Genomic DNA, 49,535 nt, shown 5'->3' with positions numbered 1-49,535 from the left:
GGTAATTACTTTTGTATTCGTTTTCTGGCACGTATATCAAACTCGGATTCAAGTTTATCTCGGCCACATCACCCATGAGGAACTGGGATCAACGATGAATCAAATTGCGAGCAACCCTACTTACTTCGTACTTTATGTTATTGGTGTATTAGCAGCTGTTTTCCACTTCAGCAACGGCCTTTGGGCGTTTCTGATCAGCTGGGGCATTACGATTGGCCCGAAAGCTCAACGCATCTCTTCATATATTTGCATGGGCGTTTTTGTAGTCGTATCAGCATTGTTTATTCTTTCGCTTATCGCATTCAGCGGAGATCAATTCAAAGAAGCTGCAAGTGCTGCATTGGCACTTACGAATATCGGTTAGTTTGTAGACAAGGAGCGAAACGTTATGGCTAAAAATAAAATTATCATCGTAGGCGGCGGTCTTGCAGGCTTGATGGCTACCATCAAAGCAGCAGAAGCTGGCGTTCACGTTGATCTGTTTTCACTAGTACCGGTCAAACGTTCCCACTCAGTATGTGCACAGGGCGGCATCAATGGCGCTGTTAATACAAAAGGAGAAGGCGATTCTCCATGGGAGCATTTCGACGATACCGTATACGGCGGAGATTTCCTCGCCAACCAACCGCCAGTTAAAGCAATGTGTGATGCGGCACCAGGCATTATTCACTTGATGGACCGGATGGGCGTTATGTTCAGCCGTACATCCGAAGGCTTGCTGGATTTCCGTCGCTTCGGCGGCACGAAGCATTCCCGTACAGCATTTGCAGGCGCAACGACAGGTCAACAGCTGCTTTATGCACTGGATGAGCAAGTTCGTCGCTGGGAAGCAGCTGGACTAGTTAACAAATTCGAGCACTGGGAATTCCTTGGCGCTGTTGTTGACGATGACGGCATTTGCCGCGGTGTTTCGGCACAGGATCTTCGCTCGATGGAAGTTCACACGGTTCGTGCAGATGCAGTTATTCTTGCATCAGGCGGTCCTGGTATTATTTTCGGCAAAACAACGAACTCTGTTATCAACACCGGCACAGCTGCCAGCGCAGTTTACCAGCAGGGCGTTAACTACGCAAACGGCGAGTTCATTCAAATTCACCCAACAGCTATTCCAGGCGATGACAAGCTCCGCTTGATGTCGGAATCAGCGCGTGGTGAAGGCGGACGGATTTGGACGTACAAAGACGGTAAGCCTTGGTACTTCCTAGAAGAAAAATACCCTGCTTACGGAAACCTTGTTCCTCGTGATATTGCGACTCGTGAAATTTTCAGCGTGTGCGTAGATCAGAAGCTTGGTATCAACCAAGAAAACATGGTTTACCTTGATTTGTCTCACAAAGATCCGAAGGAGCTTGATGTTAAGCTCGGCGGTATCATTGAAATCTATGAGAAATTCATGGGCGACGATCCACGGAAAATCCCGATGAAAATCTTCCCAGCGGTTCACTATTCAATGGGCGGCATGTGGGTTGACTACAATCAAATGACAAACATTCCTGGTCTGTTTGCAGCCGGTGAGTGCGAGTATCAATATCATGGTGCGAATCGACTTGGCGCCAACTCTCTGCTATCCGCTATTTACGGCGGTATGGTAGCTGGACCAAAAGCTGTTGAGTATATCAAAGGCTTGAAGAAATCAGCTGAAGATGTAGCTTCCTCCGTATTTGACCGCGAGAACAAGCGTCAAACGGACAAGTACAACAGCATCGTTAATATGAAGGGTACTGAAAATGCATATGTCATTCACAAAGAGCTAGGCGAATGGATGACGAACAATATGACGGTTGTTCGCTTTAATGACAAGCTGGAGCAAACGATCCACAAGATCAAAGAGCTGAAGCAGCGTTATGCGAATATCAACATTAACGATACTGCGCAATGGAACAATGCAGGCGTTGCCTTTACTCGTCAGCTTTGGAACATGCTTGAGCTTTCTGAAGCAATGACGCTAGGCGCATTACTGCGCAACGAAAGCCGTGGCGCTCATTATAAACCAGACTTCCAAGAACGCGACGACGAGCATTTCATGAAATCGACGATTGCGAAATGGACGAAGGAAGGTCCACAAATTTCTTACGAGGATATCGACGTAAGCTTGATCAAGCCGCGTAAACGTGATTACTCGAGCGACAAGAAGAAAGGAGAATAATGATGGCTGAAACGACTGTAGCTACAAAATCGGTTAAGTTTATYATCACTCGCCAAGATACTCCTGAGTCCCAACCATATACGGAAGAGTTTGAAATTCCTTACCGCGCTAATATGAACGTAATTAGCGGTTTGATGGAAATTCAACGTAATCCGAAAAAGGCAGATGGAGCAAGCACGGCTCCTGTATGCTGGGATTCCAACTGCTTGGAAGAAGTATGCGGCGCATGTTCAATGGTCATCAACGGCAAGCCTCGTCAAGCGTGTAGCGCTTTGATCGATAAGCTTGAGCAGCCGATTCGTCTTGAACCAATGAAAACATTCCCAGTAGTTCGTGACCTTGTTATTAACCGTGAGCGCATGTTTGGCGCCTTGAAACGCGTTAAGGCATGGATTCCAATCGACGGAACGTATGATCTGGGTCCTGGACCGCGGATGGCAGAAACGAAGCGTCAATGGGCTTATGAGCTTTCCAAATGTATGACTTGCGGTGTTTGCCTTGAAGCGTGCCCGAACGTAAATGATCGGAACAGCTTCATCGGTCCTGCTGCAATTTCACAGGTTCGTTTGTTTAATGCTCATCCAACAGGTGAGATGAATAAGGAAGAACGTCTGGATGCACTGATGACAGATGGCGGCATCGAAGGCTGCGGCAACTCGCAAAACTGTGTTCGCGCATGTCCGAAGGGCATTCCGCTTACGACTTCAATCGCAGCAATCAATAAAGATACAACCAAACATCTATTCAAAAAATGGCTTGGCATGTAGTCCAATTGATTTATAGGAAACCCTCGATCTGATCGGGGGTTTTTTATTTGCATATTGTGATATTGATTATTATTATCAATGATAGTAGATAAATAATCCTTTGTCAATTCCAGATAAAAGAAGAGAAGGCAATAAAAAAAACCGCCTAAGCGGTTTTTTATCTTACATCCATTGTTCGCCCCAAGTTTGAATGGACTCAATGACTGGCTGAAGCTCCCTGCCCTTGTCGGTTAGCTCATATTCAATACGTACAGGCATTTCTGGATAAACTTGACGTTTGATAATCGTTAATGTTTCAAGCTCTTTCATCCGGTCCGTTAGCATTTTGTCGCTCATTTCGGGAATTTGTTCCTTAATCTCTTTGAACCTTTTTGGTCCTCCAAGCAATACCCGAATAATTCTGCCAGTCCACTTCTTGCCTAAAATGTCGGCTGCGGCTTCATACTTTGGGCACATTGTCGAATAATCCAACCGTATCACCCCGCTTTTTGTAATACTATTGTACCATACGAACAAACTAAAAGTAAGTTAATTTCAGTGGGAATGCGATTGTTTGATCGTATATTATATTTACTATATTAAAGTTAGGAAAATACAGGAAAAGCGTTCGCGAATTACAATCGAATCACAATTAACCCAAGAATGGTACAAGCAAAGGCTGTCCACTGCAGGATCGTCAACTTCTCTTTATAAAATATAATAGCGCCAGCTGCTACGACAAGACTGTTCGTAGCAAAGATAGGCGCTGCAAGATTCGCTTGTCCAGTAGCAATCGCGACTGCATAAAGCTGCAATCCTCCGTATGAGAACAGACCTGCAACAATACCGAGCCAAAGCCCAGTTCGCTCTGCGGAACGTGCAGCGGTCGTTTTGACCGGGATGAGAAACCAGCAGAGAGAGAGGGCATAAGCGATGAACAGGATCGGGGCGCTAGGAAGTTCCAATTCATCGGTGACCTTTAATCCGCCATTGCGCAGCGCAAAGAGCACGACTGCCAAAAAGACGAGAATGAACCATCTTTTTTCTATAATCGTGAGCGGTTCCTTTCGTTTATGAGCAATAAAGACGACAGCAAGCAGAAGCAGCATAATGCCTATTGCTTCCGAAGCGCTGAGCGGCTCGTTGTACCACAAGGTCGCTAAAGCGACAACTAAGATAATGTTCATATTCGTTAGGGGAGAGGTCAAGCTGGCGGGTCCAAAATGCAATGCTTTCATAAACAAAGCGTTTCCCCATGCTGAGCCTGCTCCTATTATGATGCCTGCAATCCATACCCTTGGATCAGCAAGAAAGAAAAACGTTCCTTCAAGCGCCGCATGCACCCCAAAACCTAACGTTCCAGAAGCATACAATCCGAGCAGCAGCGTTCTTGCAGAGCCGCCCCGCATTTGTGATACTTTCATCCACCAGCCTGCTAGTCCAAATAAAATAGCGCTGCTGATGGCTGTAATGAGCCACATCGTTTTCCAACCCCTCAAATTTGTTACACAAATGAAATAGTTCTGTTATCGTCTCATTACATTAGTGGGCTATTATAATAAACAAGACCCCCTTTTTAATATATCCTTTTGGGACCTGCGACGTGCAGGTCCACTTTTTTTGTCTAAAGCCCCTCATGAGCTCTTATATCGGTACAATAACTTGTTGGCGCTTGCGATAAAAAACCCACTGTGAGAAGCCAATTTCCTTCAGCCTTTTCTGTACGAGCTCCCAATCTTCGCCAACTCTGCTTGGCTTATGCGCATCCGAACCAAACGTTACATTTACGCCAAAATGAAGTGCTCGCTCTAAGATCGCATCCGATGGATACCATCCGCCTACATCTTTGGTGCTGCCTGATGTATTAATCTCTATGGAAACGCCGCATTCGGCAATCGTCTGCAAAGCATCGTCAATTTCTTTATTAGCAGGTATATCAGAGAAAGCGGGATAATACCCCTTCATCGCGTCGATATGTCCCAAAATATCAAACATGCCGCTGCGTGCAGATTGTTTGATAAGATCATAATAGCTTTGCTTCACTTCAATATGCTGCTGTTCATTTAAGTTTTTAAACCGATTGCGATTGAATATGCTGACGTCGCCAACTTGATGAACAGAACCAATGATATAATCGAAGGGCACGCCGTCATAGGCTTTTTTGTAGCTGTCCACATATTTAGGGAAGAAATCCGATTCTACTCCAAGCATAACCTCGATTTTGCCTGCGTATTTCTCCTTCAACCGCAATACTTCATTAACATAATTGGTGAATTCGCTTCTTGCCATTGCAATGCCTGGCGAAGGCTGATCATTCTCATGATAAAAGAAGGGGGAGTGATCCGAGATGCCGATAACCTGAAGCCCGGCTTCAATTCCGGCTAAAATATAATCCTCGATATTGCCGTCGGCGTGGCCACATCTAAAATGATGGGTATGTAAATCGAATTTCATTTTTTATCTCTCCTAGTTGTTTGTCTAGTGGAAGCTTCTTGTCGACTACTCGCTGCTAATGAATTGATGCTCAGGCATGCCTTTTAGATCACTTAAAAATTGCTTCAGTGCGGTATTGATGTAACGGCCTGATTTATAAACCACTCCAACGGGATGACTTATTTCAAGCTCGTTGACCTTTATCATTTTTAGTGTACCCATACGGAGTTCGTTTGCTATCGAAAGTTTGGATACGACTGCGGCGCCTAAATTAATTTCAACCATGCGCTTCACTTCTTCGCTGCTGGAAACCTCCATTACGATATTGGGTTGAATATTGTATTTACGAAAAATTTGATCGACAAATCGCCTGCCAAGCGTGTCTGGAGCAAGCATAATCATTGGAATGTCCTTAAGCGTATCAACTGTCGTATGCGTCAACCTGCTCATGGGATGGGAAGGCGGAACGACGAGCTCAAATGTATCATAATAAAGGACGGAGGAGGAAACGTTCGGATTTTTTTCAGAAAGATATGTAATCCCTATATCGACTGACCCGTTCTCGACACTGGCCATAACTTGGGATGAGGGCATGGAATGAATCGTTGTTTTAATAAAAGGAAATTGGTTTTGAAAATAGGATAGCACGCGCGGTAAAATCTGAATCGCTATTGAAGCCGTAGTTCCGAGTAATATGTGTCCTTGCGGCGTAAGGTTCATATCGGAAAGCTTCTGCTTCAGTTCTTCCACGATTGAAAGAACTTGCTCCGCATGCTCCAAAAAAACTTGTCCGTGTTCCGTTAATGTAACTGGCTGATTGCGATTAATGAGAATCGTTTTGAATTCATCCTCAAGGCTTTTGATTTGTGCCGAAACAGCAGGCTGTGTGAGATTCAGCAGCTCGCCAGCTTTCCTGAAGCTCATCGTTTTGGATATCGTAAGGAGTGTTTCAAGCTGACTAATATTCACGTCAATCCCCCTCTCATAGGTACTTAATGCTCAAACTCATATTCTACTATTATAAAGGATAGCGGCCATTACAGCAAAAAGGCTGCAGCTCGTTAGGCATAAATTGCCCGTACGAGTGCAGCTCTGTAATGAAGATGGCACAGGTCTCTAGAGCCATTCTTTTTTGCGGAAAATATAAAACATGCTTATGCCAAGCAGCAGCATGATACCAAGTAAAATGTATGATCCTAACCTAAGGTGAAGGCCTGGAATGAAATCGAAATTCATCCCATAGATGCCGGTTATAAAGGTCAGCGGCATGAATATAGTCGTAATTGCTGTAAATACGCGCATGATTTCATTGGCACGGTTGGATACGCTGGACTGATAAGCTTCGCGTAAGTTGCCCATGAGATCGCGGTACGTATCGAAGGACTCGGCAATTTTCAAGGCGTTCTCGTATATATCGCTGAAATATTTTTGCAGCTGATCATCAATGAGCTTCAGATCTTTTTTGTTAAGCGTTGCAATGACATCGCGTTGTGGACCGAGCACTTTCCTCAGCCACAATATTTCACCGCGGAGCCCGATGATTTCGTTCAAATGCGATTTCTTAGTGTGCATTAATATATCTTCTTCAAGCGCTTCAATGCGCGTATCAATGCGGTCGCCAACGAGGAAATAATTATCGACAACAATGTCGACGAGATGATACAAGAAATAATCGGGCCGGCTAACCTCTTGTTCCCACAGCACAGGCTTTAGAGAACGAAGCTCGTTAATTTTTTGCTTGGTGACCGTAATAATGAAATGGCGGCCAAGGAAAATATTGAGTGCCCTTAGGAAGATTTCTTCGTCATCAAATCGTATGCTGTTGATTACAATAAAATAATGGCTTTCGTAAATTTCAATTTTTGGACGCTGCTCCTCTTCACTGAGGCAATCCTCAACTGCCAGATCGTGCATGCTGAATAGGGGCTGTAAAATAGCAAGATCCTCCACATCAGCGTCAATCCAGTAAAATCCTTCTTTCGAGGGAATAAGTGTTTCGTTAATATCTTCAATAGTGGTGAACATGCCATTGCTAACAAGGCGGATTTTCATCCGGAGTCACTCCTTTCTTTCTTCAGAGGAAACTGCCGGCTGAATCGGACTTGGCCGGCAGTAACCGTATTCGATCGTTTTCAGGCTTCGGTCGGTCGCCTTCCATGTCCATATGCACCCCTTTATAAGTCAAATAAATGAAATAATTCTTGTCTAGTATACTCCCGCGTCAGCTTTACATTCAAGCCTAAAAACAATCGTTTTTTTCATCTAAATGTCAAGGATATGAATAGAGGATCTTGACGCAATTGTCAGAATGCATTAAAGTGAAGGTGAAATGAAACCGCGGAAAATTGAATAGACTACTTTCTTATCAAGAGCAGGCGGAGGGACTAGCCCGATGAAGCCCGGCAACCGGCGTGTAAAACGCACGGTGCTAATTCTTGCGGAAACTTTAATGTTTCTGAGAGATGAGAGAGGCGGATGGCTTATTTACTGAGCATACGACCTTTTCTCACAGCAGAAAGGGTCTTTTTCATGTTCAAGCGGTCATACTGCTTCTAGAGGAGTGATACCTATGCCAATTAAAGTGCCTGACAATTTACCAGCCAAAGAGGTATTAAACAACGAGAACATTTTCGTCATGGATGAGAGCATCGCCTACCATCAGGATATTAGGCCGCTCAGAATTGCGATTTTGAACTTAATGCCTACCAAGGAAACAACCGAAACGCAGCTGCTTAGACTTATCGGCAATACGCCGCTACAAGTTGAGGTTGTACTGCTGCATCCAAGAACACATACATCAAAAAACACATCAGCCGATCATTTGGAATCCTTCTATAAAACATTCGATGAAATTTCGGATGAATATTATGATGGTCTCATCATTACAGGCGCGCCGGTAGAGCATATGCCTTTCGAGGATGTAAACTACTGGGAAGAGCTGAAAGAAATTATGGATTGGAGCGCAAGGCGCGTAACTTCAACTTTCCATATTTGTTGGGCCGCACAAGCTGGGCTCTATCATCACTTTAATGTTCCCAAATACAGCTTGGACAGCAAAATGTTTGGTGTGTTCCCACACACGATTGAAAAACGGAATGTTAATTTGCTGAGAGGCTTTGATGAAATGTTTTTTGTKCCGCAGTCTCGTCACACAGAGGTACGCCGCGAGGACATCGAGAAGCTTGATTCCCTCGATATTTTATCGGAATCAGCGGATTCGGGCGTATACATCGTGGCTTCAAAAGACGGCAGACAAATTTTCGTCACAGGCCACTCCGAATATGATCCAACTTCACTTAAATATGAATATGATCGCGATCAAGCCAAAGGGCACCAAATAGATGTACCAAAAAATTATTTCCCAGGTGATAACCCGGCTAACCCGCCGTTATCAACATGGCGTGCGCATGCCAACCTATTATTCTCGAACTGGCTTAATTATTATGTTTACCAGCAAACACCGTATGATTTGGGTGGAGGCATTTAAAACCATATAATAAGGGAGCGCTATATAAAGATGAAGATAGAGAGCCATTTAGCACAGATTGGATCTATTAAAGAGCCTGTAACTGGAGCGGTAAGTTTTCCAGTGTACCAATCAACAGTATTTCGTCATCCTAAGCTGGGACAGAGTACAGGATTTGATTATGCGCGTACCAAAAGCCCAACCAGAGCGGTATTAGAAGAAGCGGCTGCACAATTAGAAGCTGGCGATGCGGCATTTGCCTGTAGCTCCGGCATGGCCGCGCTGCAAACGATATTCGCCTTATTTAGTCAGGGCGATCATTTGATCGTATCTCTTGATCTATATGGCGGTACTTATCGCTTGTTGGAGCGGATCATGTCGAGATTTGGTGTGACGGCATCTTATGTGGATACCAACGATATTGATGCGATGGCGGCATTATGGACGCCGAACACAAAAGCAGTACTTATCGAAACGCCAACTAACCCGCTTATGATGATTACGGATATTGAGAAAGTAACTGCGTGGGCGAAGTCAAAAGGCTTGCTTACTATTGTAGACAATACGCTGCTTACGCCTTTTTTCCAACGTCCTATAGAACTGGGTGCTGACATTATCATTCATAGCGCGACTAAATATTTAGGTGGTCACAATGACGTTCTTGCTGGTCTTATTGTAACCAAAGGCAAGGAGCTCTCGGATGAGATGGCCTTCCTGCACAATTCAATTGGAGCAGTGCTCGGGCCTCAGGATTCATGGCTTCTAATGAGGGGAATGAAGACGCTCGCGCTCCGTATGGAGCGCCACCAATTTAATGCTACCGCAATTGCTAATTATTTGCTTGAGCATTCAGCCGTTGAGGATGTTTATTATCCGGCATTGCCTCACCATCCTGGCCATGAAATTCAGAACAAACAGTCATCCGGCAATACTGGCATTTTCTCATTCCGATTAAAGGACGCTCGTTATGTGGAGCCAATTCTTCGTCACATTAAGCTCATTGCATTTGCTGAGAGCTTGGGCGGAGTTGAATCCTTGATGACCTACCCAGCGGTTCAGACGCATGCTGATATTCCGCTTGAAATTCGTCAAGCGATAGGCGTTGACGACCGTCTGCTTCGTTTCTCCGTAGGAATTGAGCATGCAGATGATTTGATCAGTGACTTGGCGCAAGCACTCGAAGCTGCCAAACGCGAAATCGAGGAGGTTAACAACTAATGGGCAACGACAAAATTCAACCTCAAGATCGCCGGTTTGCAACGAAGCTGCTGCATTTCGGAGCAGAAATTGACGAGCATACAGGAGCTTCAAGCGTACCTATTTATCAAGCTTCAACGTTCCATCATCATGATATTTTCAATCCGCCGCAATATGATTACAGCCGCTCGGGCAATCCTACACGCCAAGCGCTAGAGGATTATATCGCTTTGCTTGAGGGCGGTGCTCGCGGATTCGCCTTTGCATCAGGCATGGCTGCAATCTCAACCACGTTTTTGCTGCTTTCTGCAGGTGAGCATGTCATCGTAACAGAGGATGTCTACGGCGGAACTTACCGCTTGCTGACGACGATTTTGGATCGACTGGGCATTGAGTCTACTTTTGTTGATATGACGGATTTTGAAGCGGTTAAGGCGGCGCTTAAGCCAAATACAAAAGCTGTATTTATGGAGACGCCTTCCAACCCGACGCTCAAAATCACAGATATTGCAGAAACGACAGCTTGGGCAAAAGAGCATGGACTGCTTACACTGCTTGATAATACGTTCATGACTCCGTATCATCAGCGTCCAATTGAGCATGGCGTCGATATCGTCTTGCACAGTGCGACGAAGTTTCTAGGCGGCCACAGCGATGTGCTGGCTGGGCTTGCAGTTACCGCAGATGAAGGTCTAGGCAAACGTTTGAAACAGCTTCAAAACGGAATGGGAACGGTTCTGAGCGCCCAAGAATCATGGCTGTTGATGCGCGGCATGAAAACATTGAAAGCTCGGATGGAATATAGCGAACAAAGCGCTCGCAGACTAGCTGAATGGTTGTCGGAGCATAAGGAAGTAACAGCGGTTTATTATCCTGGTTTAGAGAATCATCCCGGCCGGGCGATACATGAGAAGCAGTCGCTTGGGTATGGAGCTGTCGTATCCTTCGATGTTGGAAGTGGAGAGCGTGCCAAATCTTTGCTGAGCAAGGTTCAAATTCCTTTAGTAGCTGTCAGCTTAGGTGCAGTAGAGAGCATTCTTTCTTACCCAGCTATGATGTCGCATGCAGCAATGCCGAAAGAAGTGCGTCATGCACGCGGCATTACGGACGGCTTGGTGCGTTACTCTGTTGGTCTAGAGGATATTGAGGATCTTATTGAAGATTTGGATAATGCGCTTCGTGCCTAATTGGGACTAAAAGAAAGGAAAGCACGGATGTTCTCACGAACATGCCGTGTTTTTCCTTATTTCAGGGCGAGATGCCATCATACGGCGGGTGACTTGCACTAGAGATCTATGTTAGGATGAAGTGATGGTTAGCATAAATAGAACGGGAATAAGGAGGTCTTGCGGAATGGGAACGTTGGACCATATTTTGGATAAAGCGTTGCGCGGCGAGCGTGTTTCGCTCGAAGAAGGCATGGAATTATTAGCTTCGAATCAGATTGAAAAGATGGGGCATGTAGCTAATCAAATCATGCTCAAGCATCATCCAGATCCAATAACAACTTTTGTTGTTGGTCGAAATGTAAACTACACGAACGTATGTGATGTTTATTGCCGTTTTTGCGCATTTTATCGCGCTCCAGGCTCTAAAGAGGGTTATGTACTGCCTGACGATACGATTTTGAGCAAAATTCAAGAAACGATCGATGTGGGTGGAACTGAAATTTTGATGCAGGGCGGTACGAATCCAGATTTGCCGTTTACGTATTATTTGGATCTGCTTCGCAAAATTAAACAGCATTACCCTGGCATAACGATGCATTCGTTCTCTCCAGCGGAAATTCAGAAGATGAAGGTTGTATCAGATGGCCTTTCTCTCGATGAAGTGATAAGACAACTGCATGATGCTGGACTTGATTCTTTGCCTGGCGGCGGCGCTGAAATTTTGGACGATCGCACTCGCCGCAAGATCAGCCGCATGAAGGGCTCTTGGACGGACTGGATGGATGTAATGAAGTCTGCACACCGTCATGGTATGAATACGACTGCAACGATGGTTTATGGTCTTGGCGAGACCGTTGAAGAGCGCGCATTACATATGCTGCGCATCCGTGATGCTCAAGATGAGTGCATCGCGAACAAATATGATTCGACGGGTTTCTTGGCGTTTATTTCGTGGCCATTCCAGCCAGACAATACAAACCTGAAGCTTGAGAAAGCAAAGCCAGAGGAATATTTGCGTATTGTTGCTGCTAGCCGAATCATGCTTGATAATATTCCGAATTTCCAATCCTCTTGGGTAACGATGGGGCCTGAAATGGGCAAGTTATCACTGTCTTATGGCTGCAATGACTTCGGAAGCACCATGATTGAGGAAAATGTCGTTTCAGCAGCTGGAACAACACATAAAGTGAACATTGAACTTATTCTTCAGCTTATTCGCGAGTGCGGCAAAATTCCGGCTCAACGGGATACAAAATATAATATTTTGAAGGTTTACAATGAATCCGATAAAGCAGATCTCGATTTTGTTATGCAAAATTAATGCTTTTTAGACCGATATAAGCAATATAAATACGTTTGTTGAGCTTCTCGCTGCATAGTGGGAAGTTCGGCAAACGTTTTTTTGTATGCTTGCTTCCCTTACATTCCAATGTCTTCATCGTATATCCCCGAACGCGTCACCATATACTGATAAGGAAAGAAAGGGGTGAGCTGATGGAGCTATTCACGGTATCGTTACCTGCAAGTCTCCAAAAGTCGGTTAATAAACTAACTCAATTGTTGAAGGAACAAGCGCTCGTCGATTTACATATTGGCTCAAAAACGGAGCAAACAGCCGTCATCGAGTTTCAGCAGGTATCGGATCAAAATATAAGCTGTCTAGCGCTGTTGCCAAATTTTCAGTTAAAAACGCATGGTCACATCGTATATAAAGCAGCATCACTAGCCATAGCTGAATTTGTAGTAAGTGAGATGGAACCAGGGATGCTTGCTGCTATTATTCGCAGAAAGTATCGCCATAACAGTTCAGCCGATACAGCTGCTATTGAGCGGTATTGTCATGATTTGCTGCATGGGAAAGAATGGGATAGCCTTGGAACGAGATTTTTGGATGCGGATCGCCTAAGAAGGAAAAGCAAAGTGGCTGCAGAGGTCGAGCTTTTTTTGCAGGATAACACGGAGCTTAATGTAAAGGGGTTTACAACCTTCAGGCTTGAGCCCTATCGTAAAGAACTAGCCGAAGTTGTGGAATACGCATTAGATGAGTATGTGCTCGATAAACAATATCAGGAGTTTATTTCCCTGTTAAAATATTTTGTGTTTCTTCAAGATACAAAGCTGCCTATGGTGCATTTGCTGCATAAGGGCGGTCATGAATTCATGCTCTATGATGAAAAGTTTCAACCGCTTGATCCGAACCCTCCAACCGATCGTATCGTAGCCGAAATGCTTGAAACGGAAATGAACATTGAAGACATGGTAATCAGCTCGCTGATTGCTGTATCTCCCAAGCATATTACGATTCATACGAGGCAGCAGGATATGCAAGTGATTCGAACGATTCAAACGATTTTTGACCAGCGTGTCACGCTTTGCACGCAATGCGCATCCTGCAGCAGCAGCCTTGATGAACTCGTTCAGCCATAGGCGAATTAACGAAATTACTGTCTATTTGAAGCTTATAGCCTTGACCAAACGCGTAAGTCGAGCTATAATGACACACATATACGATGTAATCGGCAATGAAAAAGACATGTGTCTGTTTATGATATTTGGTCCAGAGAGAGGAAACTTGGCTGTAATTTCCTTCCACAATGTCCACAGGCGTACCCCTTTGAAGCTGTATGGCCCAACCTATAGCTGGTTTCTTATGAAGCTGAGCGCTATAGCAGTATGCTGTACCGGAAATCTCCGTTACCAGATAATACGAGGACTGCTGCGATAGGAATAAAGAGCAGTCGAAGTAGGGTGGAACCACGAGCACACAAGCACTCGTCCCTTTTTTAGGGATGCGTGCTTTTTTTGTGCTCTTTTTTGCTTGAAATGATGAATGGAAGCGTAATTCGCTTACGGACAAAATGGAGGATGAACCAAAATGACAATTCAAATCACTTTGCCAGATGGCGCGGTAAGAGAATATGCGGCTGGCACAACTATTGAAGAAGTAGCAGGCTCGATCAGCTCGGGTTTGCGTAAAAATGCGATTGCCGGAAAAATCGATGGCAAAGTAGTTGATGTATACACACCTATCGAGAACAATGCTGCAATTGAAATCGTTACAGTAGATTCAGCAGACGGCCTTGAGGTATACCGCCATAGTACAGCCCACTTGCTGGCACAAGCGATCAAACGGATATACGGCAATGCTAATGTTAAGCTTGGAATTGGTCCAGTAATCGAAGATGGCTTCTACTATGATATTGATATGGAGCAATCGTTGACGCCTGAGGATCTTGTAAAGATCGAGAAGGAAATGGAAAAAATCGTTCAGCAAAACATCGACATTCGTCGTCGTGTAGTTAGCAGAGACGAGGCGCTTTCGATTTTCACTGAGCTTGATGATAACTTGAAGCTGGAGCTTATTCGTGATCTTCCAGCTGATTCGGTTATTACGATGTATGACCAAGGGGAGTTCTTCGATCTATGCCGTGGACCGCATTTGCCATCTACAGGCCGTATTAAAGCCTTTAAACTGCTTAGCGTAGCAGGTGCCTACTGGCGCGGAGATTCCAAAAACAAAATGCTGCAGCGTATTTATGGAACAGCTTTCCCTAAGAAAGCACAATTGGATGAGCATCTTCACTTCCTCGAGGAAGCTAAAAAACGCGATCACCGTAAACTAGGCCGCGAGCTAAAAATGTTTACATTCTCACGTGAGGTTGGCCAAGGCTTGCCGCTATGGCTGCCGAATGGCGCGAAGCTTCGCAGAACAATGGAGCGTTATATCGTGGATCTTGAGGAAAGACTGGGCTATGAGCATGTTTATACGCCAGTGCTTGCAAATGTGGAGCTTTATAAAACCTCCGGTCACTGGGAGCACTACAGCGAGGATATGTTCCCAAAAATGATTATGGACAACGAAGAGCTTGTTCTTCGTCCAATGAACTGTCCACACCATATGATGGTGTTCAAAAGCGACATGCGCAGCTACCGCGACCTGCCTGTTAGGATTGCTGAGCTTGGCACAATGCACCGCTATGAAATGTCAGGCGCGCTTACAGGCTTGCACCGCGTACGTGCCATGACGCTAAATGATGCGCATATCTTCTGCCGTCCGGATCAAATCAAAGAAGAATTTGCACGCGTGGTTAACTTGATCCGCAAAGTGTATGAAGATTTCGGAATTAAAGAGTATCGTTTCCGCTTATCTTATCGTGATCCTAAGGATACAGAAAAGTATTTCCAAAATGATGAGATGTGGGAAATGTCACAGCGCATGCTGCGTGAAGTGGTTGAGGAGCTGGAGCTTCCATTCTTCGAGGCTGAAGGAGAAGCTGCATTTTACGGTCCTAAGCTTGACGTTCAAATTAAAACGGCGCTTGGCAAAGAAGAAACGTTGTCGACTGCACAGCTTGATTTCTTGCTTCCTGAGCGTTTCGAGCTTGAATATGTCGGCGATGATGGCAAGAAGCACCGTCCGGTCGTTATCCACCGCGGCATTATAAGCACGATGGAAAGAATGACAGCTTTCTTGCTTGAGAACTTTGCTGGCGCGCTTCCATTGTGGTTGTCGCCAGTACAGGCGAAGGTTATTCCGGTATCGACTGCCTATGAGGAGTATGCCCGTAAAGTTGCCGAGCAGCTGCAAGAAAACGGCATTCGTGTAGAAAGTGATTTGCGCAATGAGAAGCTGGGCTACAAAATTCGTGAGGCTCAGCTGGAGAAAGCGCCTTACATGCTCGTAGTGGGCGAGAATGAAATGCAGGCTGAAGCCGTCTCCGTAAGGAAACGCGGTGAAGGCGATCTTGGCGCTATTCCAGTTGCAGAGCTGATTTCGCAGCTGCAAAAGCAGATCGCAAACAAAGAACAATAATAAATAACGCATAAAGCTTGAGCCATCGGGGCATTATTCTTCTGAGGAGGAAGTACCCAGATGGCTACAAGCTTTTTTTATATTCAAAAAGGATTAACGGCATTGCTGCTCCTAACTGTTATCGTAATCGGTTTAGATACAAAGGGCGGCGGTACGGTTCATGCTGAAGCATCAGCACCTGAGCAAAGCCCTGTTGCAAGCAAAAGCGACAACCTGGGCAAGTCAGAGGCAGCTGCGCGCACGAAGCCGAAAAAGGTTGAAGTTGTTGCTACAGGCTACACAGCTGGCGTAGAATCGACCGGTAAACGGCCTGGGCATCCACAATACGGAATCACCTATTCGGGCGTAAAGGTACGCAGGGATCAAGTCTCAACGATTGCGGCGGATACGAGGCTGTTTCCCATTGGGACGCTGCTCTATATACCTGGCTATGGCTATGGCGTCGTGGCTGATACGGGTTCAGCGATTAAGGGAAAACGCATCGACTTGTATTTTGAAACGATCAAGCAGGTGTATGAGCAGTGGGGCAAGCGCACCGTTCATGTAGAGGTGCTGCGTATGGGAACGGGCAAGCTTTCGCAGGCATGGCTGAACAAAATCAACTTGGCTATAGAGGCTGGAAAGCCTATTCCGCAGACGTATTTAGAATCGTAAATGAGTCGTATAATAAGCGGCAAGAATGCCATACTATCAATGAAACGGGGAGGTGAATACAATGGCTAAAAACAAAAACAACAAAGCCCAAAACAATCAATACAATGCAGAATTCGCAGAAGAGTTTAACCAAAATAACGCTACTAACAAACAAGCGGCAAACAATGCTCAGCAAAAAGCTGAGAAGTAATATTTTTTTGCTATGCCATGAGAAGGAAACAAAGGGGAACCGTTATCGGTTCCTCTTTTTATTTATCCTCTGCTCATCGCAACGTTATTTTGATCTAATAAAAAACAGTTTTCAAATGACCTCGGTTTGTTGTATGATTACATATGTAAGAAATAATAACATGACAAGACAGGTGAATACTCATGACAGATCCGATCATTCATTCAGGCTTTGTAATTGCTGCCCATCATCGTAAAGCGGGCGAGGTTTTACCTTTTATTGATGCTTACGTTGCTAAGAAAGAGCAGGAAATAGCTGAAATTGAACAGATGGTTGAGCGTTATGAGAAAAGAAGGCTGATGGAAGACCGCGCGTATCAATCGATGTCTACACTTCGAAGAATGCTGACTGGCAGGAAGCCAGATCATCATCTGGCCGTTGAATATATTCATTTTGTAAGAAAACCGATGGAGAAGGTTCGTGCGCTCCGTCTGGAAATCGAAAGTGCTCGCTCCATCAAAAATGTATCGGCTCCAAGCGATATTGTAACGGTATCCTATGAGCTGGCCAATGAGATGAACGATTAATGGAATGATCATTCTAAATAATAGCAAAGAACCGTCCAGGCCATTCCGGCTTGGGCGGTTCTTTATGTTTATTTGCTGTTTTTTAAGCGATCATAATCGAGGAAATCATGCTCCTGGCTGTATGCGGGAACACCGTGAATGCCAACATCGAGGCCGATGAGCTCCTCATCCTTGGATACACGGACGGGCATAATTTTGCGGATCAGCCATAGTGCGCCCCAAGTTAAAGCGAAGCCCCATAAGGAAACCGTTACGAGCCCTAATGCTTGAACGCCGAGCAAGTTGAAGCCTCCGCCATAAAATAAACCGTAGTAGCCCTTGCCTACGCCCTCGGTTAGCTCGGGAAGTGCGAATAAGCCGACTGCAATTGTTCCGATGCTGCCGCTGACGCCGTGTACGGCAAAGGCGCCGACTGGATCGTCGATCTGCCTGCGTTCCAGCCATTCAGTGACCAGCACCATCGCGATGCCGGATACTGCGCCGATCCCAATTGCAGCGATGTCAGATACGAATGCGCAGCCAGCAGTAATGCCTACGAGGCCGGCGAGTGAGCCATTGATGACCATTGGCGGATCTRCTTTCTTGTAGCGGAACATTGTAAACAGAATACATGTTGCGCCGCCTGCAGCTGCCGAGAGCATCGTTGTAATTGCAATATGTCCGATTGAGCCGTTTGTAGCGCTAAGTGTGCTGCCTGCATTAAACCCGAACCAGCCAAACCATAGAATGAACGCTCCTACAGAAGCAAGCGGCAAGTTGGAAGGCGGAACGATATTGGCTTTGCCGTCTGGACTGAACTTACCGATTCTTGGACCAATGAAAATGGCTGCGGCAAGAGCGGAGAAACCTCCTAAAGCATGAATGACAGCAGAGCCTGCAAAATCGATCATGCCAAGCTTGCCAAGAAAGCCGCTGCTTGACCATACCCAGTGTCCGGCTAGCGGATAAATGAAGCCGGTCATTGCAATAGTGAGTAAAATATAAGCTCTAAAATTTATTCTTTCTGCAACTGCGCCCGACACGATTGAAATGACGGCTATAACGAATGCGCATTGGAATAACCAAAAGGTTTCGTGCGTAATATTTAGTTTTATGTGAGACAGGTCTCCGTTGATGAGAAAGCCGGTCGTTCCGATTATTCCGCCTGCGTCCTGCCCATACATGAGTGCGAAGCCAAAAAAGTAAAAAACGAGTGCGCCGAAAGCGATGTCGACAAAAACCTTCATGATGATGCTGACGGCATTCTTTTGCCTGACAAATCCTGCTTCAAGCAATGCGAAACCGCCCTCCATGAGCAAGATCATGGCTGCTGTCAAAACGACCCAGATGGTATCCAGTCCTTTTGACAGTTCGATAACGTCCATTTCTTCATCTCCTATTCCTAATATTCATGCATAGCGGTCTCTATTTTCTTAATCCGTTCATCATTATAAATAGTAGACGTTAACAATGTCAACGCTCTGCGTTATGTTTCGTGACGCATGTTAGGTTTAAATGGATAGAATCAACAAAAGCTCAGTCTAGAGACTGACTAACAATTCAATCGGTCGTCCCTTTTTCTATTGCATGTTGTCCGTTATACTAAGAATATCAAACGACGATGGAATCGTAAGGAGCTGGTGCCGCATGAACGGAAACTTCGCAAACCGGTTATTCACCGGGTTAATCATCATTGCAGTTGGCGTCTTGTTTTTACTGAATCAAACGGGTCATGTGGCCTTTGATATTGGAGATTTATTTTCTACCTATTGGCCTGTAATCATTATGATTGTAGGTATTCGCGGATTGTTGTCCAGCAGAACGTACGGCTCGGGTTCGAGCTGGTGGGGCGCGATTGTCCTATTAATCGGATGTGTATTTTTGGGACGCAATTTAAACTTGTTCTCATGGTCTATTGGCGACATCATTCCTTACATTTGGCCAATAGTTGTGATTTTAGTCGGGATCAATATTATTTGGAGACCAAGATCAAAACGCCAAGCTCCGCCAACAGATGATTGGAAATCTTACCGCCCTTACACTGATGAAGCGTCTGTTCCGCCAGCGCCGCCTCTTCACCCTGATCCAACGAAGCAGCCTGCGGACACGCACACTAAGGAAGAGAAGCAGGAAAGCGCATCAAACAAACCATATGATGATTTTTCTGCCACCAAGAAAGAGTATAAGGAATGGAAAAATCACCATAAATCAGAATACAAAAAAAATGAAAAAGAATGGAAACGAAATCATAAGGAGCATGTGGAATGGTGGAACCATAATGATTCCAATGTGCAGAATCGTTCCGGGTTTATTGGGGATATTCATATCGGTCATGATTATTGGGATTTAAAGCCGCTTAATATTTCCCATTTCATCGGTGATACCGTGCTTGATTTAACAAAGGCACAAGTATCCATGGGCGAAACCAAAATTCATGTATCATCATTTATTGGCGATGTAAAGGTATATGTTCCGAATGATTACGAAGTAGGCGTACAGGTTGTATCAAGCGCCTTTATTGGCGATGTGAAGGTGCTTGGCCAGAAAGAAGGCGGATTGTTTACGAATATCAATATTCAATCGCCAACTTATCAGGAAGCTAACAAAAAAATTAAGCTGGTCGTCAGCACGTTTATCGGAGATGTTCGTGTTACAAAGGTAGGGTGATTCGAGTATGATGGTTCGGTTTTTGAGGAGCGGAAAGTGGGAGCTCATCGGTATGTTTGTCATCGCATCAACCGTGTCTCTAATACTTGGAGCGGTGGTCTGGAATGGACTCTTAGATGAAGTCAATAAGACGGAAGTGCGCCTAGGGGCTGCCTCCGTCTTCCTCCTTGTCAGCGTGGCGTTCGGTTACTGGGCTGCACAGCGCATTGGACGCCGAATTGATACGCTTCATTTATCGCTGAAGCAAGCATCAAACGGCAACTACGGCGTTCGGATTACTGAGGGCGGTCATAATTCATTTAATGAGGTTTATCGTGAGTTTAATGAGCTCGCTCAGCAGATGGAAGAAAAGATGAAATGGCTGCAAGTACGCGGCGAAGAGTATGTGATGACGGAGTCTGCTTCTAATGAAGCGGCAGTGCTCGAGGAGCGCAAGCGTTTGGCAAGGGATTTGCATGATACAGTAAGCCAGCAGTTATTCGCTATCCATATGTGCGCTTCATCGCTTCCAAAGCTGCAGCAGGTTGATCGCGAACGAGCGGATTCTGTGCTTGAGCAGCTCGTCAATATGTCTAATTTGGCTCAGAAACAAATGAGGAACTTCATCGCTCAGCTGCGTCCTATGGAGCTTGAAGGTCGGACTTTATATGAAGCGCTTGATAAGTGGTTCCCTGATTATTGCCGCCAAAACAATTTGCAAGGTGAGCTGGAATGGCGCTTGAAGGAGCGTTTATCCGAAGCGAAGGAGCATCAGCTTTTTCTTATCGTCCAAGAAGCGATGGCGAATATCGTAAAGCATGCAAACGCAAAGGGCTGCACGCTGACAATGGCAGATACGGAACGGCAGGTTAGCATGATTTTGCAGGATGATGGAGTTGGCTTCAAGGTAGATGAGGTAAGACGCGGCTCATATGGACTGTCTACGATGCAGGAGAGAGCACAGAAGCTTGGCGGTGCAGCCGAAATTTGGAGCAAGTCTGGGAGCGGGACGAGGGTAAAGGTTACGATACCAAAAATGTAGCGGGGAGAGTATGAATAATGAATGCATCTGAACTAATAAAAGTAATGATCGTGGATGATCATGATATGGTAAGGACGGGCCTTCGAACTTATCTAATGCTGGAGCCAAAGCTTCATGTCATTGCAGAGGCGAGCAATGGACAATCAGCAATTGACTTGCTGAAGGCTAGCTCGGATGAAAATAGACCTCATATTATTTTGATGGATCTGATGATGCCCGGCATGGATGGCATTGAAGCCACAAGGGCGATTATCTCGCATTTTCCTGATATGAAAATCGTAATGCTGACCAGCTTCCTCGAAGATGACAAGGTTTATGGTGCGATAGAGGCTGGCGCTGTCAGCTACGTGCTCAAAACCGTTTCTGCAGAAGAGCTTATTTATGCGATCAGCGGCGCATTCAAAGGAATGCCGGTCATGACTGCTGACGTATCGCAGGCATTAACGAGAGGCTTAAGACAGAAGACTGCTCAGTCTGGTGACGAGGGGTTAACGGAACGTGAGAAGGAAGTTTTGCTGCTTATTGCAGATGGACAATCGAACAAAGAAATTGCAGAAGAGCTGCATATAAGCGTAAAAACAGTGAAAACACATGTCAGCAATTTATTGATGAAATGTGAGCTTGACGACCGTACACAGCTTGCAGTTCTGGCCCATCGCAAGGGCTGGGCTAATCGCACATAAAGGTGGAAATGGAAGGGTATACTACCTACTAGCAAAAAGAGATTAGAAATAAGCTAGTGCAAAGGAGACGCCTTCATGATACCCATTTCGTCCGTGCTGGAATCACGGGAGCAACATTTCTTAGAAACGAAAGAGCTGCTGGAGTCGCAGCAATTCACGCTTGGCGGCAACTGGGAGTATGCTGCTGGTTCCTTTGACCGCGCGCTTGATGATGCGAATAAGATTTGGCTTCGCATTCCTTTTGAAGTCATTGCTGGTCATATTGATGTTGGGGAAAAAGATAATGAAGCGAGGATTATACTCGGTACACCGTACGTGCTTAAGCATGAGTACAGAGAAGGAAATGATCCGGAAGCATCGGTACGTGTAGTCGGAGCGCTGTTTGATCAATTCCAATCACCGTCGAATCCAGATGCTGAAGTAGAACCGCAGTGGATTGATCGCGCAAAAGAAACATTAAATGAAGTAGAGCAGCTTTTTCCGCATTGATTCACATCGTAGAAGCACTCAAAAAAAACGCTGCCAAAATCATTTGGGAGCGTTTTTTTTATTTCTGTTTAAATTCCTTTTAAGTTTGTTTTAAGGTAGAATGTGCATGATAGAACTATATCAAATAACATGTTTCCGGATAGAATGCCAATTGGACGCATGATGCAATAAGATTCAAGGAGGAGAACGTACATGGACGATCAAAACAACAAAAAGGGATTTGACGACTTTTTCCGCAAAAATGAAGAGGGACATGGCTCAGCTGATAACAGCGAAAGCGTAAATGACTCCGCGCAGCCTATTTCAAATGAGTCATCGGAGCAGCCGGCAAAGCCATCTTATTATTATTCGTATGGGCCGTATAAGGCGAATTCTCAAGAAGGCGGGAATCCTTCAGCTTCTGGCTACGGATCGGAAAAGCCTAAGCTGATTCAAGATCAGCCGTACGGCAATACACATACACACGATACGCAAGCACAGGCATCCAGTGCAGAAGAAGCGAATGTACAATCGGATTCAACGATGGAATCTGAACGGGCAAGATCACAATCGCCTATGCAATCCCAAATACGAACGTTCACGCCGTCGCCGCAGTCCTCCAAAGGGCCATGGCAAGTAAGGGAACCGCGCCGGACTTCCTTTAAGGCCATTTTTTCATCGTTTCTAGCAGGTGTTCTTGTAGTAGGCAGCTTGATGTATACAGCGGACTTAAACAACTGGTTCACGAAAGAAGCCGCATTAACATCAAATACACAATCTAGCGGATCGGGTTCCACTGCTTCTGCGGGTACGACCAGCAACGGCGGTGCGGCTACAGTCGCGGATAGACCAGACAACATCGCTAAATTGTTCGAGACAGCAAGTCCAGCAGTAGTAAAAATCGAAACCTTCGTTAATACGGCAAAACGCAACAATAGCAACAACATGCTCGATGATTCGTTTTTCCGCCAATTTTTTGGCGATGATTACCCTGGAACGACACAGCCGGATGCAGGACAAAAGAATGAAGAAGGCAACATGCAGCAATCAGGCATCGGAACTGGGTTTTTCTTCGATTCAACAGGCTATATTTTAACGAATCAGCACGTAATCGGAGAATCTGACCAAATCAAAGTTATTGTTCAAGGCTATGATAAGCCATTCACGGCTGAATTACTGGGTTCTAGCTATGACTTAGACTTAGCGGTACTTAAAGTAACGGGCGACAAAGCGTTCCCAACGCTTCCGCTTGGCAACTCGGATACGATTAATATCGGCGACTGGGTTGTTGCAATCGGTAACCCATACGGCTTCGATCATACGGTTACTGTTGGCGTATTAAGTGCCAAAGAACGTCCGATTGATATCCCTGATACACAGGGAGCACGTAAATACGAGCATTTGCTGCAAACGGATGCTTCGATTAACCCAGGCAACTCTGGCGGTCCGCTTCTGAATGTGAACGGTGAGGTCGTTGGCATTAATACGGCAGTAAGCTCGCAAGCACAAGGCATCGGTTTCGCGATTCCGACGAGCACGATTCAAGATGTGCTGGAAAATCTTAAAAACAACAAGACGATTCCTAAGCCAGCCGCTCCATACATTGGTGCAGAGCTGCAGGATGTAACAGCGGATATTGCGAAGCAATTAGGCATGGATAAAGTAGAAGGCTCCATTGTACGTAATGTATACTATAATTCACCAGCTTACTTGGCTGAATTGCAGCAGTTCGACGTCATCGTCGGCATTGACGGCAAGAAGTACGCAAACACGCAAGCTCTTATTGATCAAATTAAAACCAAAAAAGTTGGCGATAAGATCGAGCTGAACATTTTGCGCAAAGGCAGTGCGATGAACTTGAAGGTTGAGATTGGTGATAAAAATACGTCAGGCGCTCAATAAAGCCTTACATGATGGATAGAAACAAAAAGCGCAGAGAGACAGCAGGCTCTGTGCTTTTTGCTGCAAATAGAGGGGGACATGCCGTTGAGACAGCATATTGTAGTTGTAGATGATGATGATAAAATTATTTCTTTGCTTCGCAGAAGCCTAGCGTTTGAAGGTTATGAGGTAACTACCGCTTCGAATGGAATGGAAGGGCTGAAGGTGCTGCTTAAGACCGAGCCGGATCTGCTCATTCTTGATGTGATGATGCCTCAAGTGGATGGCTGGGAAGTTTGCCGCCGTGTGCGCGAGGGAGGCAGTACGGTGCCGATTATGATGCTTACGGCAAAGGATGATATCAATGACCGGGTCAAAGGGCTCGATCTTGGGGCTGACGATTATTTGGTCAAGCCGTTTGCGCTGGAGGAGCTGCTTGCGCGAACACGCGCCTTGCTGCGCCGCAAAGCAGATAAAATCGAGCAGTCAAGCAATCAACTGCTTTATGAGGATTTGATTTTGGATATGGATGCCAGAGAAGCGATACGCTCGGGACGCCGTATTGAGTTGACGTCCAAGGAATACGATTTACTGCTGCTATTCATGGAAAATCCTCGGCGTGTACTTACGCGAGATGCAATTATGGAGAAGATTTGGGGTTATGACTTCAGCGGGGAGTCGAATGTGCTGGAGGTGTATATCGCGATGCTGCGCCAAAAGGTAGAGGACGGAGGCAAAAACCGACTCATTCAGACGGTTCGCGGCACCGGTTATGTGCTTCGCGGAGAGGCGGGTTAAGCATATGTCCATTAGGCTCAGGCTCACGCTTTGGTATTCGGGTTTGCTTGCGGTAACATTGATCGTTTTCGGGATATTTATATATATTTTTGTTAATTGGAACACGTATGCTGAGGTTAAAGAACAAATGTTGGTTCAAAATAGTAAAATCAATGTTATCGGTGCAACTAATTTTCTAGATGAAACTTTGGATTTAATAGTAGGTCCTCAATTTCGAATTGACAAAAAAGACATGTATATTCAATTGGTAAATTATAAGGAAGGCGCTATTAAGCAATCAAACAACTTCCCTTATGAATTTGTTATACCGTATCCTGAGGTCAATACTAAGCCTAAAAAGGGTTTTGTTAAAATCCACGTCGAAATTAACAAAAACAAATATGCTATGCTCACATATCAGCGACCTGTTTATTTAGAGAGTGATAACAGCTTAGTGGGTTTAGTCCAAGTGGGTGTATTCTCATATAATGAGGAACGATTCCTGAATGGATTACGTACTATTCTCATTTTTTCATCATTAATTGTTGTTTTTATTGCCTTTACAGTAGGGCTATTAATTGCACGTCAGGCACTTCGTCCAATTGAACGTGTCATTCGTGCTACAGAGCAAATTGAAAATGGTGCTGATCTCAGTGTACGGATTCCTGTCATGGGGCCGAAGGATGAGATAGGAAGGCTTGTGAGTACGTTAAACGTGATGCTTGCGCGTTTGGAGATGGCATACAATGAGCTTGATGAAGCTTACAAGGCGCAGCGCAGGTTCGTATCTGACGCGTCTCATGAGCTTAGGACGCCTTTGACGACAATTCGAGGCAATATTGAGCTGCTCGAGCGGATGTGGACGCGAGTTCGAGAGACGAATAGAGATATCGATACGGGCGAGTGGCTGCCGCTGGATTCGGATCGATGGGATATGTCCAAAGAAGCGATGAGCGATATATCTGCTGAGGCGATTCGTATGAGTACGCTCGTTAATGATCTGCTTGCGCTTGCGAGAGCAGATGCGGGTTATACGATGGAGAAGACGCCGCTTGACCTGCTGCCGCTTACAGAGGAGGTTGTGCGCAGAGCACAGCTGCTCCCGCGTACAGCTGAATGGAAGCTTGGCGATCTATCGGCATTGGATGGGGTGCGCGTCAATGCCAATCACAATTATTTGCAGCAGCTGTTATTTATTTTTATTGAGAATGCATTCAAATATACGTCGGAGGGTACGGTTGAGCTGAGTGCGGTCAGAAGGGATTTACAAATCGGCTTCGTTATCCAAGATACAGGGATTGGGATGAATCCAGATGAAATCCCGCATATTTTCGATCGCTTCTATCGAGCGGACGAATCACGGGGAGTTACCGTCGGTACAGGTCTTGGATTATCCATTGCAAAATGGATTATTGATGAGCATAAAGGTTCTGTAGAAGTGCTCACCAGCGAAGGAAATGGAACGAAGTTTACGATTTGGCTTCCAATTAGCTTTTCTGACACGTCTCATTCGTCTATAATAGTAGCAACGGATGAAATGAAGGATTCATAGCTGTTACGCATATCCGGTCAGAAAGCAGGTGCAATAAATGGAAATCGTTAGAATATCACCGCGTGGTTATTGCTATGGCGTCGTCGACGCGATGGTACTGGCTTTGCAAACGGTCAAAAACTTGGAGCTGCCGCGACCTATTTATATATTAGGTATGATTGTCCATAATGCCCATGTTACAGAAGCATTCGAGCAGGAAGGTGTCATTACGCTTGATGGCGCCAACCGACTCGACATTTTGGATCAAATCGAACAAGGCACCGTTATATTTACAGCGCATGGCGTCTCGCCAGAAGTGCGTCAGCGTGCTCGTGACAAGGGGCTTTCCGTTGTGGATGCGACATGCCCAGACGTTACGAGAACTCATGATCTCATTCGCGATAAATCGGCGGAAGGCTATCATATTATTTATATTGGCAAGAAGGGCCATCCTGAGCCCGAAGGAGCGATCGGCGTTGCGCCGGAGCATGTTCACCTCATCGAAAAGGAAGAAGAAATTGCTGCGCTTAATGTGCCGGAAGGGCGCATTCTTATAACGAACCAAACGACGATGTCGCAATGGGATATTCGTCATGTGATTAGCAAGCTCCTTGAGCGTTATCCTACTGCAGAGGTTCATAATGAAATCTGCATGGCAACTCAGGTTCGTCAAGAGGCGGTAGCAGAGCAAGCAGGCGAAGCGCAGCTTACAATTGTAGTTGGCGATCCGCGAAGCAACAACTCGAACCGTCTAGCACAAGTATCCGAGGAGATCGCAGGAGTGAAAGCTTACCGCGTTTCCGATGTGTCAGAGATTGAACAGGAGTGGCTGAAAGGCATCGATCGTGTCGCAGTTACATCTGGTGCGTCTACGCCGACGCCGCTTACGAAAGAGGTTATTACTTATTTAGAGCAGTACGATCATAATAATCCGGAGACATGGGAAATCCGTCGTACGGTCAATATGAATAAGCTGCTGCCTAATGTTCGAGTGAAGTCGACCCCAGCGGCAACGGCAACTGCAGAGAAACCTGAATAAATAGCTAACATGAAGAGAGAGATGAGACTAGTGATTGATGCAGAAGAAGCATCATGAATGAGTCTCTTCTCCTTTTTTTATTATGACGGGGTTGACGAAAATGAGTTTCTCTTGTATATTTACTTTAGCGGTTAAAAGCGTAGAAGCTTAAAAGCTACGAAGCATAAAAGCCATAAAGTAGATATCCAATGATTATGAGAAAATGAGGCGCGCTTCGTGCGATGCCATGCATTTATTAAGCAAAAGTTTGTACATTTTTTTTGCCCAAATCCCACAATAAATTTAGGAGTGATCCCTATGATCGTTATCACGAATTCAAATATTGCAGAAGAACGCATTACAGAAATTGTTGCTCATATTGAAAGAGCAGGAGTTCAAGCACATGTATCAAGAGGTACGGATCGCACGGTAATTGGAATTATTGGCAAAGCAGAACCTACGCTTGCTGAGCATTTGCGTCAAATGAAAGGTGTGGAAAACGTTATTAAAATTTCGAAATCATACAAGCTAGCAAGCCGTGACTTTCATCCGGATGATACAGTTATTGACATAAAAGGCGTGAAAATCGGCGGAAGCAATCTTGTTATAATGGGCGGACCTTGTGCTGTTGAAACACCGGAGCAAATCGACGAGATTGCTCGTTTAGTAAAAGCGGCTGGCGGACAGGTGCTGCGCGGAGGCGCCTTCAAGCCGCGCACAGGGCCTTACAGCTTCCAAGGCGTAGGCGTGGAAGGGCTTGTTATGATGGCGGAAGCGGGTAAGAAGCACGGCCTTCTGACGATTACAGAAGTCATGACGCCAGAATATGTGGATGTATGTGCAGAATACGCGGACATTCTTCAAGTAGGTACACGCAATATGCAAAACTTCGATTTGCTGCGCAAGCTTGGAACGATTCAAACGCCTGTACTGCTTAAACGTGGATTCAGCTCAACCTATGACGAGTTTTTGAATGCGGCGGAGTACATTTTGGCAGGCGGTAATCCAAATGTCATGTTGTGTGAACGCGGAATCCGAACATTCGAAACTTACACGCGCAATACGCTAGATTTATCTGCAATTCCAGTGCTACAATCGCTTAGCCATCTGCCAGTTATTTCTGACCCGAGCCATGGAACAGGCCGTCGTGAGCTGGTTGAGCCTATGTCGAAAGCTTCAGTAGCGGCTGGCGCGAACGGATTGATCGTTGAAATGCATACCGATCCAGATAACTCGATGACTGGCGATGGGGTACAATCCTTGTTCCCGGACCAATTTGCTAACTTATTGAAGGACCTAGAGAAGCTGGCACCGATCGTTGGCAAACAGTTTGATACGCCAAAAGCACCAGCAGAAGCTTTTGTAGAGTGGAAAATCTAACCTAACATCAAACCAAACTTTGTCATCTTAGGATGGCAAAGTTTTTTTTGTTTTTTGTGTAACCGTTCTCAAAAAGCCTTATAAATAAAAGGATCTCAGCTTTTTTTATTGAGGATTTGTGAACAAACGTACAAACTTGTAAGTATACCTAACATGAGTTCAAAAAATACCTTACATAGCTATTGACGGAGATTGAGGGCTAGTTTTATAATAACGACATGGATTTGGAGCAATAATTGAACAATACTTGTTCAACACTACGCTAATGTTCGGAAATGGAGGAAATTATAATGTCAGTTCAAAATGTTTTGGACAATATTAAAGAAAACAGCATTATGTTTGTAGATTTCCGCTTCGTGGATCTTCTAGGTAAGGCTCACCACATCACGCTTCCTGCTGCTGAGGTTGATGCTGATACTTTTGTAAACGGAGTAGCTTTTGATGGATCATCAATCCACGGTTTCCGCGGTATCGAAAATTCCGATATGGTTATGATGCCGGATACAGAATCCGTATTTATTGATCCTTTCACTGATCATCCTACACTGAATGTTATGTGTAATATTCATACACCTGAAGGCGATCGTTATGACCGTGACCCACGCAGCATCGCTCAAAAGGCTGAAGAGTATCTTCAAACTACGGGTATTGGTACGACAGCATTTTTTGCACCAGAACCTGAATTCTTTATTTTCGACGAAGTTCGCTATGAAAGCACAATGAACGCATCCTCTTATGTTGTTGAATCCGAGGAAGCTGGCTGGAACACGAACCGTAAAGAAGAGGGCGGAAACCTTGGTTCGAAAATTCCAGTTAAAGGCGGCTATGTTCCTGTAGCTCCTATCGACTCCCAACAAGACATCCGCAGCGAAATGGTTCGCCTATTGCAGGAATCGGGCCTTCGCGTAGAACGTCATCACCATGAAGTTGCAACTGCTGGTCAAGCAGAAATCAACTTCCGTTTTGACACATTGACAAAAACAGCCGACAATCTTATGAAATTCAAATATATTATTCACAACACAGCTCGCCAATATGGCAAAACGGCTACTTTCATGCCGAAGCCACTATTCGGTGACAACGGTAGCGGTATGCACGTTCATGCTTCTATCTTCAACGGCGATACTCCTTTGTTCTATGACAAAGGCGCTTACGCTAACCTAAGCGAAATGGCTATGCACTACATCGGCGGCGTACTTTACCACGCTCCGGCTTTGATCGCAATCACTAACCCAAGCACGAACTCATTCAAACGTCTTGTGCCTGGTTACGAAGCGCCGGTTAACCTTGTATTCTCAAAAGGCAACCGTTCTGCAGCCGTTCGTATTCCGATTGCAGCTGTAACACCTAAAGGCTGTCGTATTGAATTCCGTACGCCGGACAACACAGCTAACCCTTACCTTGCATTTGCAGCGATGCTGCTTGCAGGTCTGGACGGCATCAAGCGCAAGCTTGATCCAGTAGCTCTTGGTTACGGTCCTTTCGACAAAAACATCTACGAATTGCCAGAAGAAGAGAAAAAAGAAATCCGCAGCGTTCCTGGAACGCTTGACGAGGCGCTTAATGCCCTTGAAGCAGATTCCGATTTCTTGACTGAAGGCGGCGTATTCTCTAAAGACTTCATTGACAACTACGTTGCAGTAAAACGTCAAGAAGCTAAAGCTGTTGCAATCCGTATTCATCCGCATGAGTTCAGCCTTTACTACGATTGCTAATCAATCGTTCAAGAAATATAAGAAACGGGTCCCTCTAGGACCCGTTTTTTTATGGTTTGTAAAGATAAAATGAACGAAATCCGAATGTTTATTGACAGTATTGCGTCATACGTTCGACTTTTAATTTATTTAATATGCGGAATACACTTGATGCAGCCCTTCAAAATTGCTATCATATCCATATCATAAATAAAGAAACAGAGGTGGGTATCCGAAGATGACACGAGCATTTAATTTTAATGCAGGACCAGCCGCAATACCACTTGAGGTGCTGAAGCAAGCCCAGGAGCAATTTGTTGATTATCAGGGCGCGGGGATGTCCATTATGGAAATGTCTCACCGCAGCAAAATGTATGAAGAAGTGAACAATCAATCGCAAGCCCTGCTTCGTGAATTGTTCGGAATTCCAGAAAACTATGAAGTTTTATTGCTGCAAGGCGGCGCGAGCACACAGTTTGCTATGCTTCCTCTGAATCTTCTGCAGCCTGGCAAGCCAGGCGCTTACGTCATGACAGGAGCTTGGGCTGACAAAGCGCTTAAAGAAGCGAAACTTGTCGGAGAAACGGTTATTGCTGCTTCGACTGAAGCTGACAAATTTATGCGTATGCCGACTTTGTCAGAAATTGAAGTTCCGAGCAATGCTTCCTATGTACATTTAACATCAAATGAAACGATCGGCGGAACGCAGTTCCAAGAATTCCCTGACACTGGTGATGTGCCACTAATTGCGGATATGTCCAGTGATATTTTGAGCAGACCGATTGATGTGAGCAAATTTGGCGTCATTTATGCCGGCGCACAAAAAAACCTAGGTCCATCAGGCGTTACCGTTGTCATCATTCGTAAGGATCTTATCGAGAGCAGCAACAAAACGATTCCAACGATGTTCCGTTACAGCACGCATGCGAAGAGCGGCTCGTTGTACAATACACCGCCGTCTTTCTCGGTATATATGGTGAAGCTGGTTCTGGAGTGGATCAAGGCAAAAGGCGGAGTTTCTCAGCTTGAGCAGTACAACCGCGACAAAACGAAGCTGATCTATGACGCTATCGATCAAAGCAGCGGCTTCTACACGGGCTGTGCTCAGCCGCAAAGCCGTTCGCTTATGAATATTACTTTCCGTATTCAAACGGAGGAGCTTGAGGCTCTGTTCGTTAAGGAGTCGTTGAAAGAAGGTTTTGAAGGCTTGAAGGGTCATCGCGATGTTGGCGGCCTAAGAGCTTCAACATACAATGCAGTTCCGCTTGAGAGCTGCCAGGCGCTTGCACAATTCATGGCTGACTTCCAAAAACGGAACGGTTAATAAGTAGTTTTGATTTCACGCCTATTATTGCTAGAATAGAAACAGCCTGCTTCTAATATAGAAGCAGGCTGTTTTTTGGGTATAGAAGTTATAAGTTCATTAAGCTTGGGCAAGACTGCTCTCAGCAATATGAGGACCGTTTAATTTATAACCGACATTGCGGACGGTCATAATATATTCCGGCGTACGTGCGTTTTTCTCGATCTTGTCGCGCAGATGGCTAATATGAACGTCGACGATTCGTGTGTCACCGAGGAAATGGTAATCCCAAACGCCGTGAAGCAGCTGCTGGCGGCTAAGCACTTTTCCTTTGTGGCGGCATAGGAACAATAGCAGTTCAAATTCCTTTGGCGTAAGCTCAACGGATTTGCCGTCTATGAATACTTCGCGCTGTTCAACCTGAACCTTCAAGCGGCCAATGTTGAACGTTGTGTCATCAGCAGTGCCTGGAAGCGATTGAACTCTGCGGAAAATAGCTTGAATACGGGAAACAAGCTCCTGCGGGCTAAAAGGTTTAGTCATATAGTCATCGGCACCATTATCAAGACCAGCTATTTTATCGGTTACGTCTTGAAGTGCAGTCAGCATAACGATGGGTACAGCATTGCTTTGCTTGCGCAGCTCGCGGCAAACTTGGAGTCCATCCATTTTTGGCAGCATGAGATCTAGAACAATTAAGTCGGGACGGAAAGGTTTAAGCATTTCGAATACAGCTTCACCATCACCTACACAACGTACATCATAACCTGCCAGCTTTAAGTTAAATTCAATCAACATTGAAATAGATGGTTCGTCATCCACGATCAAAATTTTTTTTCGCATGATTCAGCTCTCCTCCATGTGTTTCCGCCTATTATGGTTCTATTATGAAGGTTGAAATTATGCTTGAGATTAACGGTACGTAAAGTGGGTGTAAAAATATTCGTCATTTTCGTGTATAATAGGCAAAATGAGAGGTGAGAAACAAAACTATGCCATTTCATATTGTTTTGGTAGAACCAGAAATTCCTGCAAATACAGGTAATATTTCTCGTACATGCGCTGCAACCGGCACTATTTTGCATTTGGTAAGACCACTTGGCTTCGATACGGACGATCGTACCTTGAAGAGGGCGGGACTCGATTATTGGCATTCGGTACATATCGAGTATCATGATTCCTTCGATGAGGTGCTCGCAAGTTATCCGCAAGGCCGATTCTTCTACGCAAGTACGAAAGCGAAGAAGACGTATTCACAGTTCGAGTATCAGGATGGCGATTTCTTTGTATTCGGAAAAGAAACAAAGGGCTTGCCACAGGAGCTTATAGATGCGAATATAGAAACTTGCATTAGATTGCCGATGACGGATAAAGTGCGATCACTTAATCTGTCCAATTCAGCAGCAATTATCGTGTATGAAGCGCTTAGACAAAATCATTTTCCAGGACTCGATTAAAAATGTTAATTTATTTCTCATTTTTTGGAATTTTTTTGCTCTAATAAAAAGAATTATTGCAGGATATTAAGAAATTATTAAATTAGGAAGGAAATACTGAAGTGCCATCGAAAGACTATAACGCAGAGGTTTCTCAAAAATAGCTTGCGAAACCAGACACAGAAGAGGTGAAAGTGATGAAACCAGCAGGTGTAGTAAGAAAAGTGGACCAACTCGGACGTATTGTACTTCCAAAATCATTACGTAAACGTTATTTGATGAACGAGGGCGATCCCGTTGAAATTTTCGTCCAAGGTGACCATATCATTTTGGAGCGTTACCGTCCAAAGTGTGTTTTTTGCGGTTCAATGGTTGAAGTTCGTGATTTCAAGGATCGCTATGTTTGTGGTGTATGTATGGAAGAAATGGCAGTTCTGCAACGCTAATCAGCGTTTTTGCATGCTGTATAACGAAATGAAGCTTCCCGAGAAGAGTATTAATGCTCTTCGGGAAGCTTCATTTTTTTGTTGCGCTGGCTATAAGCGGATAAAGCAGGCTTATAGTCCTTTTGTTTTGTCGTCATTGTAAGAGCTGGTAAGCATCGCAATAATGAACAATGCAAACACAGTCATAACGATAATAAAGTTCATCTGTGGGACACCTCCAAGTATGCTGTATTTATTATAACCAACGATGGCAAAAAAGAAAACTTTAAAAGTTGTGAACACATTGTTAACATAGAGAGTATAAGCATAGCAATATAGCTTGCGAGGAGGAGCAATCAATATGAATTATCGTTTTTCATCTAGAGTATCAGAGCTTAAATCTTCAGCGGTTAGGGATATACTTAAGCTGACGCAAGGAAAGGAAATGATCTCATTTGCTGGAGGACTTCCAGCTGAGGAGCTGTTCCCCGTACAAGCCGTGCGCGAAGCAGCAGATCGTGTATTTACAGCTGGAGCAAGCGCATTGCAGTATGGTTTGACAGCTGGGTATTTGCCATTGCGGGAGCAGCTTTGTGAGCGAATGGCAGTTAAGCAAATGCATGTTAATCCAGATCAGATGATTCTGACGACAGGATCGCAGCAGGCGATTGATTTGCTCGTTGGCGTACTTACAGAGCCTGGAGATGTAATCTTGGTTGAGAAGCCAACTTACTTGGCAAGTTTGCAAGTCTTTGCTCTTCATGGTTTAAAAGTAGTGGCAGCGGAGAGTGATGAGCATGGAATCATTCCTGAGGATGCAGAGCGTCTTATTCGCGAGCATCGTCCGAAGCTGCTGTATGCTGTACCGACATTCGGCAATCCTACGGGACGTGTATGGAGCGTTGAGCGAAGGAAGAAAATACTTGCTCTCTGCAAGCAAAACGAAATGCCAATTATAGAAGATGATCCTTATGGTGACATAAAATTTGATGAGAGCGAGCAATTCCCTACACTGTTCTCATTAGAAGGACAAGTAGAGGGCGGCGCTGTTTTTTATACGAGTACGTTTTCTAAAACGGTAGCACCTGCGCTGCGGTCAGGTTGGGCTATCGGAGACAGCGAAGTCATCAACATGGTAGCCAAAGCTAAGCAAGCTGCCGATCTACACTCGAGTACGATCGATCAACAAATATTAAGTCAATTGCTTAAAGGGTTTGATCTCGATGATCATATCCGTCTTATTTCAAAGTCATATGGCGAGCGAATGCTTGAGATGCATGGTCTCCTTGAGCGCCAGGCAATAGAGGGCGTCACTTGGGTAAAACCGAAAGGCGGCATGTTCCTATGGCTGGAGCTACCTGACGGGTTGGATGCAGAGGCGCTCCTGCGGTGTRCGGTTCAAAAAGGGGTTGCGTTTGTGCCAGGCAGCTCTTTCTATGCCGATCATCCACAGCGCAACACTGCAAGGTTGAATTACACGTATAATACAGGAGCGCGTACAGAACAAGGCGTATTGCGGTTTGTTGAAGCGATCGGTGAATTTACGGGGCGGAGCTAACCGTTGCTGACCATTCAGCGATAACATTGCTATATTCAGATAATGCAGCCGCGCCCTCAGGGCGCAGGCTGTATTTGCCGCGTTCAATGCGATCAAACCAGCCGTAATAATTGCTGCGCAGCGTTTCGCCGCTGCGTCTATAGCCTGTAATGGCTGCGACCTCACGCGGAGCTAGTGGTCCCGAGGTGTGAAGCGCATAAGCACAGCGCAGAGCCTTCTCGCGGTATGCTGTAACAAGCTTGCGGCCAGCACTGCCGCCGACGTTATAGTCGCCGCTGCGCTCCTTAAATTCGGTCAGCAGCTGTGCTTGCTTCTTGCGCCTTACTCCGCGAAGCGGCGGATCGCCCGGCTGACATAACCAATCGATGACCGGCGGCTTTGTTTTATAGAAGGTGACGGTCATAAATCCGAGTCCAAGCATTCGGCACAGTTCAGTCAAATCGCCAAAGCGCTGGTTGTGCGCTCCGCTTTTCGTTCGATTGCGTTCAACCGCCAGCACGACATGGCTATTTAATCGAAGACGTTCAACCCCTTGCAAAAGCAAGGCGAGATTGAATGTTTTTTTCATTTCGACAATTATCGTATCGGCTCGCTCAGGATGAATAGCGACCAAATCGCAATGAAGGATCTCGCTTTTTACTGCATAACCAAGCTGCTCATAATACTTTTTTATAGGTTTGTAGAGCTCTTCTTCGCGTGCTACTGCCACGTTTGCTAACTCCTCTCCACGTTCATTTCCATTGATGCTTATGAATCATTATAGCAAAGGATTTTGCGCACTTGTCGTTTTTTGATGGATGAAGGACAAAAATAGTGTGCAATTATCTCCTCGAATAAGCATAGGAATGTAATACCTCAATAAAAGTTGGCACCACTCGATAGAGCGTCTAGAGACAAATCCCGGGCGTAGAATGATAAGTGGAATGCGGAAGCGATGGGAGGAGGCACGGTATGGACATTTTCAAGCGAATATCGGAGTATCAGGCTGAGAGCGAGAAACTTGCTTGGACAGGAACATTCAAGGATTACGTTGATTTGTTAAGGAAGGACCCGTCCCCGGCCATGACAGCACATTCTCGCGTTTATGAAATGATTGAATCTCATGGGGTGGAAGATGTTGGCGGCAACAAGCAGTATAAATTTTTCGATCAAGAAATTTTTGGGCTGGATCGTGCGGTAGAGAAGCTGGTTGAAGAATATTTCCATTCATCAGCTCGCAGGCTGGAGGTTCGCAAACGGATTCTATTGTTAATGGGTCCGGTCAGCGGAGGAAAGTCCACAATCGTTACGATGCTCAAAAAAGGACTAGAGAAATTTTCCAGAACTGAGCGTGGAGCCGTTTATGCGATTAAAGGCTGCCCGATGCATGAGGATCCGCTTCATCTTATTCCCCATGAGCTTCGGCTTGATATTGAAAAAGAGCTCAGTGTTCGAATTGAAGGGAATCTATGCCCTTCATGCCAAATGAGGCTTACGACGGAATACAGCGGCGATATTGAAAACGTACTCGTTGAGCGGGTGTTTATTTCTGAGGATAACCGAGTTGGTATTGGCACATTCAGTCCATCCGATCCGAAGTCACAAGATATTGCCGATCTTACAGGAAGCATCGATTTCTCGACGATAACGGAGTATGGATCTGAATCCGATCCTCGCGCCTATCGTTTTGACGGTGAGCTTAATAAGGCAAATCGCGGATTGATGGAATTTCAAGAAATGCTCAAGTGTGATGAGAAGTTTTTATGGAACTTGCTCTCACTGACGCAGGAAGGCAACTTTAAAGCAGGCCGATTCGCTTTGATCAGCGCGGATGAGCTTATTATTGCTCATACGAATGAATCGGAGTACAAATCGTTCATAAGCAATAAGAAAAATGAGGCCTTGCACTCCAGGATGATCGTTATGCCGGTCCCTTACAATTTGCGAGTGTCCGACGAAGAAAAAATTTATAAGAAGCTAATCGCACAAAGCGATATGCGCCATATTCATATCGCACCGCATGCGCTGCGTGCTGCTGCCATCTTCTCTATCTTAACGAGGCTGAAGGAAACGAAGAAGCAAGGCATGGATCTTGTGAAGAAAATGCGGATGTACGACGGCGAGGAAGTCGAAGGGTTCAAGGAAGCAGATTTGAAGGAAATGCAAAACGAATACTTAGAGGAAGGCATGACAGGTATTGATCCGCGCTACGTCATTAACCGAATTTCCAGCGCGCTTATTAAGCAGGATACACAATGTATTAATGCGCTTGATGTTTTGCGTGCGCTTAAGGAAGGATTGGATCACCATCCATCCATTACGAAGGATGAGCGTGAGCGCTACTTGAATTTCATCTCGGTGGCCCGCAAGGAATACGATCTGCTCGCGAAAAAAGAAATTCAGAAGGCATTCGTATATTCCTATGAAGAATCTGCCCGCACTTTATTTGAAAATTACTTGGATAACATTGAATCGTATTGCAACTGGGCAAAAATTAAAGATCCGCTGACAGGCGAAGAGATGGATCCGGATGAGCGCCTCATGCGTTCCATCGAGGAGCAAATTGGCGTCTCCGAAAATGCGAAAAAAGCGTTCCGCGAAGAGATTTTGATTCGAATCTCGTCTTATTCGCGGAAAGGGAAAAAGTTTGATTTTACAAGTCATGAGCGGTTGCGCGAAGCCGTCGAGAAGAAGCTGTTCGCTGATCTGAAGGATATTGTGAAAATAACGACGTCTACAAAAACACCGGATGAGAGTCAATTGAAGCGAATTAATGAAGTAACGAAACGTCTTATGGATGAGCATAGCTACTGCTCGGTATGTTCAAATGAATTGCTTCGTTATGTAGRAAGCCTGCTCAATCGATAAAAAATTGCCCGGAGTATTAGAGAAGTGGGTGTCTCAAAAGTCATAAATGACTTAGGGACGCCCCTTCTTCATTTTGTAAAACCATATTTCTTTGTTTTGATGCTATTTTGATAAGTCTCCAACACCATTTTCCTCGATCTACGTCCAGCTATCCTGCACAATTGCAGGAACTTCGCCCTTTTTTAGCTGTGTTGGATACTTATGTTGTATTTATGCAATAATTTGCAATATGATCTGCCATTTTAGCATTTAAAGAGTGCTTACACTGTAGGAAATACAGTATAGCTACACGTAAGTATGAGAATGATGCCGCTATCCTGCGAATATGCAGTATAGAAAATAATTAAGGACAATGTAGAAGTGCATACTTGCCGGATTAGAAAAGGGGATATTCAAAAAGGGTAAACTTGTGTGAGAGAACCCCAAAGTATATGCAAAAGAACATTCAAAACCACTATGAAATTGAATCTGAAGGTTCTTTTTTGCTAGCATACTGCTTGAAAAGTGGAGGCTGAATGATTCGGAAATTGCTTTACGGACAGCCCCATTTCTTTTCTTCCTCTAGGTTTAAAAAGAATTTGAGATGATCATACTGTTTCTTGAATATTTTCCGATATAATAGGTAATAGTGGTCTACTATATACCGAAGGAGTCGGGCTATTTTGATTAATTTATCAGCAGAGCGCAAGAAGCAGATTGAATACACGGGCATTACGGAGCAGGATCTCAAAATTTTAGCGGAATGCAAGCCCATTTTTCAAAATATTGTCCATGAAGTGGTCGACCGGTTTTATGAAAGCATAGGCCAGCAGCCGGAGCTTGTAGCTATTATTTCTAATGTAAGCACCATTGAACGTTTGAAGGAAACGCAGATATGGTATTACATGTCGCTTACCGAGGGGATAATCGACCAAGCTTACATTGATAACCGCATAAAAATAGGCGCTGTTCATTCCCGAATTGGACTGACGACGGACTGGTATTTGGGTACATATATGACTTATCTGGACATATCGACGAACGTACTGAAAAGAGTTCTTCCTGAACGCTGGAAGGATGTTGTGCATGCTTTGACGAAATTGTTCAATCTGGACTCGCAATTCGTGCTTGAAGCTTACAATCAGCATGAACAGAAAAAAATTCAAGAGCTGGCAGACAATCGATCCATCATGCTGACGACTGTTACGAGTGCTGTGCAAGAGCTTGCTTCACTTATGTTTGAACTGGACGAGGGTGCACAATCGATTGCGGCAACTGCGATTTCGACTTCGCAATCTCAGGATAAGACGCATACACTATTAGGTGAGCTTCGTGAAGAGCTTGAAGGCATTAACGAAATGGGAACTTTGATTCGAGGCATATCGGATCAAACGCATTTGTTAGGTCTTAATGCTGCGATAGAAGCTGCGAGAGCTGGCGAGAATGGGAGAGGCTTCGAGGTTGTTGCGAATGAAGTGCGCAAGCTGGCCGCTTCATCAAGGAACGCACTTGAAGGGATACAGTCAAAGCTTGAGGAAATCGATAAGAAGCTATCCGCAGTGCGCCTTGAATCGGAGCAAACCTCGGTTGAGGCCCGTAATCAAGCAGCTCGATCCCAAGAACTGGCTTCATTCGTTAATATGGTTGATAAAGTTACAAAGGATTTGCAGCAATTAAACCAATCCGAATAGGTAATGCAGCTCAGAAAAAGCAGGAATTCTCTCATTTGAGGGTTCCTGCTTTCGTGTTATATAAGTTGACACAATATTTAGAATTTAGTATGATTATCCTAACATTCCGATACAAATATGTAATTAATGTTAAGTTTTTTAACGTTAAATCAACAAAAATGATCGATTTTTCCCCTAGCTAGTACCAAACTGGTATAGCGGCCATCATGAAGGAGGCGGTTGTCATGTCGACGGCCAAACAGTCGCAATCGCAATATTACGATGCTCAGACCTTTTACGATGAAATGTTCGATAAKGACTTTTCTGTTCGTGACCACTACGAAAGCGTTCATCGATTATTCGGAAGAATGAATCCAACTGAGCTTGCAGTCCGGCAAAACGCGATTAATCAAAGAATGATGGAGGAGGGCATTACCTTCACGCTGTACAGCGGTGCGCAAAATGAGCCGCTTGAGCGAACGATTCCGTTCGATTATATCCCTCGCGTCATACCGAAGCATGAATGGGATGGCGTTGACCGAGGAGTAAGGCAGCGAATCAAAGCTTTGAATGCATTCCTTCATGATGTATATCACGGACAAAAAATTGTAGCAGACGGTATCATTCCTCGTAGAATGATTGTTTCAAATACTTATTTTCGGCCTGAAATGGCTGGTCTACATGTTCCAGGCGGTGTATATATTACAGCATCGGGCATTGATTTGATTCGTGATGAGAAGGGCCGATATTATGTGCTGGAGGATAATTTGCGTTCTCCATCAGGCTTTTCTTATTTGTTTAAAGGCAGAACGTTAATGAATGAGCTATTTCATGATTTGTATTTATCAAGCTCAGTACAAAGTATTGACCGCAGCTTAAATTGTTTTCTAAGCTCACTTCGCGCGCTTTCTCCAAGCGGCAAACGCGACCCCTTGATCGTGCTGCTTACTCCAGGTGCTTATAATTCAGCTTATTATGAACATACCTTTTTGGCGCAGCAGATGGGCATTCACCTCGTTGAAGGCAGGGACCTCGTATACAAAGACCACAAAATTTATTTGCGTGATTTGCGCGGACTTCGCCAAGTGGATGTTATTTATCGACGCATTGATGATGATTTTCTTGATCCGCTTGCCTTTCAGCCGGATTCCTTCCTTGGTGTACCTGGACTCATGAACGCTTATCGTGCCGGAAATGTAGCGATCGCTAATGCGCCGGGAACAGGCGTGGCGGACGATAAAGCCGTTTACGCGTATGTTCCAGACATGATTCGTTACTATTTGGGAGAAGAGCCTCTTCTGCATAACGTTCCAACGTACATTTTAACGCGCAAGGAGGAACGTGATTACGTGCTGGAACACTTGGATCAGCTCGTCGTGAAGGAGACATCGCTTTCGGGGGGCTATGGCATGTTGATTGGTCCAAGCGCTTCCCTGCCTGAGATTCATGCATTTGCTGAGGCTATTAAGCGGGAACCTGAGCGATACATCGCCCAGACGACGATGAAGCTCTCGCGAGCGCCGGTTATGGTGGACGGCGGCATGACGCCTCGGCATATTGATTTGCGCGCATTTGCTTTGATGGGTGAAGAGACACATGTCATTCCGGGCGGTTTAACACGTGTTGCGATGAAGGAAGGTTCACTTGTAGTCAACTCTTCTCAGGGCGGCGGAGTCAAGGATACGTGGGTCCTAAAACGATAATTAACAGGAGGGATTGCTATGCTGAACCGGAATGCAGAAGCGTTGTTTTGGATAGGCCGCTACATGGAGCGTGCTGAGAATCATGCTAGATTAATTGATGTTCATTACCACCTGCAGGTTGATGACGACACGCCAAGCCTAAAAGGAAAGCTGGAGGGCGACGAGATGGTGTCTTATTCGAAATGGGCAAGAATCGTCGATGCTCTTGGCAGCCGAGAAGCTTATGAACAGCAATATAGCAGCTACAATGAACGTGATGTTCTGTTCTACACGACGCTTGATCGTGATAATCCGAACTCTTTAGTTTCCTGCGTCAGTCATGCTCGCGGCAATCTTCGTACATTGCGCGAGAAGGTGCCAAGTGAAATGTGGGATGCAACAAATGCTTTTTATTTGTGGCTGCGGGAGAAGCAGCCGGATGATTTGCTGCGTGAATCTCCGCATTTGTTTTTCGGAAGAATCAAGGAATGGACGGCGCTTTTTCAAGGGGTCAGCCAATCCGTCATGCCAAGGGAAAATGAATGGCATTTCATTGAATGCGGGCGATACTTGGAGCGCTCTGAGAATACGCTGCGCATCATCAAGGCAGTGGGCAACGCAGCTAGCGGCGAGGATTGGGACAATGCAAGGGCATATCCATATTTGCAGGCCGTACTGCGCTCGGTTAGCGGCTATCAAGCGTTTCGTCGTTATTATGCTGATGGCATCTCTGTGGAGTCGATCGTTGAATTTGTTGTTCTTAATGGCGTGTTTCCGCGGTCTCTTCATTTTGCATTGCATACCCTTGATGAACATATGCGGCATATTGAACTGCAGGATAAACAGCTTCGCACCGCACATGAGAAAGTAATCCGCCAAGTGAGCAAGGTGAAAGCTGATTTGGCGTGTCTTGAGCGAGAGGATATGGTCATTGATCGGAATGGAACGATCGTTGCTCATTTGCTGGATGCTTGTCAGCAGCTTGGGATGGCTTTTGCCAAAACCTTTTTTCGTATGGGGGAGGCAAGCGCATGAAGCTCAGTATTTCACATGTCACGCAGTACGAGTATGCAGAGTCAGTGACGGACAGTGTCAATGAAATTAGATTAACGCCCAGCACTAATGAAAGACAGTCCTGTTATCAGCAAGCGATTTCGATTGAACCGAATGCTTCTTTGTTCACCTATGAGGACTATTTTGGCAATCGTGTTCATGCGTTCTCGGTTAATGGTCCCCATAAGCGGCTTACCATTCGAACATCTATGACTGTTGTTACGAAGCAGGCGCCAACGTCGGAGGAACGTGAACAATACTTAAGCAAGCGGCCGCCAGAGCAGGCATGGAACTGGTTAAGAACAGATGAAGCTGCCAATCGTTTCACCGAGTTTTTGCTTACGACAGAATATACAGCTGTTACGTCTGAAGTAGATCAGTTTGCTGGTGAAATTTTGAGCGCAAGCTCAAGCAGTCAAGCCAGCGTTCTCGATTGGCTAAGTGCGCTGTCTACAAAGATTAGGAGCGAGTTCATTTATGATCCTGAAGCGACAGATGTAAAGACGAAAACATCGGATATGTTTTTGAGCAAAAGAGGCGTATGTCAGGATTTTGCGCATTTAATGATCGCAAGCTGCAGAGCTTTTGGCATTCCAGCCAGATACGTAAGCGGCTATCACTTTGTTGGTGATTTGCAGGGAGGAAGCGCTGATTTCGAGCAAGCTTCGCATGCTTGGGTTGAAGCGTTTGTACCCGGACTCGGCTGGTGCAGCTTTGATCCGACTAACGTTGACCCTGTTGGAGAGCGTTATGTTAAGCTTGGGCACGGGCGGGATTATAAAGATATTGTGCCGGTTAAAGGTGTATATAGAGGCACGGGCGAGCAAATATTGCATGTATCTGTAGATGTAAGAAATGTTGAGGATTAAACGATGGCAAATCAAATGTAGAGGGAACAGTTAACCGCTTATGTAGAATGCGGATACTGTTCCTTTTTTGCGTGCAAAAAAAACCATCCCTGCTTGGGAGAAATGGAAGCCTGTTATTTTAAGGAATGGAAGCTACTTTTACCATGTATGATTGCTGGTGCTTTGCAGACCTTATGACTATGACCCTTCAGAGGATATAGCAAAAATTTGAGAACAGCTGAGTTCATGAGAAAGGRGCAAATCGACAAAATGAACATCATTTTTCGAATGACCTTCATGCTGAGTCTGGCTTTTCTAATACTTATAAGTTCCTCCTCTGTTTCGGCAAAGAGCTCATCTGGTGTGTATAAGGATAAAGTCGCTGTTCTAATGTATCATCATGTTCACGATAAAGATTCAAGCTCTTCGACGATTTCATCGATGCTCTTTCGGGATCAGCTAATTTATTTAAGGAGCAAGGGCTACCAGTTCATTAGACTGGAGGACTTTCGTCATTTTTTGGCTGGCGGCGCCGTACCGAGCAATGCCGTATTGATCACATTTGATGACGGATATGAAAGTTTTTACAAAGTGGCTTATCCGATCCTAAAAGAATTATCCATTCCAGCAGTTAATTTTACGATTACAAGCTATTTAGAGAAGCCATCTAAGACGATACCGCATTTGTCTTACGCGCAATTAAAACAAATGATGGCCAAATCAACAAGTATCGATTTTCAATGCCATACCAATCAATTGCATCAGAAGGTTGGGGAGAAAAGCGCATTAACTTATGTAAATAAAAAAGCCGGCGGGAAAAATGCACTAGAGCTTCATAAGTCACGCGTTAAGCAGGACACTCAAACATGCGTGAATCTGCTGAAAAAAGCAGGAGTGAAAAATCCGGATTCGATCAGCTATCCTTTTGGCATCTATTCTAAGACTTTGTTTCCAACGATGCTGGGGGCAGGCGTTAGTTATGGCTATACAACAAAACCTGGCTTGGCCAAAAAAGGGATTAATAAATTGGAAATACCGCGCATTAATGCAGGCAGTCCCGATATTACGCCTGAGGTGCTATATAAACGAATAAAAAGGTTATCTTAAATGCCGTTGTTGCTTGAAATATTTTTTCCATGTATGAATGATCACATTTAGCACAACTTATTATCATTAAACAGGAGGTGTTATGTAGTGAAAAAACATTTAAAACCGGTTCTTACTTCAGTTATGGTGCTTGCTATTGGATTTTCGATATCGGCATGTGGTCAAAACCATACGGTGAACCAAAAATCAATGAGAGTTAAAAACGACATGAATCGTATTGAATCAAAAATGGTTCCTCACGGCACTAATATGACGGATAGAAGATATAACAATTTGGATAATAGAGCATATGGTGTCGATCCTTTAGTGAATAATAACAATTCATACAGCGCCAATCCTTATAGTGCTAATCGCACCTATGGTATTGACGGTGATGGAATGAATGGAATCAACAGTCTCAATGGCACAAATCGTATGAATGGCACCGATGGAACGGTACATCGCCTCGGAATGGATCATAATAAAAGCGCTGGTCAATTAGCTAACCGTGCTAAGCAAGTTAGCGGTGTGAAAAAAGCAACAGTCGTCATTCATAATAAAGATGCAATCGTAGGCCTAGATGTTGATAACATCGGCAAAAAAGCCATTATTGAGAAACAAGTGCATGCTGCCTTAAAAGGGCAATACCCTGAGTACAACATTCATGTGACATCCGATCAAGGTATGCATAAGAAAATACAAACGATGAACACGAGCATGACTAATGGTCATCCATTGAAGACGTTAGCGAATGACGTCACCATCATGATTCGCGATATTGGCAATGCAATAACCGCTCCTCTCCGTTAATAAGACTTGATATCGGCAGCTCCTTATGGAGCTGCCGAATCCATCTCGTCATACATATCGATAAGCCGCTAGGAGGAAAACCGTTGTCCATTAGTAAGCGTGGCCTGCTATTGCTGCTCATGTTCGTTTTTCTGGTAGGTTTCTCAGCACCAATTAAAAAGGACCGTTTTTTTTATGAGAAGCGGGGGGAAATTGTGTGGGAGGTTCCTACGGAGGATAAGAAAATTGCTTTAACCTTTGATGATGGGCCATATCCGAAAACAACGGAAGTTATTCTCGATTTGTTGCAGAAATACAATGCGAAAGCAACATTTTTTGTACTGGGCAACAAGGTGAAGCTTTACCCGGAAACAATTAAGCGAGAAATTGCAGAAGGACATGAGGTAGCCAATCATACGTTTAATCATGTTTACTTCTTGAAATCGATAAGCCAAGCGACTATTCGAGATGAGATTGTAAAAACTGAAAATGCGTTAGAAGCCTTGACGGGGAAAAAGCCGCTTTTATTTCGCCCGCCCGGAGGCTATTACAATGAAAATTCAATTCAGGTTGCGAAAACATTAGGTTACACAACGATTTTGTGGTCATGGCATCAAGACACAAATGATTGGCGAAGCCCTGGCGTGAACAAAATTGTAAACAAAGTTTTGAATAACGCAAGAAACGGAGACATTGTATTGCTGCATGATTACATTCCTGGTTCTCAGCAGACAGTCAAAGCCTTGGAGACAATACTGTACGAGCTGGATAAACGGGGTTTTCAATTCGTGACCGTAACGGAGTTAATGAAATCAATGACAAGCGTAGAATCAAAGGTTGACGACGGCAGTGACGGCAGCATTTTGGAGTCGCCATAAGCATGACAAAAGCTAGGTTGCCATGCAGCAGCCTAGCTTTTTATAATCCGTTGTCATCTTATTTTATAGCCGCTTCGTATCGTTTTGCTACAACATCCCATAACACGATATTCCAGAATGCTGAAATATAATCAGGGCGTTTGTTTTGGTAGTTCAGATAATAAGCATGCTCCCAAACATCGAGTCCTAAAATGGGAGTCAGATTATCCATAAGCGGACTATCTTGATTAGGCGTGCTCGAAACGAACAAATGGCCTTTATGATCTACGCTTAACCACGCCCACCCGCTGCCGAAACGAGTTGTAGCTGCTTTCGTAAACTGCTCCTTAAACGAGTCGAAGCCGCCTAATTCTTTATCGATAGCATCTGCCAAATGACCAGCAGGCAATCCTCCGCCACTCGGTCCAATCGATTCCCAAAATAAAGAGTGGTTGGCGTGTCCGCCTCCATTGTTCTGTACGGCTGTCCGAATATCTAAAGGGACGCTTTTTAAATCTTGAAGCAGCTCATTTAAGCCTTTTTGCTGAAGCTCAGGATAGTTCGCCAAAGCGGAGTTTAAGTTTGTTACATACGTATTATGATGGCGGTCATGATGAATCATCATCGTTTGCTCGTCGATATGCGGTTCCAAAGCATTGTTTGCATAAGGCAGTTCAGGTAATTGATGTGACATGGTTCATTCCTCCATAAGTTGATTTGGTAAGTTATACTTACAGCTTAATTGATATTTCATACTTAGTCAATATAAATGTATAATAAGTGTGATAAAAAAATGCCTCGTTCCGAATGGGAGGAGAGGGTTATTCATCGCATTTTTCGCGTTTGCCTTTGAAGGTCGCCGTACGAAAGCTAGCTCCGCAGCCGCAGGTTGCTTTAGCATTGGGATTATCAATCGTGAAGCCGCCAGTCATGCCTTGCTCCACATAATCAATTTTCACCCCCGCCAAATAAGGCTCGCTCTGAGTGTTCCACACCACGTTGATATGATCCGTTTGCAAGGAGCGGTCATCGTTTGTAGTGGTATCATCCAATTTGATGTTATAGGATAATCCGCTGYAGCCGCCATCTTCAACACCTACTCGCAAAAACGTACGATCATTTCCTGAATCGATAACCATCTGATTAATAATGGACTCTGCTTTTTCGCTTATTTCTATCATCATGTATGCACCTCGCTTAGAATTGGAAAAAAGGATGGAGTTGAATTATTAAATTTATTATATATAATAGTATATAAAAGATCAAATCTAATTTTGATGATCCATTCCGATAAATGAAGATGAATAGCAGGATGAATTATTGCAGAGTGGAGACATTGATTTTAGAAAATGTTATTATTGCAGTATTCATTTCAGACATGAAATATTTCATATGACAATTATCGGAAGGTGATTAGGAATGACCAACATAGATCAAGGACAGCTTTCTACAAGAGAATATATTCTTCAACTGCTGAAGACGAAGGGTAATTTAAGTACAAAGGACCTTACGGAAGAGCTGGGAATTACGGTAATGGCCGTTAGACGTCATATTCAATCGCTGGAGAGGGATAATCTTATCTCATCGAAAACCATCAGACAAGCGATGGGCAGACCAACAGCGGTTTATTGTTTAACGGAGCAAGCAGACGGATTTTTCCCGCGCAAATATCATACCTTAACGCTTGAATTATTGGATGAGCTTACCGATCAGCTTGGCCCGTCGGCGGTAGATTCGTTATTTGAAGGCCGCAAAAACAAAATGACTAAAAAATACGAATCGAGCATGCAAAGCAAAGAGCTTGAGGATAGAGTGAAGGCACTCGCAGAAATTCAGAACGAGAATGGATATATGGTGGAATGGGAAAAGATCAACAATGAACAATTTATTTTGAAAGAAAATAATTGCCCAATTGAGCAAGTAGCGACCAAATATCAGCATGCCTGCCAATGTGAATTGAAGCTGTTTGAAACGATGCTGGGCGATGTAGAGGTTTCGAGATCCGAGTGTCTTGCCAAAGGCGGACAAAGATGTACCTATTCCATAAAAAAGAGACAAAAACAAGAACAGTGAGGTAGCATTTATATCTCACTGTTCTTGTTTTTTCTGTGGTTAAAGCTTCAGATTACTGCTGTGGCCRGGCGAGAGTTTAGCGGTAGGGTCCAAATAAACCTTAGCGTTATTAATGGCAGTAGGAGCTTCTCCGAAACCAACTGCAATAAGCTTTATTTTGCCGGGATAGCTTGTAATGTCTCCAGCTGCAAAGATCCCTTTAATATTCGTTTCCATTCGAGTATCAACAACGATAGAGCCGTTCTCCACTTCTAATCCCCATTCCAAAATGGGACCAAGCGAGGAAACAAAACCAAAATTAACGATGAGCGCGTCGCATGCGAGTTCGCGTGTTTCTCCTGTTTTGCCAAACGTAATCGTTATTTTCTCGATCTGTTCATCCCCGTGCAGCTCTGTAATCTCTGCTGGTGTAATGACATTCACTTTCGATTTTAGAAGATTTTCGACGCTGTGCTCGTGAGCGCGGAACTTGTCCCGCCTATGAATGAGCGTAACCTCTTCAGCAATCGGTTCAAGCATAAGCGCCCAGTCGACCGCGGAATCGCCGCCTCCGTTAATGATTACCCTTTTGCCGCTATACTGACTTAAGTCACTTATAAAATACTGCAAGTTTGTGTTTTCGAAAGGTTTGGCTTCTGGAAGCTCTAATCGACGCGGCTCAAATGCGCCTATGCCGCCGGTAATAATGACAGATTTACTATAGTGTATTCCTTTATCGGTTACGATTTCAAAATGATGCTCGTCCTTCTTAATTACTTGCTGAACCTTTTCTTCCAGGCAAACCTGCACAGGGAAATGATTCATTTGTTCTTGTAAATTATGAATAAGCTGCTGGGCTGTCACCTTAGGGAATCCAGCAACATCATATATATATTTCTCAGGGTATAGAGCGGCCAACTGCCCGCCGAGCTGAGGCATACTGTCCAAAATTTTCACGCTTGCATGYCGCATCCCAGCATAAAACGCAGCGAACATCCCTGTTGGACCGCCGCCAATAATCGTTATATCTGTAAATAGATCTGGTTGTTCATTGCTCACGAAAGGTTCTCTCCCTTTTTATTTATATATAGTATATTAAAATATATAATAAATGTATCTTATCTGTTAGATCATGTCAACGCTGTGGATATGGTCATTGACAAAGAACAAATGACCTCAATATAATATACATTATAGTTTAAAAAGTGTCTAATCAAAAACGGAATAAAAATCAATCTAAAATTTGCGGGAGCGTGAAAAGGATGAAATTGTTGGGCATTTCAGGTACTATTTTGGGATCAAAAACAGCTGCGGCTGTAGATGCGAGCTTAGACGTTGTCCGGAACAAATATCCGGATATTGAAGTCGATTTTCTGGATATGCGGCATTACAAAAACGTACAATTTTGCGATGGAAGCAATATATCCGACTACAATGAAGATACACAACAGGTAATTGAGATGATAACAAC

The 49,535-nt window shown here is 44.6% G+C and carries 46 protein-coding genes, 1 pseudogene and 1 riboswitch; of the genes and pseudogenes, 36 read left to right on the top strand and 11 right to left on the bottom strand.

The features are described from left to right. From AC1DSE_RS03805 to sdhB, 3 genes are all read left to right on the top strand, one after another. The coding region (locus AC1DSE_RS03805; RefSeq protein WP_477527414.1) for a succinate dehydrogenase/fumarate reductase transmembrane subunit at positions 1-364 on the top strand (364 nt) is incomplete at its 5' end. Positions 365-388: 24 nt separating this feature from the next. After that, the gene (sdhA, locus tag AC1DSE_RS03800; RefSeq protein WP_076267580.1) at positions 389-2,146 is read left to right on the top strand and encodes a succinate dehydrogenase flavoprotein subunit; all 1,758 of its coding nucleotides are present in this window, start codon (positions 389-391) and stop codon (positions 2,144-2,146) included. A 2-nt stretch (positions 2,147-2,148) separates the two neighbouring features. After that, positions 2,149-2,913: a succinate dehydrogenase iron-sulfur subunit gene (sdhB, locus tag AC1DSE_RS03795; protein ID WP_441908603.1), complete on the top strand. Its 765-nt coding sequence runs from the start codon at positions 2,149-2,151 to the stop codon at positions 2,911-2,913. A 162-nt stretch (positions 2,914-3,075) separates the two neighbouring features. On the opposite strand, the gene AC1DSE_RS03790 is transcribed toward sdhB, so the two are convergent. The 5 genes from AC1DSE_RS03790 to corA all read right to left on the bottom strand — a co-directional run bounded on the left by AC1DSE_RS03790 (position 3,076) and on the right by corA (position 7,377). Further along, positions 3,076-3,384, bottom strand: coding sequence for a winged helix-turn-helix transcriptional regulator (locus AC1DSE_RS03790; RefSeq protein ID WP_076267582.1), 309 nt, complete (start codon positions 3,382-3,384; stop codon positions 3,076-3,078). Positions 3,385-3,527: 143 nt separating this feature from the next. Then, positions 3,528-4,373, bottom strand: coding sequence for an EamA family transporter (locus AC1DSE_RS03785; protein WP_477509000.1), 846 nt, complete (start codon positions 4,371-4,373; stop codon positions 3,528-3,530). Positions 4,374-4,536: 163 nt separating this feature from the next. Further along, a complete protein-coding gene (locus tag AC1DSE_RS03780) occupies positions 4,537-5,346 on the bottom strand; it encodes a histidinol-phosphatase (protein WP_441876792.1) in 810 nt (269 codons plus the stop codon). A 45-nt stretch (positions 5,347-5,391) separates the two neighbouring features. Beyond that, on the bottom strand, positions 5,392-6,294 hold the full coding sequence (locus AC1DSE_RS03775; protein WP_076267585.1) for a LysR family transcriptional regulator: 903 nt from the start codon (positions 6,292-6,294) through the stop codon (positions 5,392-5,394). A 147-nt stretch (positions 6,295-6,441) separates the two neighbouring features. Next, positions 6,442-7,377: a magnesium/cobalt transporter CorA gene (gene corA / locus AC1DSE_RS03770; RefSeq protein WP_076267586.1), complete on the bottom strand. Its 936-nt coding sequence runs from the start codon at positions 7,375-7,377 to the stop codon at positions 6,442-6,444. 307 nt (positions 7,378-7,684) lie between these two features. Further along, a riboswitch (SAM riboswitch) is annotated at positions 7,685-7,794 on the top strand. A gap of 100 nt (positions 7,795-7,894) precedes the next feature. Between corA and metA the strand changes: the two genes are divergently transcribed. The 9 genes from metA to AC1DSE_RS03725 all read left to right on the top strand — a co-directional run bounded on the left by metA (position 7,895) and on the right by AC1DSE_RS03725 (position 17,380). Then, positions 7,895-8,812, top strand: coding sequence for a homoserine O-acetyltransferase MetA (gene metA, locus AC1DSE_RS03765; protein ID WP_339204404.1), 918 nt, complete (start codon positions 7,895-7,897; stop codon positions 8,810-8,812). A gap of 30 nt (positions 8,813-8,842) precedes the next feature. Then, positions 8,843-10,009: an aminotransferase class I/II-fold pyridoxal phosphate-dependent enzyme gene (locus AC1DSE_RS03760; protein WP_477508999.1), complete on the top strand. Its 1,167-nt coding sequence runs from the start codon at positions 8,843-8,845 to the stop codon at positions 10,007-10,009. Then, positions 10,009-11,175 carry a trans-sulfuration enzyme family protein gene (locus tag AC1DSE_RS03755; protein ID WP_477508998.1) on the top strand — a complete coding sequence of 389 codons (1,167 nt, stop codon included), beginning with the start codon at positions 10,009-10,011 and terminating at the stop codon, positions 11,173-11,175. The genes AC1DSE_RS03760 and AC1DSE_RS03755 overlap by 1 nt, the downstream gene beginning before the upstream one ends. 166 nt (positions 11,176-11,341) lie before the next feature. Continuing rightward, on the top strand, positions 11,342-12,478 hold the full coding sequence (mqnC, locus tag AC1DSE_RS03750; RefSeq protein WP_477508997.1) for a cyclic dehypoxanthinyl futalosine synthase: 1,137 nt from the start codon (positions 11,342-11,344) through the stop codon (positions 12,476-12,478). 173 nt (positions 12,479-12,651) lie between these two features. Beyond that, entirely contained in the window at positions 12,652-13,584 is a 933-nt protein-coding gene (gene ytxC / locus AC1DSE_RS03745; protein ID WP_441960589.1) for a sporulation protein YtxC, read from the top strand. A gap of 448 nt (positions 13,585-14,032) precedes the next feature. Further along, entirely contained in the window at positions 14,033-15,970 is a 1,938-nt protein-coding gene (thrS, locus tag AC1DSE_RS03740; RefSeq protein ID WP_477508996.1) for a threonine--tRNA ligase, read from the top strand. Positions 15,971-16,030: 60 nt separating this feature from the next. Continuing rightward, positions 16,031-16,624: a 3D domain-containing protein gene (locus AC1DSE_RS03735; protein WP_477508995.1), complete on the top strand. Its 594-nt coding sequence runs from the start codon at positions 16,031-16,033 to the stop codon at positions 16,622-16,624. Positions 16,625-16,685: 61 nt separating this feature from the next. Then, the gene (locus AC1DSE_RS03730; protein WP_477508994.1) at positions 16,686-16,814 is read left to right on the top strand and encodes a hypothetical protein; all 129 of its coding nucleotides are present in this window, start codon (positions 16,686-16,688) and stop codon (positions 16,812-16,814) included. Positions 16,815-16,996: 182 nt separating this feature from the next. Beyond that, positions 16,997-17,380, top strand: coding sequence for a hypothetical protein (locus tag AC1DSE_RS03725; protein WP_339204396.1), 384 nt, complete (start codon positions 16,997-16,999; stop codon positions 17,378-17,380). A gap of 68 nt (positions 17,381-17,448) precedes the next feature. Here the strand turns inward: AC1DSE_RS03725 and AC1DSE_RS03720 are convergent, their stop codons facing one another. Continuing rightward, positions 17,449-18,744, bottom strand: coding sequence for an ammonium transporter (locus tag AC1DSE_RS03720; RefSeq protein ID WP_477527413.1), 1,296 nt, complete (start codon positions 18,742-18,744; stop codon positions 17,449-17,451). 262 nt (positions 18,745-19,006) lie between these two features. On the opposite strand from AC1DSE_RS03720, the gene liaF reads away from it, so the two are divergent. The 11 genes from liaF to serC all read left to right on the top strand — a co-directional run bounded on the left by liaF (position 19,007) and on the right by serC (position 31,803). Further along, positions 19,007-20,026, top strand: a complete 1,020-nt coding sequence (liaF, locus tag AC1DSE_RS03715) for a cell wall-active antibiotics response protein LiaF (RefSeq protein ID WP_477508993.1) — start codon at positions 19,007-19,009, stop codon at positions 20,024-20,026. A 7-nt stretch (positions 20,027-20,033) separates the two neighbouring features. Then, positions 20,034-21,047: a sensor histidine kinase gene (locus AC1DSE_RS03710; protein ID WP_477508992.1), complete on the top strand. Its 1,014-nt coding sequence runs from the start codon at positions 20,034-20,036 to the stop codon at positions 21,045-21,047. 17 nt (positions 21,048-21,064) lie between these two features. Beyond that, positions 21,065-21,730 carry a response regulator gene (locus tag AC1DSE_RS03705; protein WP_076267598.1) on the top strand — a complete coding sequence of 222 codons (666 nt, stop codon included), beginning with the start codon at positions 21,065-21,067 and terminating at the stop codon, positions 21,728-21,730. Positions 21,731-21,805: 75 nt separating this feature from the next. Next, the gene (locus tag AC1DSE_RS03700) at positions 21,806-22,219 is read left to right on the top strand and encodes a YugN family protein (RefSeq protein ID WP_076267599.1); all 414 of its coding nucleotides are present in this window, start codon (positions 21,806-21,808) and stop codon (positions 22,217-22,219) included. Positions 22,220-22,411: 192 nt separating this feature from the next. After that, positions 22,412-24,100 carry a S1C family serine protease gene (locus AC1DSE_RS03695; RefSeq protein WP_477508991.1) on the top strand — a complete coding sequence of 563 codons (1,689 nt, stop codon included), beginning with the start codon at positions 22,412-22,414 and terminating at the stop codon, positions 24,098-24,100. An 84-nt stretch (positions 24,101-24,184) separates the two neighbouring features. Then, on the top strand, positions 24,185-24,877 hold the full coding sequence (locus AC1DSE_RS03690; protein ID WP_076267601.1) for a response regulator transcription factor: 693 nt from the start codon (positions 24,185-24,187) through the stop codon (positions 24,875-24,877). Between the two features lie 4 nt (positions 24,878-24,881). Continuing rightward, positions 24,882-26,408, top strand: a complete 1,527-nt coding sequence (locus tag AC1DSE_RS03685) for a sensor histidine kinase (RefSeq protein WP_477508990.1) — start codon at positions 24,882-24,884, stop codon at positions 26,406-26,408. 37 nt (positions 26,409-26,445) lie between these two features. Further along, positions 26,446-27,426 carry a 4-hydroxy-3-methylbut-2-enyl diphosphate reductase gene (locus AC1DSE_RS03680; RefSeq protein WP_441908263.1) on the top strand — a complete coding sequence of 327 codons (981 nt, stop codon included), beginning with the start codon at positions 26,446-26,448 and terminating at the stop codon, positions 27,424-27,426. 297 nt (positions 27,427-27,723) lie between these two features. Then, complete coding sequence (aroF, locus tag AC1DSE_RS03675; protein ID WP_076267604.1) at positions 27,724-28,785, top strand: 3-deoxy-7-phosphoheptulonate synthase; 1,062 nt, start codon at positions 27,724-27,726, stop codon at positions 28,783-28,785. A 290-nt stretch (positions 28,786-29,075) separates the two neighbouring features. Then, complete coding sequence (gene glnA, locus AC1DSE_RS03670) at positions 29,076-30,500, top strand: type I glutamate--ammonia ligase (protein WP_076267605.1); 1,425 nt, start codon at positions 29,076-29,078, stop codon at positions 30,498-30,500. 217 nt (positions 30,501-30,717) lie between these two features. After that, positions 30,718-31,803, top strand: coding sequence for a 3-phosphoserine/phosphohydroxythreonine transaminase (serC, locus tag AC1DSE_RS03665; protein ID WP_477508989.1), 1,086 nt, complete (start codon positions 30,718-30,720; stop codon positions 31,801-31,803). A gap of 99 nt (positions 31,804-31,902) precedes the next feature. On the opposite strand, the gene AC1DSE_RS03660 is transcribed toward serC, so the two are convergent. Continuing rightward, on the bottom strand, positions 31,903-32,625 hold the full coding sequence (locus AC1DSE_RS03660) for a response regulator transcription factor (protein WP_076267607.1): 723 nt from the start codon (positions 32,623-32,625) through the stop codon (positions 31,903-31,905). 149 nt (positions 32,626-32,774) lie between these two features. On the opposite strand from AC1DSE_RS03660, the gene trmL reads away from it, so the two are divergent. The 3 genes from trmL to AC1DSE_RS03645 all read left to right on the top strand — a co-directional run bounded on the left by trmL (position 32,775) and on the right by AC1DSE_RS03645 (position 35,201). Next, positions 32,775-33,239, top strand: coding sequence for a tRNA (uridine(34)/cytosine(34)/5-carboxymethylaminomethyluridine(34)-2'-O)-methyltransferase TrmL (gene trmL / locus AC1DSE_RS03655; protein ID WP_339204382.1), 465 nt, complete (start codon positions 32,775-32,777; stop codon positions 33,237-33,239). Between the two features lie 176 nt (positions 33,240-33,415). Then, the gene (locus AC1DSE_RS03650) at positions 33,416-33,664 is read left to right on the top strand and encodes an AbrB/MazE/SpoVT family DNA-binding domain-containing protein (RefSeq protein ID WP_054023539.1); all 249 of its coding nucleotides are present in this window, start codon (positions 33,416-33,418) and stop codon (positions 33,662-33,664) included. A gap of 340 nt (positions 33,665-34,004) precedes the next feature. Then, entirely contained in the window at positions 34,005-35,201 is a 1,197-nt protein-coding gene (locus AC1DSE_RS03645; RefSeq protein WP_477527412.1) for an aminotransferase-like domain-containing protein, read from the top strand. On the opposite strand, the gene AC1DSE_RS03640 is transcribed toward AC1DSE_RS03645, so the two are convergent. Next, complete coding sequence (locus tag AC1DSE_RS03640; protein WP_477508987.1) at positions 35,185-35,910, bottom strand: DUF2161 family putative PD-(D/E)XK-type phosphodiesterase; 726 nt, start codon at positions 35,908-35,910, stop codon at positions 35,185-35,187. The two genes, AC1DSE_RS03645 and AC1DSE_RS03640, sit on opposite strands and share 17 nt — an antisense overlap. A gap of 242 nt (positions 35,911-36,152) precedes the next feature. Here AC1DSE_RS03640 and AC1DSE_RS03635 point away from each other — a divergent pair, with 242 nt between their 5' ends. The 8 genes from AC1DSE_RS03635 (at position 36,153) to AC1DSE_RS03600 (ending at position 46,033) form a co-directional block, all read left to right on the top strand. Continuing rightward, positions 36,153-38,048, top strand: coding sequence for a PrkA family serine protein kinase (locus AC1DSE_RS03635; RefSeq protein ID WP_477527411.1), 1,896 nt, complete (start codon positions 36,153-36,155; stop codon positions 38,046-38,048). A 662-nt stretch (positions 38,049-38,710) separates the two neighbouring features. Next, a complete protein-coding gene (locus AC1DSE_RS03630) occupies positions 38,711-39,718 on the top strand; it encodes a protoglobin domain-containing protein (protein WP_477508986.1) in 1,008 nt (335 codons plus the stop codon). 224 nt (positions 39,719-39,942) lie between these two features. Further along, positions 39,943-41,400 carry a circularly permuted type 2 ATP-grasp protein gene (locus AC1DSE_RS03625; protein ID WP_477527410.1) on the top strand — a complete coding sequence of 486 codons (1,458 nt, stop codon included), beginning with the start codon at positions 39,943-39,945 and terminating at the stop codon, positions 41,398-41,400. 18 nt (positions 41,401-41,418) lie between these two features. Further along, entirely contained in the window at positions 41,419-42,414 is a 996-nt protein-coding gene (locus AC1DSE_RS03620; protein WP_339204374.1) for an alpha-E domain-containing protein, read from the top strand. Beyond that, on the top strand, positions 42,411-43,301 hold the full coding sequence (locus AC1DSE_RS03615; protein WP_477508985.1) for a transglutaminase family protein: 891 nt from the start codon (positions 42,411-42,413) through the stop codon (positions 43,299-43,301). The genes AC1DSE_RS03620 and AC1DSE_RS03615 overlap by 4 nt, the downstream gene beginning before the upstream one ends. A gap of 249 nt (positions 43,302-43,550) precedes the next feature. Continuing rightward, positions 43,551-44,387 (top strand): polysaccharide deacetylase family protein, encoded by an 837-nt coding sequence (locus AC1DSE_RS03610; RefSeq protein WP_477508984.1) that lies wholly within the window; start codon positions 43,551-43,553, stop codon positions 44,385-44,387. Positions 44,388-44,474: 87 nt separating this feature from the next. Next, entirely contained in the window at positions 44,475-45,176 is a 702-nt protein-coding gene (locus tag AC1DSE_RS03605) for a YhcN/YlaJ family sporulation lipoprotein (protein WP_477508983.1), read from the top strand. 83 nt (positions 45,177-45,259) lie between these two features. Beyond that, a complete protein-coding gene (locus tag AC1DSE_RS03600; protein WP_256710856.1) occupies positions 45,260-46,033 on the top strand; it encodes a polysaccharide deacetylase family protein in 774 nt (257 codons plus the stop codon). 58 nt (positions 46,034-46,091) lie between these two features. On the opposite strand, the gene AC1DSE_RS03595 is transcribed toward AC1DSE_RS03600, so the two are convergent. Further along, complete coding sequence (locus AC1DSE_RS03595) at positions 46,092-46,706, bottom strand: superoxide dismutase (RefSeq protein WP_477508982.1); 615 nt, start codon at positions 46,704-46,706, stop codon at positions 46,092-46,094. Positions 46,707-46,833: 127 nt separating this feature from the next. Then, positions 46,834-47,196: a HesB/IscA family protein gene (locus tag AC1DSE_RS03590; protein WP_477527409.1), complete on the bottom strand. Its 363-nt coding sequence runs from the start codon at positions 47,194-47,196 to the stop codon at positions 46,834-46,836. A 235-nt stretch (positions 47,197-47,431) separates the two neighbouring features. Here AC1DSE_RS03590 and AC1DSE_RS03585 point away from each other — a divergent pair, with 235 nt between their 5' ends. Next, the gene (locus AC1DSE_RS03585) at positions 47,432-48,085 is read left to right on the top strand and encodes a helix-turn-helix transcriptional regulator (RefSeq protein WP_477508980.1); all 654 of its coding nucleotides are present in this window, start codon (positions 47,432-47,434) and stop codon (positions 48,083-48,085) included. A 39-nt stretch (positions 48,086-48,124) separates the two neighbouring features. Here the strand turns inward: AC1DSE_RS03585 and AC1DSE_RS03580 are convergent, their stop codons facing one another. Then, positions 48,125-49,123 (bottom strand): NAD(P)/FAD-dependent oxidoreductase, encoded by a 999-nt coding sequence (locus AC1DSE_RS03580; protein ID WP_477508979.1) that lies wholly within the window; start codon positions 49,121-49,123, stop codon positions 48,125-48,127. A gap of 203 nt (positions 49,124-49,326) precedes the next feature. Here AC1DSE_RS03580 and AC1DSE_RS03575 point away from each other — a divergent pair. Next, positions 49,327-49,535 (top strand): annotated as a pseudogene (locus AC1DSE_RS03575) (NADH-dependent FMN reductase); the annotation flags it as partial.

The sequence above is a fragment of the Paenibacillus sp. 01L418 genome (genome assembly GCF_056400045.1).
This window is presented reverse-complemented; position numbering and strand designations above follow the sequence as displayed.

Bases quoted from the DNA above. Each gene is read 5' to 3' on its own strand.
- sdhA (WP_076267580.1), top strand. From the start codon at position 389: ATGGCTAAAAATAAAATTATCATCGTAGGCGGCGGTCTTGCAGGCTTG.
- AC1DSE_RS03785 (WP_477509000.1), bottom strand. From the start codon at position 4,373: ATGTGGCTCATTACAGCCATCAGCAGCGCTATTTTATTTGGACTAGCA.
- AC1DSE_RS03780 (WP_441876792.1), bottom strand. From the start codon at position 5,346: ATGAAATTCGATTTACATACCCATCATTTTAGATGTGGCCACGCCGAC.
- corA (WP_076267586.1), bottom strand. From the start codon at position 7,377: ATGAAAATCCGCCTTGTTAGCAATGGCATGTTCACCACTATTGAAGAT.
- AC1DSE_RS03760 (WP_477508999.1), top strand. From the start codon at position 8,843: ATGAAGATAGAGAGCCATTTAGCACAGATTGGATCTATTAAAGAGCCT.
- AC1DSE_RS03755 (WP_477508998.1), top strand. From the start codon at position 10,009: ATGGGCAACGACAAAATTCAACCTCAAGATCGCCGGTTTGCAACGAAG.
- mqnC (WP_477508997.1), top strand. From the start codon at position 11,342: ATGGGAACGTTGGACCATATTTTGGATAAAGCGTTGCGCGGCGAGCGT.
- ytxC (WP_441960589.1), top strand. From the start codon at position 12,652: ATGGAGCTATTCACGGTATCGTTACCTGCAAGTCTCCAAAAGTCGGTT.
- thrS (WP_477508996.1), top strand. From the start codon at position 14,033: ATGACAATTCAAATCACTTTGCCAGATGGCGCGGTAAGAGAATATGCG.
- AC1DSE_RS03735 (WP_477508995.1), top strand. From the start codon at position 16,031: ATGGCTACAAGCTTTTTTTATATTCAAAAAGGATTAACGGCATTGCTG.
- AC1DSE_RS03730 (WP_477508994.1), top strand. From the start codon at position 16,686: ATGGCTAAAAACAAAAACAACAAAGCCCAAAACAATCAATACAATGCA.
- AC1DSE_RS03725 (WP_339204396.1), top strand. From the start codon at position 16,997: ATGACAGATCCGATCATTCATTCAGGCTTTGTAATTGCTGCCCATCAT.
- liaF (WP_477508993.1), top strand. From the start codon at position 19,007: ATGAACGGAAACTTCGCAAACCGGTTATTCACCGGGTTAATCATCATT.
- AC1DSE_RS03710 (WP_477508992.1), top strand. From the start codon at position 20,034: ATGATGGTTCGGTTTTTGAGGAGCGGAAAGTGGGAGCTCATCGGTATG.
- AC1DSE_RS03705 (WP_076267598.1), top strand. From the start codon at position 21,065: ATGAATGCATCTGAACTAATAAAAGTAATGATCGTGGATGATCATGAT.
- AC1DSE_RS03700 (WP_076267599.1), top strand. From the start codon at position 21,806: ATGATACCCATTTCGTCCGTGCTGGAATCACGGGAGCAACATTTCTTA.
- AC1DSE_RS03695 (WP_477508991.1), top strand. From the start codon at position 22,412: ATGGACGATCAAAACAACAAAAAGGGATTTGACGACTTTTTCCGCAAA.
- AC1DSE_RS03685 (WP_477508990.1), top strand. From the start codon at position 24,882: ATGTCCATTAGGCTCAGGCTCACGCTTTGGTATTCGGGTTTGCTTGCG.
- AC1DSE_RS03680 (WP_441908263.1), top strand. From the start codon at position 26,446: ATGGAAATCGTTAGAATATCACCGCGTGGTTATTGCTATGGCGTCGTC.
- aroF (WP_076267604.1), top strand. From the start codon at position 27,724: ATGATCGTTATCACGAATTCAAATATTGCAGAAGAACGCATTACAGAA.
- glnA (WP_076267605.1), top strand. From the start codon at position 29,076: ATGTCAGTTCAAAATGTTTTGGACAATATTAAAGAAAACAGCATTATG.
- serC (WP_477508989.1), top strand. From the start codon at position 30,718: ATGACACGAGCATTTAATTTTAATGCAGGACCAGCCGCAATACCACTT.
- AC1DSE_RS03660 (WP_076267607.1), bottom strand. From the start codon at position 32,625: ATGCGAAAAAAAATTTTGATCGTGGATGACGAACCATCTATTTCAATG.
- trmL (WP_339204382.1), top strand. From the start codon at position 32,775: ATGCCATTTCATATTGTTTTGGTAGAACCAGAAATTCCTGCAAATACA.
- AC1DSE_RS03650 (WP_054023539.1), top strand. From the start codon at position 33,416: ATGAAACCAGCAGGTGTAGTAAGAAAAGTGGACCAACTCGGACGTATT.
- AC1DSE_RS03620 (WP_339204374.1), top strand. From the start codon at position 41,419: ATGCTGAACCGGAATGCAGAAGCGTTGTTTTGGATAGGCCGCTACATG.
- AC1DSE_RS03615 (WP_477508985.1), top strand. From the start codon at position 42,411: ATGAAGCTCAGTATTTCACATGTCACGCAGTACGAGTATGCAGAGTCA.
- AC1DSE_RS03610 (WP_477508984.1), top strand. From the start codon at position 43,551: ATGAACATCATTTTTCGAATGACCTTCATGCTGAGTCTGGCTTTTCTA.
- AC1DSE_RS03595 (WP_477508982.1), bottom strand. From the start codon at position 46,706: ATGTCACATCAATTACCTGAACTGCCTTATGCAAACAATGCTTTGGAA.
- AC1DSE_RS03585 (WP_477508980.1), top strand. From the start codon at position 47,432: ATGACCAACATAGATCAAGGACAGCTTTCTACAAGAGAATATATTCTT.